The sequence below is a fragment of the Streptomyces sp. NPDC090994 genome (assembly GCF_044768905.1).
In the GTDB taxonomy this organism is placed as follows: domain Bacteria; phylum Actinomycetota; class Actinomycetes; order Streptomycetales; family Streptomycetaceae; genus Streptomyces.
On the sequence record NZ_JBIVWS010000016.1, the window covers coordinates 113,662 to 169,499 of the forward strand.

Below are 55,838 nucleotides of genomic sequence, written 5' to 3' on the forward strand. Positions count from 1 at the left end.
GGAGACGGGACCGGTCTCCGGCATGCCGTTCAGCAGCCGCAACCTGGCCGCCTGCTTCCGCGAGGGCGCCCGCCGCTTCGGCTGGGCGGACCGCGACCCGCGTCCCCGCGTGCGCCGCGAGGGACGCTGGCTGCTCGGCACCGGCACGGCCGCCGCCTCCTTCCACGCGGGCGCCCTGCCCTCCACCGCCCTGGTGACCGCCGAGCCCGACGGCACCTTCACCGTGCGGATCGCCGCCGCCGACATCGGCACCGGCGCCCGTACGGCCATCACCCTGGTCGCCGCCGACGCGCTGGAGACGACGCCGGACCGGGTCCGGGTGCGCATCGGCGACAGCGACTTCGGACCGGCCGGGATCGCCGGCGGTTCCATGGGCACCCGCTCCTGGGCCTGGGCGGTGCAGGCCGCCGCCGCCGAACTGCGGGAGCGGCTCGCCCTGGGCTCCGGCATCCCGCCCGAGGGCATCACCGTACGGTCCGACACCACCGAGGCGCTCCAGGCCCTCGCGCAGAAGGAACGGCACTCGTTCGGGGCGCAGTTCGCCGAGGTCGCCGTGGACACCGCCACCGGCGAGGTACGGGTGCGCCGGATGCTCGGCATCTTCGCGGCCGGCCGGATCGTCAACCCGCTCACCGCCCGCAACCAGCTGCTCGGCGGCATGGCCTGGGGCATCTCCATGGCCCTGCACGAGGAAGCGGTCCGCGACCACGCCTTCGGCGGTCTCTACGGACCCGACCTCGCCGGCTACCACGTCGCCACCCACGCCGACGTCCCGCGCCTGGAGGCCGACTGGGTGGACGACCCCGACCCGGAGGACCCGGTCGGCATCAAGGGCGTCGGTGAGATCGGCATCGTCGGAGCCGCTGCGGCCATCGCCAACGCCGTCTGGCACGCCACGGGCGTCCGCCACCGGCACCTGCCGATCCGGCCGGACCGCGTCATCGAGGCGGGCGGACATGTTTGACATCGCCGGCGAGCTGCACCGCTGGGCCGCCGAGGGCCGGGACTTCGCCGTCGCCACCGTCGTGTCCGTCGGCGGCAGCGCCCCGCGCGGTCCGGGCGCCGCCCTCGCCGTCGACGGAGAGGGCACGGCGATCGGCTCCGTCTCCGGCGGCTGCGTCGAGGGCGCGGTGTACGACCTGTGCGTCCAGGCCCTCCAGGACGGCCGGACGGTGCGCGAGCGGTTCGGCTTCAGCGACGAGGACGCCTTCGCGGTCGGGCTGACCTGCGGCGGCGTCATCGACGTCCTGGTCACCCCGGTCCGCGCGGACGCGCCGTCCCGCGCGGTCTTCGAGGCGGCCCTGACGGCCGCCACCGGCCAGGGCCCCGCGGCCTTCGCCCGGGTCGTCGAGGGCCCGGCGGAGCTGCTGGGGCACGCCCTGCTGGTACGGCCCGACGGGTCGTACGAGGGCGGCCTCGGCGGCCACCCCGACCTGGACCGCACGGCGGCGGCCGAGGCCCGCGCCCTGCTGGACGCCGGCCGCACCGGGCTCGTCGGTCTGTCGGAGGACGGTTCGCACTGCCCCGGCGGGCTCTCGCTGCTCGTCGAGTCGAGTGTGGAACCGCCCCGGATGATCGTGTTCGGCGCGGTCGACTTCGCGGCGGCGCTGGTCCGGGCGGGCAAGTTCCTCGGCTACCGCGTGACGGTGTGCGACGCCCGGCCCGTCTTCGCCACGGCGGCCCGCTTCCCCGAGGCCGACGAGGTCGTCGTCGACTGGCCGCACCGCTATCTGCGGGGCACCGCCACAGACGGGCGGACGGTGCTGTGCGTGCTCACCCACGACGCCAAGTTCGACGTGCCGCTGCTGACCGAGGCGCTGCGGATGCCGGTCGCGTTCGTCGGCGCGATGGGTTCGCGCCGCACCCACGCCGACCGCACCCGGCGGCTGCGCGAGGCCGGCCTGACCGACCGCGAGCTGTCCCGGCTGCGCTCCCCGATCGGCCTCGACCTGGGCGCCCGTACTCCCGAGGAGACGGCGCTGTCCATCGCGGCGGAGATAGTCGCCGCCCGGCGAGGCGGCACGGGCGTACCGCTCACCGGTTCGGCCGCGCCGATCCACCGGGACCTGACGGGGGCGGCGGCCTGAGGCGAGGGGCGGCGGCCTGAGGCGCGGGGGCCTGAGGCGAGGGGTGGCGGCCTGAGGCGCGGGGCGGGGGCACGAGCGGCTCACACCGTGCCGTGCCCCGCCAGCGGTCCCACGGTCAGGCCCGCCGCGCGGCAGTCGGCGACGACGGCGGGCAGGGCGCCCAGCGTGGCGCGCCAACTGCCCGGGGCGGACGCGTGGTCGCTGTCGTGCAGCAGCAGCGTCCCGCCACCGCGCAGGTCAGCCGCGGCCGTGCGGCGCACCGAGGCGGGCGTGGCGTCCCGCCGCCAGTCCTTGCCCCACGCCGTCCACAGCACCGGCCGCAGCCCCGCGCGCCGGGCTGCCGTCCAGCGTCCGGTGGTGAGGATGCCGTAGGGCGGGCGGTACCAGTACGGCCACCGGCCGGTGACGTCGCGCACCGCCCGCGCGGCCCGCGCCAGCTCGCGGGCGTCCCGGGCCGGCGAGGGCAGCCAGGGGCGGTCGTGCGCCCAGCCGTGGACGGCGAGTTCGTGCCCCCGGCGGACCGTCTCCTCGGCCACTTCCGGATGGCGGTCGACGCTCTCGCCGAGGACGAAGAACGTCGCCCGCACGCCGAGACCGTCCAGCGCGTCGAGGAAGCGCGGGGTGGAGACCGGGTCGGGGCCGTCGTCGAAGGTGAGGGCGACATGGCCGGGGTGGCCGACGCCGGCCAGGCCGGGCAGCCAGCGGCGGCGCGGCCCCGGCAGCCAGGTGGCGGCCGGACCGGCATGGGCCAGCGCCACGGCGAACGGCGCCACGGCGCAGACCGTGCGCAGGGCACGGGACCGGTCGCTCATCCGTCGGGCTCCTTCGCTGAGGCGGGGGTGGGGGCGGGGGGGCAAGGGGCAGAGGGGGCAGAGGGGTGGGGCTGTGCCGGGGCCGGGGCCGGCGTGCGGACGGCCCACGTCCCGCATCATCTCCGTACCCAGCCGCTCCCGCCGCCCGGACCGTCGCGCGCCGCCGCCGCGGTGTCCCACGCGCCGTGCACCGACGGCGCGCGGGCCAGCCCCAGGCTGCCGAGGCCGATCAGCGCCACCCCGATCAGCTCCGGCAGGATCCGCACACCGAGGGCGATCTCCTCCCCGAACAGCGTCCAGCCCAGCGCCACGCTGGTCAGCGCGTCCCCGAGGGTCAGCGCGGGCTGGGAGGCGGCGAGCGTCCCGGCGCGCAGCGCGCTCTGGAGCAGCAGGAAGCTGATCACGCCCACGAACCCGGTGGCGTACAGCGGCCACTGCGTCAGTACGGCGCCCGCGCCCTGCGGGAACCGGCCGGTGACCTCCTTCAGCAGCGCGGCCGTCCCCCCGAAGGCCACCGCGGAGGCCGAACCGAACAGCGCGGCGCGCGGGGCGCCACGGGTCAGCCGCCCGGCCGCGGCCAGCGCGGTCACCGCGCAGAGCACCGCCGGTCCGGCCGCCGCCCACCGGCCCGGCGTGGCGGTGTCCTGGCCCTCGGCGGGCGAGGCCGCGCCCAGGAACAGGGCCAGCCCGACGGCCAGCGCCCCGAACGCCAGCCAGGTCGTCGAGTCGGGGCGATGATGGAACACCACGCTGCCGACCGCCAGGGTGAACAGCAGCTCACTGGCCATGAGCGGCTGGACGACGGCCAGACTGCCGACCGCGAGCGCCGCCGCCTGGAGCACGGTCGTCACCGCGAGCAGTGCCGCACCGCCCACCCAGTACGGGTCCCGGACCAGCCGCAGCAGCCAGCGGACCGGGTGGCCCGGCGCCGCGTCGTCCGCGTCCTGCGCGGCGGCCCGCCGTTGCAGCACCGACGCGGCGGCGTTGGACAGCGCCGCGAACAGCGCGAGGACGACGGTGAGCGCACTCACCGTCGCGCACCCCCGGCCACCGGAGCCGGCCGCCCGCTCATCCGAACCGGGCGGCCAGTCGCCGGTAGAGGCCCGGTGCCGCGCCGTGGATCCGGCACGGCAGGCGCAGCCAGCCCGGCACGTACACCTCGTCCCGGCCCCGGAGCGCCGCGTCGCGGATCGCGTCGGCCACGCGTTCCGGTGGGACGGGGCGGGGCCGGGACCGCCGGTAGGGCGTGCCGCGGCGTTCGAAGAAGGGTGTGTCGACGACACCGGGGATCACATGGCTGACGCCCACCCCGGTCCCGCGCACCTCCTGCCGCAGGGCGTCCGCGAAGGCGCCGAGCGCCGCCTTGGCCGCGGAGTACACGGCCTCGCCCCGTACCCCGACACAGCCCGCCAGCGACCCGACCAGCACCACCCGTCCCGTCCCCGCCGCCACCATCCCCGGCAGCAGCAGCCGCACCAGCCGCACCGTGGCCACCAGATCGGTGTCGATCACCTCGCCGATGGCGTCCGCCGGCATCTCGCGGAACTCCCCGGCCCAGCCGATCCCGGCACCGGCCACGAGCAGGTCCACCGGACCCAGTGTCGCCAGGGTGAAGTCGGCGAGCCGGCGGTCGGCCCCGGGAGCCGTGAGGTCGACGGCGAGGGCGGCGGCCGAGGCGTCGTGGGCGACGGCGCGCAGCCGCCGCGGATCGCGACCGCTCAGCACCAGGTCCCAGGTGCCCTCGGCCCCCAGCCGCCGGGCCAGGGCCGCGCCGATGCCGGAGGAGGCCCCCGTCACCAGGGCCGTACGCGTCCGCGGGTCCGCCGGACCCGTCCGCCGCGGAACCCGCGCCACGGCGGCGTCGGACGCGTCGGGCGCGGCGGCCGGCGGCGCGGCCGGAGACCGGGGGCGGGAGAACGCGGAGACCATGGTCGACCACCTCGGCAGCGGGCCGGATCACCGTGCGGGCGTTCGGCGCCGTGGCGACCGGCGGGACGGGCGGTGACGGAGTATCCAGCCAGGGCCGTCCGAAACGCCCGGTTGGCGGCGGTTTGGCCTGCGACGGGTGGGCTACTCCCTCAGCCGTGCGCCCCAGCAGCCCGTCCACGCCCCGCCGGCCGGCCCCGGCGTCCTCCCGGCCCGCCGGGCGGCTGCTGGTGGTCAGCGCCGCGATGGGCGCCGGACACGACACGGTCGCCGCCGAGCTGGTGCGCCGGGCCCGCGAGCGGGGCGGCGACGCGGTGGTCGTCGACGTGCTCACCCTGCTTCCGTACGGCCTCGGCGGCGGGCTGCGGCACTTCTACCGCGGATCGGTACGGCACTTCCCCTGGGCCTACGCCGCCCTGTACCGGCTGTTCCTGCGCCCCGGCCCCGGACGCCGCCCGAGCGGCACCCCCCTGGCCCGCCTGGCCGGCGACCGGCTGAGCCGGCTGGCCGAGCGGACGGAGGCCGACGTCGTGGTCCCCGTCTTCCACCTCGGCGCCCAGCTGACCGGCCACCTCCGCGCCCGGGGCCTGCTGCCGGTCCCCAGCGCCGTCTTCGTGATCGACTTCGTGGCGCACCGGCAGTGGCTGCACCCCGGCAACGACCACTACCTGTGCCTCACCGACGAGTCCGCCCGCGCCGCGCACCGGAGCACCGGGGTACCGGCCCTGGCGTGCGGTCCCGTCGTGGACCCGGCGTTCCGCACCGAGGCCGCCGAGGCCCCCGGGGCCGCCGAGTGGCGGCGCCGGTTCGCCCGGCACGGCCCCGGACGGCCCCCCGTGGTGCTGACCTCCGGCGCCTGGGGCGTCGCCTCGCACCTCGACGCCACCGTCCGGCTGCTGGCCGGCCACGGCTGGCTGCCGGTGGTGCTGTGCGGTGCCGACGAGCGGCTGCGCCGGGCACTGTCCCGCGTCCCGGGCGTGCTCGCCCTGGGCTGGGTCACCGACATGCCCGGCCTGCTGCACGCGGCCCGCGCCCTGGTCGACAACGCGGCCGGCCAGACCGCCGTACAGGCGCTGGCCGCCGGACTGCCGGTCGTCGGCCACCGGCCGATCCCCGGCCACGGCGCCGACGGCGTCCGCGCCATGGCCGCGCTGGGCGTCTCGGAGGCCGCCGCGGACGACACGGAACTGCTGGCGGCCCTGGGCCGGCTCACCCCCGACGGCCCCGCCCGCCGGGAGCGGATCGCCGCCGGACGGGCCCTCTTCCGGGACGATCCCGTGGACCTGGCGCTCGGCCTCGCGCACCGCACCCGTGCGCGGCCGTCGCGCGGGTCCGGATGAGAGCGGTGCCGCCGGTTACTCCGTCCGGGGAGCGGGCACCCGGGCGGAAGATCGAGCGAGGAGGCAGGCCGTGAGGGTGGACGAGTTCCTGGCCCAAGTCCGTGACCGCGGGGAGTACCACAGCCAGGAGGAGGCCGAACAGGTCACCGAAGCGGTCCTGTGGGTCCTCGCCTCCCGGATCGTGCCGGAAGAGGCCGGTGACCTGGCGGCGCAGCTGCCCGCACCGCTGGACGACGCGCTGCGCCTGGAACGGGGGCGCCCCGAGTCGTTCGACCGGGAGGAGTTCCTCCGGCGGGTGGCGCGGCAGACCGGCGCGCGCCCGCGTACCGCCGAATGGGATTCGAGCGCCGTCCTGTCCACGGTGGCCGACACGGTCTCCGAGGGACAGGTCGGCCACCTGCTGGAACAGCTCCCGCCGGACTGGGCCGACCTGTTCGGCAGGACCGGCGGGACGGCCACGGGGAGGCACGCATGACGGACAACGAACGGATCTACGGCGACGAGGAAGGCACGCCCCTCGGCGGCTACGCGACGCTCGCGAGCACCTTCGCGACCGGGCTGGGGCTGTTCGCGTGGACGGCGCGCCGGCGCGGGGTGCGCCTGCCCGACGGGGTCCCGCCCTGGGACCTGGCCCTGCTGGGGACGGCCACCTTCAAGGCGTCCCGCCTGCTGACCAAGGACAAGGTCACCAGCTTCCTGCGGGCGCCGTTCACCCGGCGCGAGGCCGACAGCCACGGCACCGAGGTCAACGACGCGCCGCGCGGCAACGGCCTGCGCCGGGCCGTCGGTGACCTGGTCTCCTGCCCGTTCTGCACCTCCGCCTGGGTGGCTGGCGGGCTCGTCGCCACCTACGCCTGCGCTCCCCGGGCCGCCCGGCTGGTCTGCGCGGGGCTCAGCGCCGTCGCCGTGTCCGACTGGCTCCAGTACGCGTGGAGCCGTACGGAGCAGAAGGCGGAGGGCTGAACGCGGAGGGCTGAACGCGGCGGCCGGGCCGGTTCTAGTCCCGCTCGGCCCGCTCGGCGTGCAGCTTCTTCACCCGGGCCGTCTCCTTGCGGACCTCGGCCTGGGTGGCGCGCTCCCGCCGGAGCCACTCGGGGTCCTCCTGCTTCAGCGCCTCGATCTGCTCGGTGGTGAGGGCGTCGTCGACACCGCCGCGGCGCAGTCCGGCGATGGAGACGCCCAGCTTGGCGGCGACCACCGGCCGGGGGTGCGGGCCGTCGCGCCGCAGGTCGCGCAGCCACTGGGGCGGGTCGGTCTGGAGTGCGTTCAGCTCGGCGCGGGAGACAGTGCCCTCCTGGAACTCGGTGGGCGTGGCGTCGAGGTACACACCCAGCTTCTTCGCCGCGGTGGCGGGCTTCATCGTCTGGGTGCTCTGGTGCTCGGTCATGGCGTCCAGGGTATCGAGCGGGTGACCGAGCGCCGACCACGTCCGGCGACCGGGCCGGGTGGGAGGGCCGGGCGGCCGGTAACCTGGCCGGGTGACAGCCTCGGAAGACTCCCTCTCGTTCCGCCTCGCCTACGTCCCCGGGGTGATGCCCGGCAAGTGGGTGCGCGTCTGGGGCGAGCGGCAGCCGGACGTCCCGCTGTCCCTGGACCAGGTGAGCGCCGCCGAGGCGCCCGGCGTACTGCTGGACGGCGCCGCCGACGCGGGCCTGGTGCGGCTGCCCGTCGACCGCGACGTGCTCAGCGCCATCCCCCTCTACACCGAGACGACCGTCGTGGTGGTCCCCAAGGACCACGTCGTCACGGCGGCCGACGAGGTGACCCTGGCGGACCTGGCCGACGAGATCGTGTTCCACCCCCTGGACGACGTCCTGGGCTGGGAGACGCCGCCGGGGCGGCCCGCCCTGGAGCGCCCCGCCACCACGGCCGACGCCGTCGAACTGGTGGCGGCCGGGGTCGGCGTGCTCGTCGTGCCGCTGTCGCTGGCCCGTCTGCACCACCGCAAGGACCTCACCCACCGCCCGGTCACCGACGCCCCCCGGTCCGGCGTGGCGCTGTCCTGGCCCCAGGACGCGCACACGGACCTGGTCGAGGACTTCATCGGCATCGTCCGCGGCCGGACCGTGAACAGCACCCGGGGCCGCAGGCAGGCCGAGCCGCAGCCGCCCAAGTCCGCGCCGAAGAAGAGCGGGCGCGCCGACGGGCGCCGCAAGCCCGGCACCGGCGCCGGCAGCGGCAGCGGCAGCGGCAAGCAGGCCACCCCGGCCAAGCGGGGCGGCGGCGCCCGGCGCGGCAAGCCCCGCCGCCGTTCGTAGCCGCCGGCCGGACTCACCGCACCGTCGGACTCGGCGTCGGCGACACCGTGTTCACCTCCAGCCCCGGCGGCTCGGTGAGCGACACCACCGGTTCCCCCGGCTGCGGCGCCGGCGGCGTCACCTGGGCCGCGGGCAGCTGCGGCGGGGCGGTCTGCTGCAGATTGGCCTGGTCGAAGTTGACCAGGCCCGTCTTCTCCAGGACGGTGATGTGGTCCAGGACGGTGTCGTTGGCCTGGTCGGCCAGCTGACGGACCAGGCTGTTCTCGGTGTTGGCGCGGATCTTGGCGATCGCCGGGAAGATCTGCCCGTGGGTCACCCGCATGATGTTGACCGCGGTCGTGTCGAACTGCTTGCCCGTCGTCCCCTCCACGGTCGCCACGAACTGCTGCTGCTGGGGCGAGGCCCGGTTGGGCAGCGCGACGCCCAGCTCCGGCGCGATCTTGCGGCAGGTGGCGTCGAGCCGGGCGTGCCCCACGACCAGATGCTCACCGGCCTCCTTCATCTCCGGTGTCGTCCCCCGCTCCATGGCCAGCAGCCCCAGCGGGTGTTCCCACAGCCCGGCGGCCCGGACCTTGACCACGAAGTCCCGGTCGGCCTCGGTCAGCGGGCCGTAGCGGGTGTCGGCGATGACACGGTCCGGGCCACCGGTGGTGTTCCGCACCCCGAGCATGGTCGGGTAGGCGAGCGCGGTGAGGGTGAGGAGCAGGGCACCGCACACGAAGGCGGTGCCCGCGGTGGCGCGCGTGAGGCGCATCGTGCCTCCTGGGGTCGAGGCGGGCTGGGACACCAGGAGATACGGACGCACCGCGCCAACCGATCAGTGTTCCGGGTAAAACCTCTCACGGCCGAGGACAGGACCTCGTACGGCCGAGGACAGAACCTCGTACGGCCGTCAGTCCGCGTACGACGCCCGCCGCGCCGTCGCCACCACCCGCTCACCGTCCGCCCGCCCGAGCAGTCCGTCGGCGACCCACCCGGCCACGACGGACCGCACCCGTCGCACCAGGGCGTCCTTGCTCCGGAACGGCGCCCCGGCCCACACCTCGTCCAGCAGTGTGGTGCCGTCGGCCCGCGCGGGGTTGGCGACACCGGCGTCGGTGCCGCCGAACACCACCCGGGGCTCAGCCCGGCGGACGTAGACGTGTGTCGGATCCTCGGTCCCCTCGGCGAACGGCGCCCACTGGACGCCGTCGAGCCCGTCCAGCGTGAAGTGCAGCGGCACGCCGGGCACGGGGGTGAGCGCGGGCAGCAGGTCCCCGGAGAGTCCCGCGCCGCCGTACAGGCCGACCTCCAGGAACCCGGTCGAGGACGAGCGCGCGACCAGGTTGACCGGGCCGAGGAACAGGGCCTGCGTCGACGGGTCGTCCAGCGCCCGCTCCACCCGCAGCCGGAACGGCATCGCGACGCGCACGGTGTCACCGTCCCGCCAGGTCCGCGACACGGTGAAGTAGCTCCCGGGACGCGGAGTCCCCGGCACCGCACGCCCGTTGACGTTCACCCGGAACCCGTCGACGGCCCAGGACGGCACCCGCAGCCTCAGCGCGAACGAGCCCCCGGACCCGCCGACCGTCAGGACGCTGCCCTGCTCCCGCGGGAAGTCCGTGACCTGCGTGACGGTGACGCCTCTGCCTTCCCAGGTCACCGTGGACGGGAGGTAGAGGTTGACGTAGAGGGCGCTGTCGTCGGCCGCCGCGAAGTACACCGAGTCCTGGTACTTGGTGGCGCTCTCCATGCCCGTGCCCTCGCAGCAGGTGGTGCCCTGCTTGGGCGTGTAGTCCCGCACCTGCCCCGGTGCCAGCCCGATGAAGTAGGTCACGAGCGGCTTCTCCGCGTCCGGGCGGTCCTGCTTGGAGCCGAGCACCTGGTTGAACAGGGCCCGCTCGTAGTAGTCCATGTACGCCGGGTCCTGCTCGTGCAGGAACAGCGCCCGGCTCAGCTTGAGCATGTTGTACGCGCAGCAGGTCTCCGCGGTCGTCTCCCCGAGGGTCCCCGCGATCACGTCCCGTGCCTTCCAGAACTCACCGCTGCTGGTGCCGCCGATGGCGTACATGCGGTGCGGTACGACCATGCTCCAGAAGTTCCGCGCGGCGGCGAGGTAGCGCTCCTCGCCCGTCTCGTCGTACAGCCGCAGCAGACCGGTGAAGATCGGTATGTGCTGGTTGGCGTGGAGGCCGTCGAGGATGTCGGTGCCCGCCGCGCAGGCGTCGATGAGCCGGTCCAGGTCGAACAGCCGGGCCAGCGCGAGGTGTTCGGCCCGTCCGGTGAGGGCGTGCAGATCGCAGATCGCCTCGACGATGCCGCCGAACTCGCCGCTGGAGAAGATCCCCCACATCCGCTGGAGCGTCGCGGCCGGCAGTACCGACAGCCGCGCGTGCATCCAGTCGCCCATCCCGGCCGCGAGGTCCAGGGCGCGCTCGTCACCGAGCGCGAGATACGCGTCCAGCAGCCCCCGCAGGATCTTGTGCGCGGTGTAGTACGGCGCCCACACCCGGCTGTAGTCGCTGCCGGTCATCGACTCCAGTTCGATGAACTGCGTCTCCGGATACGCGGCCAGGAACCCGGGATGGCTGGGCCCGCCCCAGGTCCGCCGCAGCGTCGCGGTCAGCCCCCGCCCGGAGGCGTCCGCGAAGGCGCCGCCGCCGGTCTCGTCGAAGGCGTACGAGACGAGGTCCCCGCCGCCCGGACGGTTCCGGGCCCCGGCGATCTCGTCGGCGCCGAGCGCCCGCGACCACACGTCGAACCCGCCGAAGGCGCCCGCGAACACCGGGTCCGCGGCGAAGTGGGAGCGGCCCAGCCAGTGGTGGGCGAGACCGCCGAGCGCGGCCGGGGTGAGCGGCAGGTCCGTGTTCCGGTCCACCTCGACGCCGTCGACGTACAGCGTCCCGGTGCCGTCGGCCAGCGTGACCGCCAGGTGGCTCCACTGGTCCAGGGGGAGCGCGGCGGTGCCGCTGAGCGCCTGCTCGGCGCCGGGTCCGCCGTCGGTGATCGCGAACCGGGGCACCCCGGCGGAGTCCCGGACGGCCAGGTACAGATAGCGGGTCGTGTCGTCGCCGAAGTCGAGGACCCGCGCCCAGGCGCCGTCGTGCGTGGGCTTCACCCAGGCGGCCAGGGTGAGCGCGGGAGCCTCCCCGAGGACGCCCGCGGGCAGGTCGACGTACTGGTACGAACCGCGCACGTTCTCGACGGCCCCGCCCCGCGGCCCGTCGACGCTCAGCACGGCCGGGTCGTGCCGCAGTGCTTCGCGTACGTCGGTCAGCGCCTCGACCACGGTGGTGATGCGGTCGGCGAACACCGGCTCGCCGGTACTGCGGTACGCCTGCGCCAGCATGGTCAGGAAGTGCCCGGTGTAGTGGCCGCGCAGATTGCCGTTGGCCTCGCCGTCCAGCCCCTCCCAGCCGCCGGGCGCGACCGCGCCGAGCGTGGACAGGCCGGCGTTGGCGCGGAAGACCTGGAGCAGCCGGTGCACGTCGTAGCCGCGGGCGTGGTCCAGCATCAGCTGCCGCTTGTCGGCGAAGACGCCGGGCCCGAGCGTCACGTCCTCCAGCCCGAAGGGCCGGGCGGTCCAGGACGCCGGTGCCGCGACGGCGGCGGCCCGCCGGTCACCGGCGGCGGCGTACGACAGTCCGGGCGTTCCGGCGGTGATCGCCGCGGCCAGCAGGAGGGACCGCCGGGAGAGGGGCGCTGCCATGTGCTCCTCGTTCCTTCGCACTCAGGGTGCGTTCGGTGTTGTGTGGCGTTGTTCGCCTGTTCGCTCGTTTGGTATATCGAACGATGTTCGAGAGATCGCCCAGAAGATAGGCAAGGGGCGGGAGGGCGTCAACGGTACTGACGGGTACGCCCGATCGACTCCACCAGCGGCAGCAGCCGGTGCGGGACCCGCTCGCGCAGCGCCACCTCCGAGCGGGTGCGGACCACGCCGGGGAGGCTGATCAGCTTCTGGATCACGTCCTCCAGATGGGCGTTGTCCCGCGCCACCACCCGGGTCAGCAGGTCCCCGCCGCCCGTGATCGAGAACGCCTCGACGATCTCGGGGACCTCGGCGAGCGCGTCCCCCACGTCGTCCAGGTGCCCCTGCGTCACCTCGATGTGCACGAAGGCGAGCACCGGGTGCCCGAGCGCGGCGGGGGAGAGGACCGGGCCCGTGCCGGTGATCACGCCGTCCCGCTCCAGCCGGTCCAGCCGCGCCTGCACGGTGCCGCGGGCGACGCCGAGGATCCGGGCGTACTCGCGGACGCTGGTGCGCGGCTGCTCCAGCAGCAGCCGCAGGATGCGGGTGTCCAGCTCGTCCACGGCCATGACGTCGCCTCCGTCGCGCGTGCGGTGCCTGGGCCGTTGGCCGGCCTCTGGACATCGTAAGACCTCATTCGCTGTGCCATTGGTCCAGTGAAAAAGGAAACTGTTGATCCAGCTGTGGACGGGATGCTGTGATGGACGGGTCGATGGCGCTGCGGAGGAGTCCGCGGCGCTTTTTTGCTGCCGGTGGACCGGACGTACGCGGAAGGGGGAGGCCAGTGGTGCTGAAGAGGATGTTCGTCGCGCCGGACCCGGGACGGACGCGGCTGCGGTTCGCGGCGCGGGCCGTGCTGGGCATCGGTGCCGCCGTCGCCGTCTGCGGGCTGGCCGGACAGCCGCTCGCCGGGGCGATCGCCGGCGGTCTCGCCGCGCTGCTCGCCCTGTTCACCGTCACCGACGCCACCGTCCGCGGCCAGGCGGTCACCACGGCGCTGCTGCCGGCCGTCGGCCTGCCGGTGCTCGCCGTCGCGGCCGTGCTGCACGACCAGCCCGTCGCCCGCGACCTCGCCTTCCTCGCCGTCACCGGCGCGGGCGTGTACGCCCGGCGCTGGGGGCCGCGCGGCCACAGCCTCGGCGTCTTCGCCTTCATGACCTATTTCGTGGCCCAGTTCCTGCACACCACCCCGGGACACCTGCCCGGGCAGTACGCCGCCGTCCTGCTGTCCGTGGCCACCGCCGCGGCGGTCCGCTTCGGGCTGTGGTGCTACGAACGCCGCCTCCCGGCACCCGTCGTGCCCGTCCTGCCCGGCGGCACCGGGCTCGCCCGCGTCACCACCCGTCAGGCGGTCCAGGCGACGGCCGGCGCGGGTTTCGCACTGGTCGTGGGGCAGCTGGTGTCCGGGGAGCGCTGGTACTGGGCGGTGGGCGCCACCTGGTGGGTCTTCGTCAACACCACCTCGCGCGGCGAGACCCTGGTCCGCGGCTTCCGCCGGGTCGCCGGCACGGCGGTCGGCATCGGCCTCGGCCTGCTCGTCGCCGTCCCGGTGGACGGGGCGGCCCTGCCCAGCGCCGTCCTCGCCGCCGCCTGTGTCTTCGGCATCTTCTACACGGCCGCCGTCTCGTACACCTGGATGATGCTCTGCGTCACCCTGCTCGCCGAGCTGCTCTACGGGCTGCTCGACGTGCTCACCCCGGCCCTGCTCGCCCTGCGCCTGGCGGAGACCGCCGTGGGCGCGCTCGGCGCGGTGCTCGCGGTGCTCCTGGTCCTGCCGGTCACCACCCACGCCGTCACCGACGGCTGGATCCAGCGGGCCCTGCGCTGTGTCCACCTCTGCACCGTCGAGGCGGCCGCCCGGATCGCCGGGACCGAGGGCGCCGACCCGGCGCCGCGCGTGGCCGAACTGGAACGGCTGCTCGGCCGGGTCCGGCTGTCGGTGGCCCCGCTGACGCACCCGCTCAATCCGCTGCGCACCCGCAAGCGGCGTGCCCGCCGGGTACTCGCGCTGCTCGACGACTGCGCCCGGGAGATCCACGGCCTGGTGACCGTCGCCGCCGACCCGGAGGCCTCGCACGACGCCCGGCTGTCCGCCGCGTGCCGCCGGGTGGAGGCCGCCGTCGAGGCGCTCACGGGCGGCGGCGCCGTGCCCGCGCGGGCGGAACGGGCGGGCGTGGGGGAGCCGGTCCTGGCCCACCTGCACGGTCTGGAGCACGCGCTGGTCGAACTCGCCGCACCGCTGCGAGGTCCGGCTCCGCTCGGTCTCGACCGGGTGGCCTGACCGGTCACCCGGATCCTCTGCCTGGTTTGTCCAGCTGGTCCAAATAGTCCAGCTGATCCAGCTGATCCAGTGGGCCCATTTGGTCTAGACCGCAGATGATCACTGCTACCGTCGCCCGGGACGACAGGCACGACGGGGCCGACACGTACGGCAGGTACGGCAGGTACGGCAGGTACGGCGGGTACGGCAGGTACGGCTGGGACGAGAGGGGACAGCAGTGGCGCAGGGCGACGGCACGGGCCGGCAGCGGCGGGCGTTCATCGGTTCGTTCACGGCGGCCGGCGGCCCCGGCATCGTCACCGCGGCCGTCGACCCGGACAACGGCGCGCTGACCGCCCTGGGCACCGTGAACGGCCTGCCCGACCCCTCCTGCCTGGCCCTCTCGCCCGGCGGCGGCACGCTGTACGCCGTCAGCGAGACCGCCGACGGCGCCGTGGCCGCGTACCGCGTGACCCGCGACGGACCCGTACCGGCCGGGCCGCCGGTGTCCGTCGGCGGCAGCGGACCCACCCACCTCAGCCTGTTCCGCGGGCACGTCCTCACCGCCAACTACGGCTCCGGCAGCGTCACCGCCGTCCCCGTCCGGTCCGACGGCACCCTCGCCCGCGCCGCGTCCGGCGTGCTCCGGCACACCGGCTCCGGCCCGCACACACCGCGCCAGCAGGGCCCGCATGCCCACCAGGTGCAGCCCGACCCGAGCGGACGCTGGGCCGTCAGCGTGGACCTCGGCACCGACTCGGTGCGCGTGTGCACCCTTGAGGACGGTGCCCTGGCCGTCCACCGGGAGACCGCCCTGCGTCCCGGTTCCGGCCCCCGTCACCTGGCCTTCCACCCGGACGGCACCCGCGCCTACGTGGTCAACGAACTCGCGCCGACCGTCACCGTCTGCCGCTGGAACGCCGACCGGGGGGCGCTGCGGCCGCTCACCGAGGTCCCGGTCCTGCCCGGCGCCCCGGCCGGCGACGCCTACCCGTCCGGCGTGGTCGTCTCGTCCGACGGCCGGTTCGTGTGGACCGCGACGCGCGGCGCGGACGTCCTGACGGCGTTCGCCGTCGAGGGCGAGACGTTGCGGCCGGCCGGCACGGTGCCCTGCGGGGGCCACTGGCCGCGGGCGCTCACCGAGGCCGGCGGTTTCCTCTACGCGGCCAACGAGCGCTCCGGGGACGTGACCTGGTTCGCGGTGGACGAACGCACCGGCCTGCCGCGCCGCGCCGGCGCGCTCACCGTCCCGGCGGCCTCCTGCGCGGTCTTCGGCTAGCACCGGGAACCGGTCGGCACCACCACCGGTCGGCACCACCACCGGTCGGCACCGCCACCGGTCGGCACCGCCACCGGCCGGCGCCGCCACCGGTCGCCACCACCACCGGTCGGCACAGCAACCCGGTCAGCACAGGCACCCGAGTACGACGAAAGGCCCGCCCCCCGGTCCGCGTGAACCGGAAGGCGGGCCCTGACCCGTCATGGCGCCGTCAGCGAACGGGCGCCCCCTGCGGCTGCGGCGGGGTGATGCCCAGCGCCGTCGTGTACTTGGCCAGCGCCAGCTTGCCGATGGCCGGGTACGGGCCGAGCGGCTCGGCGACGGAGCAGCCGGCCTCCTTGGCCGCCTCCTCCAGCAGCGTCGCGTCGATCTCCGGACCGATCAGATAGGGCGCCAGCGCCAGCTGCTGGGAGCCGGAGCCGCGCAGTTGCTCGGCCACGGACGCGATCGAGCCCTCCTGGTCCAGCGCCGCCGCCATCACCGGCACGGCCAGGCGCGCGGCCAGCAGCATGCCGGTGATCCCGGCCGCCTGCACGGCCTCGTCGCCGCCCACCGAGGCCAGCACGATGCCGTCCGCCGCGGTCGCCACGGTGAACAGCCGGGCCCGGTCGGCGCGGGCCAGCCCGGCCTCGGAGAGCCGCACGTGCAGCGCCTCGGCCAGCAGCGGGTGCGGACCCAGTACGTCCGTCAGCTCGGCCGCGACCCGGCTGTCCATCACGGCCTGGCGGACCTGGCGCAGCAGCGCGCTGTCCGGCCCGGCGAGCAGCGGTACGACGACGGCGACGGGACCGTCGGGCTCCTTCACCTCGGCCCCGGCGGCGACCGCCTGCTCGTAGCGGGCGGTGCGCTCCTCGGCCGCGTGGGCCAGCACGGCGGCCAGCGACGGGAACTCCTTCTCGTCCCCGTCCAGGTAGCCGATCCGGGCGTCCAGGCCGGGCAGTTCGGAGCGGGCGATGCTCACGACCTCCTCGGCCAGGCCCCGCGTGGCGGCGCTGGGCGTGCCGGGCACGGCCAGGACGAGCGCGGGCGCGCCCTCGGGAGCCACCAGCGGCTCGGGTCGGCGGTGGCGCCCCGGCTGGCGGGGGCGCGGCATTCGTACTGGCAGGCCGGACGCGGGCCCAGTGGGGGAGCTCATGGCGCCGCATGTTACTAACTTCCCGGGCTCCCCTGTTCGGGGAGGGCCCAGGTGAGCGGTATCCGTCCGGTTTTGTCTGAAGAGTGATGTACGGATCGGACGACATCGGCACGATTCCCCTCACCGGAAGACCGGAGTCAGCCACCCCCGGCGGTGGTCACCCACAGCATCCCCGGAGCGTCCGGAAGGGCGAGCGGACCGGCCGCCAGCCCGGCCGCGATCCGGACCGCGCCGTCCAGCGGATCGCCCTCGGCCGGCACCCACCGCGCCCGCGGCAGCCGGTCCGCCAGCTCCTCCTCCAGCCGCCCGGTGAGCGCCCGGCCCAGCTTCAGCAGTCCGCCGGTCACGGCGACCCGGACGCCGTCCCCGTCCGGGCAGACCGCGGCGGCGGAGTCGGCGATGTGCCGGGCGGCGTCCCGCAGGATGCCCGCGGCCACCGGGTCGCCGCCCGTACCGCCGCCCGCGCAGCAGGCCACGTCCGGCGCGAACGAGGCGAGGACGGCGGCCCGGTCGGTACGCGGGTACAGGGCGCCGGGCAGGTCCGTCACCGGCCCGAAGCGTTCCGTCGCGCGGGCCAGCAGCGGCGCGGAGCCGCCGGACCGCCCGTCGTGCGCCCGCAGGGCGGCTTCCAGCCCCGCCCGCCCGATCCAGGCACCGCCCCCGCAGTCGCCGAGCAGGTGCCCCCAGCCGTCCGCGCGGCGCCAGCCGGTCAGGTCCGTGCCGACGGCGATCAGTCCGGTGCCCGCGGCGACCACGGCGCCGGGCCGGAAGCCGAGCGCCCCGGCGTAGGCGGTGACGGCGTCGGCGGCCAGCGCGACCGTCCGCGTCCCCAGCTCCCGGGCCAGGGCACCGGGCAGTTCGGCGCGCAGGGCGTCCCCCAGGGTGGCGAGCCCCGCCGCCCCGACCACGGCGACGGCGATCCGGTCCACCCCGGCCTCGGCGGCCGACGCCCGGGCCAACGGCGCCAGCTGCTCCATCAGGTGCCCGGGATGGATGCCCCGGGCGCCGGTCCGGACCGGCTCGCGCGACCCACGCCGCACCGGCGTACCGCGTCCACAGGCCCCGAAGCCTCTGAAGTGTCCGAAGTCTCCGAAGTCTCCGAGGGCCCCGACCGCGACCCGGAGCCCGGAGCCGCCGGAGTCCACGGCGAGATATCCGTCCGTCACGGCGACGAAGCGTACCGCTCGGGGTACCCCGTTCCGACTCCGGCGGAGCGTGCCCCCGTCCGCCAGTAGAGTGACTCCCCGTGGCACCACGACCTCTCCATGAACTTGTCGAGCCCGGCTGGGCGAAGGCCCTGGAACCGGTGGCCGAACGCGTCGCCGCGATGGGCGACTTCCTCCGCGCCGAACTCGCCGCCGGCCGCACCTACCTGCCGGCCGGGCCGAACGTCCTGCGCGCGTTCCAGCAGCCCTTCGACGACGTTCGGGTCCTGATCGTCGGACAGGACCCGTATCCCACGCCGGGGATGGCGATCGGCCTGAGCTTCGCCGTGGCGCCCGAGGTGCGCCGCCTGCCCGGCAGCCTGATCAACATCTTCCAGGAGCTGCAGAGCGACCTGGGCCTGCCCCGCCCGTCCAACGGCGACCTCACCCCGTGGACCCGGCAGGGCGTGCTCCTGCTCAACAGGGCGCTGACGACCCGGCCCAACAGCCCCGGCTCGCACCGCGACAAGGGCTGGGAAGAGGTCACCGAACAGGCGATCCGCGCGCTCGCCGAACGCGGCCGGCCCCTGGTCTCCGTCCTGTGGGGGAGGGACGCCCGCAACCTGCGCCCGCACCTCGACCGCTACCCGGTGATCGAGTCCGCCCACCCCTCGCCCCGCTCCGCCGACCGGGGCTTCTTCGGTTCCCGCCCCTTCAGCCGGACCAACGACTTCCTCGTCCGCCAGGAAGCGGAACCGGTCGACTGGCGCCTGCCCTGACCGGCCCGGTCGCGGCCGCGGTCACCCCTCGCCGGCTCCGGCGGCACCATGGTCACCCGTGAGGCGCACCGCCACCCCTGAGGCGCACCGCCACCCCAGCGAGCCGGCCCGCCGCCCGGACCGGTGCGGTCCGGACGGCGGGCCGGTGGGTGGGGTGCGCGCGGGTCAGTCCTGCTCGTCCAGGTGGCCGAACCAGTCGTAGTACGGCGATCCGGGGCCCCAGTCGCCCGGACGCCCGTCGGCGTCCTTCGTCACGAAGACGCTCGGCTGGGAGGCGGTGACGCCGCCGCCGGCGGAGCGGGCCGTGACGAACCAGGCGTGCGCGGCGCCGGGCCTGAGCTTCCGCCAGGTCACCGAGGCGACCTCGCCCGACTCCACCGTGGCCCTGCCGATGACGCTGACGGGGTTGTACAGCGCGACCGAGTCGGTCCTGAAGGTCGTCTTGCGGGACTGGAGGTCGATCGGCAGCACCATGTTGTCCTCGGTGCCGTCGTACCGGTGGTCGGAGTCGTACTCGGTGGCACCGAACTCGTCGAGGAACGGCGAGTAGGTGTCGACGGTCAGCTCGGAGCGGTCCACGTCGAACTGGAGCATCCGGAAGAAGCTCGCGCCGAAGTTGAGCCGGTCGTCGGGCCGGTAGCCGCCGGCCTCGGTGAGGCCGAGGCGGTCCGCGGAGACCGTGTAGAACTGGTAGTCCGCGAGGAGTTCGACCACGCCGTGGCCGACCTCGCCGACCTTCGGCTTCACGTTGGTGCCCACACCGTGCTCGTGACCGGCGAGGATCAGGAACACGTTCGGGTTGTCCTGGACCACCTTCTTGTACAGCATCGAACCGTCGGGCGCGGAGAACGGGGCGCCGCGTCCGTCGGGGCTGGTGCTCGGCGCGAGGTAGTCGTGCGAGAGCAGGATGCCGTTGCGGTCGGAGAACCGCTCGAAGACCGAGTCGGCCCACGCGGCCTCCTCGCGGGTCACGCCGTAGGACAGGCCGACCACGACGAAGTCCTGGCCGCCGGCCGAGAACAGGTCGTAGTGGTTCTGGTTGTCGCCCGGCTTCCAGGGACCGCCGTAACTGGCGTGCTCCCAGCCCTCGGAGAGCGCTTGGTAGCGCTCGGGGCCGTAGTACCGGTTGTAGATCGCGTCCGGGCCGTTCTCGGTGCCCGACTGGTTGTCGTGGTTGCCCGCGATCACCCCGTTGGGGATGCCCGCGTCGTCCAGGATCTTCTGCTGCTTCGAGGACAGCTCCAGCTCGCCGACGATCTGCTGCCGCAACGCCTCGGTGGTGGGCTTGCGGATGTTGTTCTCGATGATGTCGCCGGTGTGGGCGACGTACGCGATCTTCCGCTCGTCCTTGTTGGCGACCACCCAGCGGCCGACGTCCCCGTACGCCTTCTCCCAGACCGCGCGCTCGGCGGCCGTCTCCTGCTCGACCGCGCCCTCGGAGAGGTACTGCGTGTCGGTGTGGTGGACGATCGAGAAGTCGTACGAGTCCGGGTCCGCGAAGGAGTCCGGGTCACCGGCCTCGATGTCGTCGGCGAACGGGTCCTCGCCGGTGACCATGACGTGGACGGTGCGCCGGTCGACGTAGGTGTCGACGTCCAGGACCGCGCTCAGCACGGTGTTGCCCTCGGCGGCGCCGCGGGCGCTGCTCACCACGTCCCACTGCCGGGTGCCGGTGTTCCACACCCGCAGCGAGGCGAGGCGCTCGGGGTCGATGACGCCCTCCCAGCGCAGCACCGGCCGGTCGACCCGGCCGTGCACGCCGACGTCGAACCGCTGGAAGGTGACGTCGGAGGAGGCGGGCGCGTCCAGTGTCCGTCCGTCGGCCGGGGCGAGGCCGGCCGCCTTGACCTTCTTCTCGCCCTTGACCTTCAGGGTGGTCGGCACGGCGGTGGCGGTGCCCTGGTACACCTTCCCCGGGGTGAGGATGTCGGCCTCGGCGAAGGTGGCGGTGACTTCGCCGCCGTCGGGTTCGGCCACCTGCGCGGACAGCGTGACGTTCCGGCCGGCGTCGGTGGTGCCGGACGCGGGGGTCAGCCGGCTCGGGGTGTCCGGGACGCCGGCGGAGGTGAACGCGATCTCGCGGGTGCCGGTGTTGCCGAGGCCGTCGGTGGCGGTGACCGAGAGCGTGTGCGGGCCGGCCTTCAGACCGGGGCCGACCGCCTCGCCGGCCTCGATCGCCTTGCCGTCCAGCTCGATCCGCGGACCGTCGGTCACGCCCGAGGGATCGTCGACCCGGACGTCGAGGACGACCGCGGCGGTGATCCGCTGCCCGGCCCTCGGGGTGCTGTCCGTGACCACGGGCGCCGAGTTGTCGGTGGCCAGGACGCGGGTCGCGGTCCTGCCGGACTCCGAGGTCGCGGCCAGCGTGTGCGTACCGTCGGCGATCTCGGTGGTGTCCAGGTCGGTACGCAGGCCCTTGGCCGGGCCGTCCACGAAGAACTCCAGGTCGACCTCGTCCAGCGGGTTGACGCTGGAGCCGCAGGAGCCGTCGCCGAAGCTGTAGGAGCCCTTCACCATCCGCCCCTCGGCGGTGCCGCCGACCGGGGTGAGGGTGAGGTCGGAGAGCACGAAGTCGTCCCGGTTGACACCGCAGGAACTGTCGATGCCGCCGGTGACGACGTCGATCGTGTTCCAGCCGGGGACCAGCCACTCGTTGGGGACGGGCAGCTCGACGCGCCGGCTGACGTAGTCGCTCTCCAGCGGCACCTTCCGGCCGTTGACCAGGACGTGGTTCCGGTAGCGGGCCTCGATCGAGTTGCCGCCCACGGTGAAGCCGAGGGTGGCGGTGCCGGAACCGAGGGTCTGCACGACCGGCACGGCCGGGGCGTCGATCGTCCAGTGCAGCTCGGCCTCGCGCAGCGCGGTCGACGACGAGCCGCACGTACCGTCGCCCATGGAATAGGAGGGCGCGATGTCCTCGCCGGTGACGGTGGCGCCGTCCAGGGCGAGATCCAGGCCGCCGATCTGGAAGTCGTCGCGGTTGGCGCCGCAGCTCTCCTGGTAGGCGCCGGTGACGACCTTCACGGTGTTGTCGCCGGGCACCAGGTAGCGGGCCGGCACCGGCAGGAAGACGCGCTGGCCGGCCCAGGTGCCGCCCAGGTCGATGCGCTTGCCGTTGACCAGCAGGTGGTTGTCGAACTTGTCGTCGATCGAGTTGGCGCCGACGTCGAAGGAGAAGACCGCCGCTCCGTTGCCCAACTGCGGCTTGGCGGTGGGCGTCTCGCCGTCCACGGTCAGCGCGGCGACCCCGCCGTCGTCGCCGGCCGGCAAGGCGGCGGACACCGGCTGCTCGCCCCGGACCAGCGTGCCGTCCTCGGGCAGCAGGCGGGGCGCGCCGGCCGGGGCGTTGTTGACGGTCACCTTGCTGGTGACGGCCTTGCCCGAGGCGGTGGTCGCGGTGAGGGTGTGCTCGCCGCCGGCCAGCCGCGTGGTGTCCAGGTCGCTCCGCAGACCGGTGGTGCCCCGCGGGTCGCCCAGGACGAAGAAGCTCAGTGACGCCTCGGTCCGCAGCGAGGTGTTGGTGCCGCAGCTGCCGTCGCCGAACGAGTAGGTGTACTCGTTCTCCTCGCCGTCCGCGACCTCGCCCAGCAGCGTGAGCCGGATGTCGGAGAGCACGAAGTCGTCGTGGTTCGTGCCGCACGAGGTCTCGATGGCACCCGCGGAGAACCGGATCTCGTTCTCGCCCTTGACCAGGTGCTCGTTCGGGATCTCGATGGTGGCGCGCTCGTTGACGAGGTCGCCGAGGGCCGCCCGGTACTCGCCGTTGACGAGGACGTGACTCCCGTAGCGGGCCTCGACCGAGTTGGAGCCGACGTCGAAGCTCAGCCGGGAGACGCCGACCGTCTTCTCCGCCTCGACGGCCTTCCCGTCGACGGCGAGCCCGGTGACGGAGTCACCCGCCACCGTCGGCGTCGCCTCGATCGTCCGGGTGCCCTCCAGGTAGCTCCCGTCGGCGGGGGTCAGGACGGGCAGGGACGTCGCGTCCGCGTCCGCGTCCGCCGGGTCCCGCTGGTCGGTGGCGCGCCGGTCGGTCCCGGGAGCGGCGTACGCCGCCGTCGCGTTCCCGCCCACGAGGACGAGCGCGGCGAGCGCGGCACCGGCCAGCCGCCGGCCGCCGGACCCTCCGCCCCGCCCTCTTCGTCGCTGTGCTGGCCGCATCGGCAGCCGTCCTTCCTGTCGTCACAAGGTGAGGGGCACGCCACGATCCGGACCGGGCGTGCCCACGGCGGATCATGCGCACGTCAGGTGAACGCCCGTGAGCCGCCTGTGAACGAACAGGGGAAGGGGTGTCAGGGCGCTTTGAACGCGCCACTTTGAACACACCCATGACAAAGTGTGGACATGTCAAGCAGAAGTCTCCTACCTTGACGGCGGAACTGCAGCCACACCGCTCACGACCGGAGCGACTTCCGGCACGGTCCGGTCCCCACCCCCGGAGGACCAATGCACCCACGCCCACGCCTGTTGCCACGCCTGCGCAGACGCGCCGTTCTCCTGCTGACGACGAGCATCCTCACCGGCGGCCTGTACGCCGCCCCGGCCGCCACCGCCACCGCCACCGCCACCGCCACCGCCACCGCCACCGCCACCGCCACCGCCGCCGCCACCGCGGCCGCGGCCGCCGACATCCCGCCCCAGGAGCCCGGCGTCACCCTGCGGGTCTTCGACACGCAGACCCCGCTGAGCAAGCTCTGCGTCCTGAAGCCGGGTCAGACCCCCAACCACGACAAGCTGATGCCGACCGTCGACTGGTCCACGGAGGCCGACTTCGGCGGCTTCGCGGACAACTTCACGTCGGAGGCGTCGGGGTACCTGGACATCCCGGCCGACGGCAGCTACGTCTTCCGCCTCACCAGCGACGACGGCTCACGGCTGACCATCGACGACGCCACCGTCATCGACCACGACGGCCTGCACGGCGCCGAGCCGAAGGACGGCACCGTCCACCTCGCCGCCGGCCCGCACCCGTTCCGTATCGACCACTTCGAACGCGACGGCGGGCAGCAACTGCAACTGTCCTGGCGCCCGCCCGGCGCCGACGGCTTCACCGTCGTCCCCACCGAGGCGCTGAGCACCGACGCCGGTGTCGTCCGCGTCACCGCACCGGGCCGCAAGGAGTGCGAGGCGGGCCGCGACACCCCCGGCGACGGCCTCCCGCTGACCTCCGTACGCCCCGATCTGACCCTCACCGACCTGCGCCCCGAGGGCTTCGAACCGCAGGTCAGCGGCATGGACTGGCTGCCCGACGGCCGCCTGGCGATCAGCACCTGGGGCGGCACCGACAACGTGGCCGGCGAGGTGTACCTGCTGGACAACGTCACCGGGGCGACCAGCGCCGACCAGGTCACCGTCAAGAAGGTCGCGAGCGGACTGCGTGAGCCCATGGGCATCAAGTACGTCGACGGCGACCTGTACGTCTCGCAGAAGCACGAGCTGACCCGGCTCGTCGACGAGGACGGCGACGACGTCACCGACGACTACCGCACCGTCGCCACCTGGCCGTACGGCGGCAACTTCCACGAGTTCGCGTTCGGCCTCCTCTACCGCGACGGCTACTTCTACGTGAACCTCTCCGTCGCCATCAACCTCGGCGGCGCCACCACCGTCCCGCAGCCCGCGCCCAACCGCGGCGCCACCTACAAGGTGAGCAAGAAGACCGGGAAGATCAGCCCGGTCGCGGGCGGACTGCGCACGCCCAACGGCATCGGCTGGGGCCCCGGCGGCGACCTGTTCGCCACCGACAACCAGGGCGGCTGGCTCCCGGCCTCGAAGCTCGTCCAGATCAAGCAGGGCCGCTTCTTCAACCACTACATCGAGCCCGCGGGACCCTTCAACGCCAACCCCGTCACCGAACCGGTGCTGTGGTTCCCGCAGAACGAGATCGGCAACTCGCCCTCCACCCCGCTGTACCTGAAGAAGGGCCAGTACGCGGGCCAGATGCTGATCGGTGACGTCACCTACGGCGGCCTCCAGCGCGCCTACCTGGAGAAGGTCAAGGGCCAGTACCAGGGTGCCGTCTTCCGCTACACCCAGGGCCTGGAGGCCGGCGTCAACCGCATCACCCTCGGCCCCGACGGCGCGATCTACGCCGGCGGCCTGGGCGCCGACGGCAACTGGGGCCAGGAGGGCAAGCTCAAGTTCGGCCTGCAGAAGCTGACCCCCAACGGCGGCAACACCTTCGACATCAAGACCATGCGCGCCGTACCCGGCGGCTTCGACCTCACCTACACCCAGCCCCTCTCCGCCGAGACCGCCGCGCAGCTCGCCGAGCGCTACGAGGCCGAGCAGTGGGCCTACACCCCGACCGCCGACTACGGCGGCCCCAAGATCGCCGAGGAGCGGCTCGGCGTACGGTCGGCCACCCTCTCGGACGACGGCCGCACCGTCCGCCTGCGCCTGGACGGACTGAAGCCGGACCGCGTGGTGCACCTGCGCTCCCCGCGCCCCTTCGCCTCCGCCTCCGGTGAGACCCTCTGGTCCACCGAGGCCTGGTACACGCTCAACGAGATGCCCGGCAAGCAGCCGCCCGCCGCGACGCTGTACGAGGCCGAGGAGGCCACCCTCACCGGCACCGCCGGCATCCACAGCGACCACACCGGCTACTCCGGCGACGGCTTCGTCGACCGCTACGCCACCGAGGGCAAGGCCGCCACGACCTTCGACGTGACGGTCCCGAAGAAGGGCACCTACGACGTCAACCTGCGCTACTCCAACGGCCCGAACCCCTTCCAGGGCACCAAGTCCCTCTCCCTGTACGTGAACGGCGAGAAACTGCGCCAGACCCAGCTCCCCTCCACCGGTGACTGGGACACCTGGTCCACGAAGACCGAGCGGATCTCCCTGCGCGCCGGACACAACTCGATCTCCTACCGCTACGACCCCGGCGACACCGGACACGTCAACCTCGACCTGATCACCGTGCACCCCCGGGGCGACCGCGTCACCCTCTTCGACGGCACCGCCGTCTCGCAGTCCCAGTGGCAGCACACCGACGGACGCCCCACGGCCTGGCCGCTGTCCGACGAGAAGTCCATGGAGGTGTGCTGCGGCGACCTGCGCACCAAGGACGCCTACCAGGACTTCGCGCTGCACGTGGAGTTCCGGGTGCCGCTGCTGCCCCCGGAGGTCACCGGCCAGGACCGCGGCAACAGCGGCATCTACCTCCAGGACCGCTACGAACTGCAGATCCTCGACTCCTACGGCGACACCACACCGGCCACGAACGAGGCCGGGGCCTTCTACCTCAAGAAGGCACCCGACGTGAACGCGGCCACCGCGCCCGAGACCTGGCAGACGTACGACATCGTCTTCCGGGCGGCCCGCTTCGACGAGAGCGGCAACAAGACCGCCGACGCCCGGGTGACGGTGGTGTGGAACGGCAAGAAGGTCCACGACGACGTGGCCCTCGACGGTCCCACGGCCTCGGGACGGCCGGAGACCCCGGCCGCGGGGGCGATCCGCCTCCAGGACCACGGGAACACCGTCCGGTTCCGCAACATCCAGGTGCGGCCCCTGAGCTGACGCGATCGTCAGGACGCGAGTCCGGTCCTCCCGACCCGTCGGCCCGCCCGCGGCGCCTTCCCGGCGCCGCGGGCGGGTCCGTCCCCGTGGCGCCGGAGGACGTCACCAGGGGCGTCACCGCTCACCCGACCACCGCCGCCCGCACGCACAGCACGTCCGGCAGGTGCGAGGCCAGCTGCCGCCAGCTGTCGCCGTCGTCGGCCGACGCGTACACCTCGCCGTTGCGGTTGCCGAAGTACACCCCGGCCCGCTCCCCGGCGTCGTCGGTGCACAGCGCGTCGCGCAGCACCGTGCCGTAGTGGTCCTCCTCCGGCAGCCCCGCCGTGAGCGGCTCCCAGCTCCCGCCCGCATCGGACGTACGGAAGACCCGGCAGCGCCGGCCGGCCGGGACCCGGTCCGCGTCGGCGTTGATGGGGAAGACGTACGCCGTGTCACCGCGCCGCGGATGCGCCGCCACCGCGAAGCCGAACGTGGACGGCAGGCCCTCGCCGATGTCCGCCCAGTGCGCGCCGGCGTCGTCGCTGCGGTACACCCCCCAGTGGTTCTGCAGATAGAGGCGGTCGGGGGTGGCCGCGTCCCGGGCGATCTTGTGCACGCACTGGCCGAACTCCGGGTTCGGATCGGGCAGGAACACCGCGGAGACACCGGAGTTGGACGGCGCCCAGCTCGCGCCGCCGTCGGTGGTGCGGAACACGCCCGCGGCCGAGACGGCGACGGTCACGGCCCGCGGGTCGCGCGCGTCGGTGAGCACGGTGTGCAGCCCCTCGCCCCCGCCGCCCGGCACCCACTGCGAGCGGGTGGGGTGCTCCCACAGGGGCCGGACCAGCTCGAAGCTCTCCCCGCGGTCCTCCGAGCGGTACAGCGCCGCCGGTTCCGTACCGGCCCAGACCACGTCGGGCTCGGCGGCGGACGGGTGCAGCTGCCACACCCGCTCCAGGGAGGCGTCCGTCTCCTTGGGGAACTTCACGGCGGGCCGTGCCGGTTCGGTCCAGGACCGGCCCAGGTCGTCGGAGTGGAAGACGGACGGTCCCCAGTGCGCGCTGTCCCCGCCGGCCAGCAGCCGCGGGGTGTCCCGCCGGGTGTCGATGGCGACCGAGTACACGGCCTGCGCGTTGAAACAGGGGTCCTCGTCGAACTCCCAGGTGCCCCTTCGCCGGCGCCCGATGAACAGGCCTTTCCTGGTGCCCACGGCGAGCAGTACCTCGGTCATGCCGATCACCTCCGTGGCGTCCTCTTCGACGCCTTTGTCTCGGACACCGGCCAGTTTGCACCCGACCACTGACAGTCACCTCCGGGATCGGCGTCGGCGCAGGTCAGGTCGGCAGTGCGCGCGCGGCCCGGCCGCCGTCCGCCGCCTGTCCGCCGGCCCGGTCCTCCCGCCGGCCCGGACCTGGCCCGGTCATGACCCGGACGTGCCCCGGTGCGGCTCGGCCGAACGCCTAGACGGCCTCCCCGGGCGTGACCGGCGTGGTGCCGCTCCGCGCGGGTTCCCCGGCCGGTTCCCCCGCTGCCGACCCGGCGCGCGCCGGAAGGTGGTTGAAGAGCAGGTTCAGCACGATCGCCGTCAGGCACCCCGCGCTGATGCCGCTGTGCATCACGGTCTGGAACCAGTCCGGGAACCGGTCGTACACGGTCGGCACACCGACCGGCAGCAGGCCCACCGCCAGGGACACCGCCACCACCGTGAGGTTGTGGTTGCCCTTGAAGTCGACCCCGGCGAGCGTGCGCAGGCCGCTCGCGGCCACCGTCCCGAACATCACCAGGCCGGCCCCGCCGAGCACCGGCGCCGGTACCGCCGCCACCACCGCACCCAGCTTGGGCAGCAGGCCGAGCAGCACCAGCATGCCGCCCGCCGCGGCCACCACCCAGCGGCTGCGCACCCGGGTCATGCCGACCAGACCCACGTTCTGCGCGAACGCCGTGTACGGGAAGGTGTTGAAGACGCCGCCGAGGACCGTGGAGAGACCGTCGGCCCGCAGCCCGTCCGCCAGCGAGCGCGGCTCGGCCTTCCGGCCGGTCAGCTCACCGACCGCGATGAAGTCACCGGTCGTCTCGGTCATGCAGACCAGTGCCACCACCAGCATCGACACGATCGCCGACGCCTCGAAGGCCGGGGCGCCGAAGTGGAACGGCGTGCTGATCCCGACCCAGCCGGCGTCCGCGACCCCGCCGAAGTCGGTGAAGCCCAGCGGCACCGCGACCGCGAGCCCGACCGCGATGCCGATCAGCACCGCGATCCGGCTCAGGAACACCGGCGCGAACCGCTGCACGGCGAGCACCACCACGAGCACGAAGGCCGCGAGCCCTATGTTCCCCGGATCACCGAAGTCCGCCGCGCCGGAGCCGCCCGCGGCCCAGTTGCCCGCCACCGGCATCAGCGAGACCCCGATGATCAGGATCACCGTGCCCGTCACCAGGGGCGGGAAGAACCGCAGCAGCCGCCCGAAGACCGGCGCCAGCAGCATGATCGCGAGCCCCGCGACGATCACCGACCCGTAGATCGCGGGCAGACCGCCTCCCGTCGTCCCGATCATCACCATCGGGGAGACCGCGGCAAACGTACAGCCCTGCATGATCGGCAGCCGCACCCCGAACCGCCAGAGGCCGACACACTGGATGAGGGTGGCGATGCCGCACACCAGCAGATCGGCGGTGATCAGGTACGCCAGATCCGCCGCCGGCAGCTTCATCGCCCCGCCCACGATCAGCGGGACGGCCACCGCGCCCGCGTACATGGCGAGCACGTGCTGAAGACCGAAGGCGGCCAACTGCCGTACGGGCGGCACCTCGTCGACCGGGTGCACAGGGGTGGGCGGGGCCATGGGCGCTCCTGGGCTGCGGAGGGGAAACACGTCAACAGCCAGAGACCGTAAGCGCCTTGAACAGTTTGTTGATTTCCGGTCTGTTGCCGCCGCGTGTCCGCCCCGCCGGGCACCGCGAGCCCACGCTTGACCTCAAGCGCTTGAAGTGTGTTCTGCTCGTCCCATGGCAACAACCTTCACCATTCGGGACGTATCCCGACGCAGCGGACTGAGCGAGCCGACGCTGCGCTACTACGAGGACGTGGGCCTGATCGGTCCGGTGGACCGGGACGGGAGCAGCGGACACCGGCGCTACCGCCCCGAGGACCTCGATGTGCTGGACATGCTGGCCTGCCTGCGGGCCGTCGGCGTCGGCATCGAGGACATGCGCGCGTACATGGCCAACCGGGCCCGCGGCCGGGCGGCGGCGGCCGAGCAGCGCGATCTGCTGCTGCGGCACGCCGAACGGGTCGAACGCGAGCTGGCCGCACAGCGGGTCCGCCTCACCTACCTGCGGGAGAAGGCGGCGATGTGGGACGCCCGGGAGCGCGGCGACGCCGCCGCCGAGGCCGAGGCGACCCGACGAGTGAGGGCGGCGGCAGGCCGCCTGGAGGTGGAGCGATGAGCAAGGTACTGGTCACCGGCGGGTCCGGCTATCTGGCGACGCAGCTGATCGCCGCGTTGCTGCGGGAGGGCCGGGAGGTGCGGGCCACGGTCCGCTCGACGGCCGCCCGCGAGGCCGGCCTGCGCGCGGCGGTGCGCCGCGGCGGCGCCGACGACGCCGGCCTGGAGGTCGTCGCCGCGGACCTGATGGCCGACGACGGCTGGCCCGCGGCGCTGGCCGGCTGCGACGAGGTCCACCACGTCGCCTCGCCCATCCCGGCCACCCAGCCCGAGGACCCCGACGAACTGATCGTCCCCGCCCGCGAGGGCGTCCTGCGGGTGCTGCGGGCCGCGCGTGATGCCGGCGCCCGGCGCACCGTCCTCACCTCGTCCTTCGCGGCGATCGGCTACACCCCCAAGCCGGACGCCGACTACACCGAGGACGACTGGACCGACCCCGACACCCCCGGCCTCGCGCCCTACCCGCGCTCCAAGGCGATCGCCGAGCGGGCCGCCTGGGACCTGGTGGAGCGCGAGGGTGGCGGCCTCGAACTGGTCGTCGTCAACCCGACGTTCATCCTCGGGCCCACCCTCACCACCGACCTGGGCATGTCGGCCCAGCTCGTCAAGTCGATGCTCGACGGGACGCTGAGCGTGCTGCCCCGCCAGTACTTCGGTGTCGCCGACGTCCGTGACGTCGCCGATCTGCACCTGCGCGCGATGGCGGCGCCCGGCGCGGCGGGGCGGCGGTTCCTCGCGCTGGCCGACGGGCCCACGATGAGCTTCCTGGACGTGGCCGGGACGCTGCGCCGGCGGCTCGGCGGCTGGGCCGCGCGCGTCCCCACCCGGGAGGCCCCGGGGGAGGAGCCGCGGCGCCCGGTCATCCACAACGACCGGGCGCGCACGGAGCTGGGCTGGACCCCGCGCCCCGCCGAGACGACCATCGTGGAGACCGCCGAGAGCCTGCGCGCCCTGGGCCTGCTGGCGCCCATGGCGTGAGGGTGCACGGGCGGAGCCAGTCCGCACGCGCACCGCTCGCGGTCCGCTGACAGGGTGCCGCGCGGGGTGCTCGACGCGTGTCCGGCACGTCAGGGATGGGCTGCGCGGTTACGTTCCGTAGGTGCCCGAAGCATCGCGCGTTCATCGTTCCCTCCGGCTCTCCGACCGCTGCCCGGACGACGGCGAGATCTCCGTACGGCACGCGTGGAACGTGTGCGAGGACGGCGCCACCGCCTCCTGGTACGACGTCCTGCTGGTGTTCGCCGACGGCGCCCGGATCGAGGCCCTGGCGGTGGTGTCCCCGGACGGCGTCTGCCTGGAGGACGTGCAGGCCCGGCCGGCGCTCTGCCTCGACGACCTGACGGTGCTCGGCGAGTGGCTGGAGGAACCCCTCGCCGAGGCGTGCGGCGCCGGCCGCGCGGACGGCACCCCGTCCGCCGTACGGCACGCCCGGCCCGGCTGTCCGCGGGGCCAGGAAGGGCGGCGGTTGGCGGCACGGGAGTACCGGGCCGCTCAGGAGCGGGGCGGCGACCCCGTCCTGGCGGTGATGGCCGCTACCGGACTGAGCAGGCGCGGATCGCTGCGGCTGATCGGCCAGGCCCGGGACGCGGGCCTGCTGGCACCGCGCCGGGCCCGCCGCTGACCGGCCCCCGCCCGGCAGCCGCCACCCGCCCGTCCCGCGGCCCCGGTCGCTCTCGTACGCGTCACAGCATGTCCCGCATCCGGGAGATCTCGCTCGTCTGCTGGGCGACCACGTCGTCGGCCATCTCCTCGATCCGGACGTTGTTGCCCTGCGCCTTCACGTCCGTCGCCATGGTGATCGCCCCCTGGTGATGGGTGATCATCAGTGTCAGGAAGAGCTGGTCGAACGCCTTCCCCCGCGCCGCGCGCAACTGCTTCAGCTGCGCGTCGGTCGCCATGCCCGGCATCGCGGCGTGGTCGTGCGCGCCGCCCGTCTCCGTCTCCTTCTCGCCGTGCTCCGTCAGCCAGCCCCGCATGGCGCCGATCTCCGGCTCCTGCGACGCGGCGATCCGCTCGGCGAGGCGCGTCACCTTCTCCGACGCGGCGCGCTCGGGCACCAGCTCGGTCATCACCAGCGCCTGGGCGTGATGCTGGATCATCATCCGGGCGTAGTCGACATCGGCCGAGTTGGGCGAGTCGTCGTCGGCGCGCTGCTCCTCGGCGTCCTGGGCGGACAGCGTGCGATTGGCCTCGCCCGGTCCGCCGGGCGCGATCACCGAGGGACCGGAGGAGGCGGCCGAGCCGGTGTCCCCGCCGGAGTCGCCGGAGTCGCAGGCCCCGAGCCCCAGTACGGCCAGGGCGGTCAGCGAGGCCGCGACGAGCGAGGCACGGGACACGGGACGGAAGGGCACAACGACCTCCTGGGGCAGCCGGGGCGGGGGGACACCTCGTGAGTGTCCTGACCGTCCTAGCACGCTTCCGCACACCGCTGATCGGAAAACTTCATTACGAGTCTGTTGCCCCCTGTTGGTATGAGCATGTCGAAGACGATACTGCGGGATGGACGCACCGTTCGAACGCGAACGGAACCAGGGAGGAAGCAGTGATCCTGTCGAACGACCCGAGAACACGGCGCAGACGCCTGGGAGTTGCCACGGCTGCCGCCGGACTGCTGGCCGCGCTGCTCACCGCCTCGCCAGCGGCGGCGACCCCCGACCCCGGGGACGGTCCGGCCGCGTCGAAGGAGGTGTCCAAGAGCGCGCGGGCCGAGGCGACCGAGGCGATCGCGAGCGGCGAGATACCCGCCCAGGACGAGATCGTCCACTCGGACAACATCGAGCACCTCGTCAACATCCCCAAGGACGTGCTGCCGGGCACCAACTCGGACCTGGCCTTCCAGGGCAAGTACGCCTTCGCCGGCAACTACGACGGCTTCCGCGTCTTCGACATCAGCAACCCGAAGAAGCCGAAGACCGTCTCCCAGGTGCTCTGCCCCGGCTCGCAGAACGACATCTCCGTCTCCGGTGACCTGCTGTTCCTGTCGACCGACTCCTCGCGCAGCGACGACAGTTGCAACAGCACCACCCAGCCGGTGACCGAGAAGTCCTCCTGGGAGGGCATGAAGGTCTTCGACATCAGCGACGTGCGCAACCCGAAGTACGTCGCCGCCGTCGAGACCGCCTGCGGCTCGCACACCCACACGATCGTGCCCGAGCGCCGCAACGTCTACATCTATGTCTCCTCGTACTCGCCGAGCGCGTCGTACCCCGACTGCCAGCCGCCGCACGACGGCATCTCGGTCATCAAGGTGCCGCGCAGCGCCCCCGAGAAGGCGGCGGTCGTCGGCTTCCCGGTGCTGTTCCCCGGTGAGGGCCCCGACGGCGGCGGCAACCCGGGCGCGCCCACCAACCCCGGCGTCTCCAAGACCACCGGCTGCCACGACATCACCGTGCTGCCCTCCAAGGACCTGGCGGCGGGCGCCTGCATGGGCGACGGCATCCTGTTCTCCATCAAGGACCCGGAGCACCCGAAGGTCATCGACCGCGTCCAGGACAACGTCAACTTCGCGTTCTGGCACTCGGCGACCTTCAACCAGACCGCGAAGAAGGTCGTCTTCACCGACGAGCTGGGCGGCGGCGGCGCGGCCACCTGCAACGCGGAGATCGGCCCGAACCGCGGCGCCGACGGCATCTACGACATCGTCGGCAAGGGCGAGAAGAGCAAGCTCGTCTTCCGCAGCTACTTCAAGATCCCGCGTCACCAGGCCGACACGGAGAACTGCGTGGCCCACAACGGCTCGCTGATCCCGGTCAAGGGCAAGGACCTGATGGTCCAGGCGTGGTACCAGGGCGGCGTCTCCGTCTGGGACTTCACCGACTCCTCGAAGCCGAAGGAGATCGCCTGGTTCGAGCGCGGCCCGCTGTCCACCGACACGATGGTCACCGGCGGCTCCTGGTCGGCGTACTACTACAACGGCTACATCTACTCGAACGACATCGCCAAGGGCTTCGACGTGCTCAAGCTCAGCGACCGGCGCACGGACGCGGCCAAGCGCGTCCGCCTGGACGAGCTGAACGTCCAGACGCAGCCGGACTACTTCGACTGACCCTCCGGCCGGTCCTCGGGGGCCGGCGCGGTGGCGAAGAAGCGCGACAGGTCCGTGTCCGTGTCCGTGTCGCGTCTCCCGCCGGACGCCTTGGTGTCCGGCGGGACACCCATGTCCCACTCCAGCCGGTAGCGCGCGAAGAGTTCGGCGCGCAGCACCGGCACCGGCATCGGCGCCCCCGGCATCAGCGCGGCGTAGACGGCGCCCATGAGCAGGGCCCGCAGCAGTGGGTAGTCCCGGTCCACATCGGACGAGCCGTGCCGGGCGACGGTGTCCCGCAGCAGTTCGGCCAGCCGCCGCTGCTCCGGGCACGGCACGAACCCCTCGGCGTGCAGCAGGCCCGCCATGTGCTGGCGCATCAGCACCGGCCGGTCCCGGGCCAGGCCCAGGACCGCGTCGATGGCCCGCGCCATCCGCTCCCGTCCGTCACCGGAGCAGGGCTCCCGCTCCAGCGCCTCCTCCAGCGTGCGGTGCATCAGCCGGTGCACGGCGGACTGCACGAGCCGGCGCTTGCCGGGGAAGTAGTACGAGATCAGTCCCCGCGCCGCCCCCGCCCGGTCGGCGATGTCGCCCAAGGTGGTGGCGTCGTAACCGTGTTCGCCGACCAGCTCCACCGCCGCCTGGAGCAACCGCTCCTGCGAGCGCCGGCGTAACTCTTCGTTGACCGAGGCGCTCCGCGGGGACATGCTGTAACTCCTGCGTTGACTGGCTGCCGGCCAACTATACTCAGCGCTACCGGACCCGCGCCGCCACGGGCGCGTCCGGCCACCGCCACCTTGGGCGACGCGGGGGATCGTCCAAGGTCGGCGGTGGGTGTCGAGAGGCCCGGGCGGCCCGTCAGGGAACGAGGTCGAGCACCGGCCGCAGTCCGTCGGGCCGTTCGCGCACCGGCAGGTGGTCGACGAAGTGCACCCCGCAGCCGAGGGCCGCCGCGCCGCCGTCCGCGCGGCGGTCGTCGCCGACCATCAGGGTGCGCGCGGGGTCGGCGCCCAGGGCCGCGCAGGCCGTGGCGAACAGGGCGGGGTCCGGTTTGCGGAGGCCGTGTTCGTAGGACAGCACGTAGGTGTCCACGTAAGGGTCCAGCCCGTGCGCGCGGAAGACCGGGCGCGGGTCCCAGCCGATGTTGCTGACCACGCCGACCGGGATCCCGCGCTCCCGCAGGGTGCGCAGCACCTCGGCGGCGTCGGGGTAGGGACGCCACGCGGCCGGCGTCATGTGCCGCTCGTACAGCGCCTCGTGCAGCGCGGGGTCGGGCAGCGGTACCCGGCGGGACAGCCCCGTGTACGCCGCGCGGTGCAGTTCCGGCGTCTCGTCCCGGGTCTCCCACACGGTGGCCAGCTCGTCCGGCACCCGTGCGGGCGGCGCCCCGCCCGGCAGCGCGCCCGCCTCCTCCAGCGCCCGCGCGGTGCGCGTCACCTCCGCCTCGGGCAGGTGGATCCGGGCCTCGGCGAGCACCGCGCGCAGCCACGCCTCACAGGACTCGACGCGGAAGAGGGTGCCGGAGAAGTCGAAGAGCACCGCTGTCATGCCGGGATCCTACGAGGCGGGGGACTCCCGGGGCGAGGGGGCGGTCCGGCCCGCTGCCGGCCCGGGCCGCCGGCGACGGTGGACCGACACCGCCAGACACACCGTCAGGGCGCCCATGAGCCAGCCGGCGACGACGTCCGTGGTCCAGTGGACGCCCAGCCAGACCCGGGTCAGGCCGACGCCGGCCACCGAGACCACGGCCACGGCCGTCGCGGCCAGGCGCGCGGCGCGGGCGGCGGCGTAGTGGTGCAGCAGCCACAGCAGCAGGCCGCACACCACGGTGGCGGTCATGGCGTGGCCCGACGGGAAGGCCGCGTAGTGGGCGCTGTCCACGGGGTCGGGCCAGACCGGACGCGCCCGGCCCACCGAGGCCTTCAGCACCTGCTGCACCAGCGCGGCCAGCACGCACGTCGCCGCCAGCCACAGCGCCGTCCACCAGGCGTCCTGCCGCAGACCCAGCCACAGCACGGCCACCGCGCACAGCAGGCGCATCGTCCACGGGTCCCAGACCCAGTCGGTCAGGACGCGGAAGGTCTGCGTGACACCGGTCTCCTCGACCGCCCAGCGGTGCGTGGTGCGGGAGACGGCGGTGTCCAGGTCGATCAGCGGGCGCCACTCGGCGGCGACCAGGACGAGCAGCAGCGCCGAGCACACCGCCAAGACCCAGGCGGCGCGGGCGGCGGTACCGAGCGCGGTGCGGGGCCGCGGTGGACGGGGCGGGGAGTTCAGGTGCGGCGTCTGCATGGTGAGATCCTCGCCGAACCGGAGGCCGGGGGGCCAATTCCGGTGCTCGCGGCCCCAGGAGGGCCGCCCGCCGTACCCGCGGCGCGCGTTCAGAGCATGGCCAGCATCGCCAGCATCGCGATCCCCATCGACAGCCGGCACGCGCGGGCCAGCTCCGGCCGGTCGCCCCACCCGCCGCCCGCGGCGCCGGCCACCGCGGGCACCGGCACCAGACGGACCCCGGCCAGCAGGACGTACCCGGCGAAGTAGAGCAGCAGGGCGCCGGTGAGCAGGGGTACGCCGGAACCGCCGTGGCCGTGACCGTGCCCGGGGGAGGCGGCCATCACCAGCGACATGTAGACCATCGCCCCGGCGCCGACCAGGTGGTGGAGGTGGTGGCGGCCGCTCCGGGCGGCCCACAGGGCGCGCAGCCCGGCCGCGCCGAACACCGCCGCGTAGACCGGCCAGGCCCACGCCGGCTGGGTGACCACGGCCGCCGGCACGGCCATGGCGGCCATGCCGAACCCCATCAGCGCCTCGCCGCCCGCGGCGCGGCGCTGCTCCTCGACATCGCTGCGCATCCGCAGCAGGCAGTAGGCGCCGGTCGCCGCGCACAGCGCGACCAGCAGCCAGCCGGAGGACACCGGTCCGTGCACGCGCCCCTCCCTCGCTCGCCTGTCGGTCAAGGGATGCCCGGAGCGCGCGGCGCGCACGCGAGCGCAAGGAGGCATCGGAGGGGCATTCACGGGAGCGCGGCACGGGAGGGGGCTGAGCCCGGACGTAATCTTTTACAGGTAAAACACCTGCTAAAGTATGTGTATGAGCAGTGCGACCCCCACCTCCGGCCCCACCCGCACCCGCCGCCTCCCCCTGGCCGCCGCGCTGCGTCCGCGCCGCCCCTCCGACATCTGGTTCAAGCCCGCGCTCAGCGTCGTCGCCTCGCTCGCCCCGCCCAACCTCACCCTGCTGGCGCTCGGCCGGCTCGACCTGGCCATGTACACGATGGCCGGGTCCATGTGCGCGCTGTACGCCCACAACCGCCCCTACGCCGCCCGCGCCCGCGCCCTGGTGTGGGTGATCCTCGGCATGGTCGGCGGCCTCGCCGTCGCCCTGGTCACCGCGTCGCTCACCGACGACGCCGTCGTGCTGGTGGCCGTCGGCGCCCTGCTGGCCGCCGCGCAGAAGACGCTGTGCGACGCCACCCGCGTCGGCCCGCCGGGCAACGTCGTCCTCACCTTCATCAGCTCCGCCGCCCTGTTCGTCCCGCAGACCCTCGGCCAGGTCCCCGGCCACCTCGGCCTCGCCCTCGCCGCGGGCGCCTGGGCCTGGATCGTCGGCATGGCCCCCGGCCTGGTCCGCCCGCACGGTCCGGAGCGCCGCGCCACCGCGGCGGCCCTGCACGCCGCCGCCGCGTACGCCGACACCCGCGGCACCGGCGACGGCCACGCCGGGGCCCGCGCAGCCGGGTACGCCGCCGTCCAGGCCGCCTGGCAGGCCCTGCTCGCCGTACCGGCGTCCGGTGCCCGCGCGGCCACCCGCCGCGCCCTGGAACGCCTCGTCGTCCGCGCCGAGGTCGCGCTCGCCGCGCCCGCCGACACCGACCCGGAACGGCTGCGCGGCTGGGCCCGCGACCTGCGCGGCACCGGCCGCGTCCCGCGCACCGGGGACAGCGCCGCCGACACCGAGGAACTGCTCGGCGTCGAGGCCGAACTGACCGCCGGCCCCCGCTCCCTGTGGCACCGGGCCGGCTCGCTCGCCCCCCTCGCGGCGCGCACCGCGCTCGGCTGCGCCCTGGCGGGCTGGGCCTCCCTCGCGATCGGCGTCGGCCGCCCCTACTGGGCCCTGGTCACGGCCGCGGCGCTCTACCAGGCGAACCTGACCCTCACCTGGAGCCGGACCGTCCAGCGCGTCGTCGGCAACCTCGCCGGGGTGCTGCTGTTCGCCGTCGTCGCCCCGGTCGCCCACCTCCACCAGGCGTTCCTCGTGGTGTTCTGCCTCGCCTGCGCCTTCGGCGCGGAGGCGTTCATCAGCCGCAACTACTGGCTCGGCACCGTCTGCGTCACCCCCATGGCGCTGCTCATCAGCGAGTTCGCCCGCTACCAGGACCCCGGAGAACTGATCACCGAACGCGTACTGGACACCGTGGTCGGCGCCGTGGTCGGTCTCCTGGCCGCGGTGGCCGTCACCAACCGGCGCGCGGCCTCCCGGGTCGAGGAAGCCGTGACCGCCGCCGACCGCGCCCGCGAGCACGCCGCCCGGCTGCTGGCCGCACCCCGCCCGGACCCCGCCGCCCTGGAGACCGCCCGGCGCGCCCTGGCCGCCGCCCTGACCGACCTGCGGGCCACCGCCGACGCCGCCGCCGGAGAGTGGTGGCAGCGGGCCCTGCCCCAGGAGAGGGTCGTGCTCGCCGAGCAGGCCGGACACCGTACCCTCGCCGCTACGGTGCGCCGCCGGACGGCCGGCGCGGACCAGGACTCGGGCACGACAACGGAGGACGCGAAGCCATGACGGCAACCGACCGGCCCTCGGCGACCAAGGACGGCACGACCGGGCCGGCGAAGACCGACTCGACCGGGGCGGGGGCGGGCGACGTGACCGGCGTGACTGGTTCGAAGGCGGGCGACGTGACGGGGCCGGGGACGAGTGGGGTGACCGGGCCGGCGCAGGGCGACACCGTCGCCGGCGTCGTCCGGCAGTGGCAGGCCGTCCACCCCGACCTGGACACCGGCCCGATGGAGATCATCGGCCGCATCAACCGCTGCGCCGCCCTCCTCCAGCAGGCGGAGGACGCGCCGCTGCGCCGGGCCGGTCTCACCCGGCCCGAGTTCGACCTCCTCGGCGCGCTGCGCCGCACGGGACACGAGCTGACCCCCGGGGAACTGGCCCGCGAGACCTTCTCCTCCGGCGCCGCCGTCACCAAGCGCCTCAAGCAGCTCTCCGAGCGCGGCCTGGTGGAACGCCGCGGCGACACCCGGGACCGCCGGGTCGCCCACGTCCGCCTCACCGACGCCGGGCGCGACACGGTGGACGGCATCCTCCCCGAGCAGCTCGCCTACGAGACCGCCGCCCTGTCCGGCCTGGGCACCCCCGAGCGCGGCACGCTGGCCGGACTGCTCGGCGAACTCCTCGTCCAGCTGGAAGGACGCCTCGGCGCACCGCGGGCCTGACCCCGGGACCACCGGGTCCGGCGGCACGTCAGCCCCGGCCGCCGCCCGCCCCGTACACCCCGAACATCGCCCCCTGCGGATCCCGCAGCACCGCGATGCGCGGGCCGTCGGGCGGCGAAGTGGGCAGCATCAGGACGGTGCCGTGCCCGCCGGTGACGTCGGCGGCGGCACGGTCGACGTCCGCCACGGCGAAGTACGGCAGCCAGTGCGCGGGCACCTCGTGCGGGAACTTGTCGTCCATGGTCACCAGCGAGCCGAACTCCGTGCCGCCGACGCTCCACCGCGCCGAGCCGCCCGAGGCGCTGGAGGTGCCCGAGCCGCCCCGCCGCCAGCCGAGGACCGCCGCGTAGAAGTCCGCGGCCCGCTCCGGCGCCCGGGTGAGCAGTTCCGCCCAGCCCAGCGAACCGGGCACTCCCGGTGGGGCGACGCCCGCGAAGGCACCGGCCTGCCACAGCTGGAAGACCGCGCCGCCCGGGTCCACCGCCACCACCAGACGGCCCGCGTCGGTCACGTCCACCGGGCCGGACAGGACCGCGCCACCGGACGCCGTCACCCGCCGCGCGGCGGCGTCCGCGTCGGCCACGGCGAAGGCCACGTCCCAGCCGACCGGCTGCTCCGGCCGGTACAGCGGGGCCAGCCCGGCGACCGGCGTGCCCGCGAGGCGCGCCAGCGTGTAGCCGCCGGTCGCCCGGCCCGGCACCGTCTCGGGCCGCCAGCCGAACAGCCCCGCGTAGAACCGCCGGGCGGCCCCGACGTCACTGGTCCCCAGCTCGGCCCAGCAGGGCCCGCCGGGCACGGGCGCGTCCGTCTCGATCGCATCGGGCATGGCGTGGGGCGTCCCTTCCGCGGCGGCCGGCGTCCCCCTCCAGCACGCTAAGCCCGACCGCCCGCCCGTACCATCCGGAACGTCCGCGCCCCGCCCGCGCGGACCATCCGGAACGTCCCGGCGCCCCGCCCGCCCGGACCGTCTCAGATACCCGGCCGGTAACGCAGCGGATGGTCGCCGGGGATCTCCACCAGGACGATCCGCGTCCCGTCCGGGTCCTCGATCCACATCTCCACCAGGCCCCACGGCTCGCGCACCGGCTCCCGCACGATCGGCACGCCCTTGGCCCGCAGCTCGTCGCGGGCCGCCGCCGCGTCCGCCACCTGCATCCAGATCCGCAGCCCCGGCGCGGCCGGGGCCTCGGCCCGGCCGGAGACCTCCAGGAAGCCGCCGCCGAGGAAGTAGACGGTGCCGCGTTCCGGACCGGTGCCGAACTCCCGGTGGACGGCGAGGCCGAGCCGCTCGCCGTAGAAGGCGCGGGAGCGGTCCGGGTCGACGGGGCGGAGCAGGATACGGCTGCTGAGTACATGCACCATGCGTCCGGAGCCTAACGGCAGCGTTACGCTCGACGCTGCCCGCGCCGCGCCGCGCCGCATCGCAAGCACCGCACCGCACCCGAGGGAGACGTGCTCCATGGACACCGCCGACGCCCCCGTCACCGACCTGACCTTCCGCGCCGCCACCGCCGCCGACGTCGACGCGCTCGTCGCGCTGATCGAGTCGGCGTACCGGGGCGACAGCAGCCGGGCCGGGTGGACCACCGAGGCGGACCTCCTCGAAGGGCAGCGGACGGATCCCGAGGGCGTGCGGGAGGTCATCGAGGCGCCCGGGGGCACGCTGCTGACGGTCGAGCGGGACGGGCGGATCGTCGCCTGCTGCCAGCTGGAGCGCCGGGACGGGCACGCCTACTTCGGGATGTTCGCCGTCCGCCCCGGCCTCCAGGGCGCCGGCCTCGGCAAGGCGGTCCTCGCGGAGGCGGAGCGGCGGGCCCGTGCGGACTGGGGCGTGACCGAGATGCACATGACGGTGATAACGGCGCGCGAGGACCTCATCGCCTGGTACGAGCGGCGCGGCTACCGCCGTACGGGCCGCACCAGCCCGTTCCCGTACGGCGACGAGCGCTTCGGCATACCGCGGCGCGCGGACCTCGCCTTCGAGCTGCTGGTCAAGGAACTGTCCTGAGGGTTCAGGCGGTGAAGCGGCCGGTGCGCTTGATCTCCGGGTAGTCGGTCGTCACGCCGTCCAGGGCGAAGGCCCGCGCCAGGCGCAGGTGCTCCTGGGTGTTGACCACCCAGCCGATGATCCTCAGCTCCGCCTCGCGGGCCAGTTCCACGGTCTCCAGGGTGAGCCGGCGGATGTTGAGGCAGACGGTCGCGGCACCGGCCTCGACGGCGCGTTCCACGATGTCGGTGCCGTACCGGCTGGCGATGAGAGCCGTGCGTACGTCCGGCAGCAGCCGGCCCGTCTCGGCGACCGCCTCGTCGTGGAACGAGGACACCTCCACCCGCCCGGCCAGCCCCCGCTCGCCGATCACCTCGGCCAGGGCCCGGGCCGCCGCCACGTCCTTGATCTCCGCCTGCAACGGCAGCGACACGGCGTCCAGCACCTCCTCGAACACCGGGACGCGCTCCCCGCGCCCGGCGTCGAGCGTGCGCAGCTCGGCGAGGGTCTTCCCGGCGATCGGACCGGTGCCGTCGGTCGTGCGGTCCACGTCCGTGTCGTGCATGACGACGAGGGCGCCGTCCTTGCTCAGGTGCAGATCCAGTTCGATCACGTCGAGCCCCGCCTGCTCGGCGGCGACGAAGGACCGCAGGGTGTTCTCGGGCTCGACGCCCATGACGCCGCGGTGGCCGATGGTGACAAAGTTCAAGACGCGACTCGCTTCCGTCGGACGTCGGACGGTGACAGGACCCGCAGCCTAACCGCCCGGCGGGGAGCACCCCCTCCCCGGTGACCCACAGGAAAAAGTGCGGTGAAGCCGGGGGTGCGGCAGGATAATTTCCCGAGGTTCCCCTTGATGAGGGAAACCTTGTATGCATACGGTGTCCTTACGCGAGGTTCTCCCGTGGAGGATGGAACATGACGGAAATTCTTGTGCAGGCGGGTACGGAGGAGCGGCTTCCTCCGGCGGACAGGGTGGTGGAGCACCCGGCGTGGCCCGTGCTCAAGGATGCCGTGGAGCGCATCCGCCCCTGGCAGTCCAAGGACGGGTCGATCGACTTCACCGCCGAGGGCGCCCCCGGGCGCGGCGCCGCCGAGGACGCCGTACGCCGGGTCGCCGAGGCCGTACGGGAGCTGTCGCCGCTGCTGCCGCACGACCGCGCCTACCACGAGGCCCTGGTGAAGGACCTCGGACGGTGGGCCGAGGGCGGCTTCCAGGTGCCCGACTTCCTGGACTCGCTGCTGGCCTTCCAGCCCGCCGCGCACCGCGCCGACGGCCTCCAGCACCTGGTCGTCTTCCCGATGTACACGCAGAACGGCAACCCGGACCGCAACCTCGAAGCGGTCGTGCTGCGCATGGTCTGGCCCCACTGGCTGGCCGAGCTGGAGCGCACCCGCTACGACAACCCGCTGTTCTGCGGCATCACCTTCGAGGACTTCACCTCGGGCTACGACACCAACTCCGCCGTCCTCTTCCCGGAGACCATCGCCGTGCGCGAGGCCCCCGAGCGCTTCACCTGGGGCGGCATCTTCTGCGACCGCGAGGCCGCCCGCTTCCGCCGCGTCACCGCCGCCGCCGTCGACGTGCTGGGCCTGGAACTGCCCGAGGACGTCGCCGCGATGGTCCACGACCAGCAGCGCTGCCAGGAGGCGTTCGTGCTCTGGGACATGGTCCACGACCGCACCCACAGCCACGGCGACCTGCCCTTCGACCCGTTCATGATCAAGCAGCGCCAGCCGTTCTGGATGTACGGCCTGGAGGAGCTGCGCTGCGACCTCACCGCCTTCAAGGAGGCCGTGAAGCTCGCGGGCGAAGGCGTACCGCAGGCCCGGGACGTACAGGTCGCGGTCCTCTTCGACCGCATGTTCCGCTTCCCGGTCACCGGTGAACGCGTCCGCAACTACGACGGGCTCGGCGGCCAGCTCCTCTTCGCCTACCTGCACAAGCACGACGTCGTCCGCTGGACCGACAACCGCCTCTCCATCGACTGGGAGCGCGCCCCCCAGGTCACCAACCAGCTGTGCGCGGAGATCGAGACCCTCTACCGCGACGGCATCGACCGCCCCAAACTCGTCCACTGGTTCGCCGGCTACGAGCTGGTCTCCACCTACCTCGCCCCGCACCCGGGCTCCAAGTGGGCCAAGGGACCCGACGCCCTCGACCTGACCCTGCCGCCGCGCAAACTCGTGGACGACGTGCTTCCGGACGAGTTTCCGCTGAGCATGTTCTACGAGGCCCTGTCCAAGAAACTCAAGAACGTGATCGCGTCGACCCGGGGCATCCGTGCGGACGGCGCGGAGCGGGCCGCCGCGTGAGCGACGGCACCGGCACCGGCAACGGGAACAAGGCTCGGGAGGCGAGGACCATGGGGTCCAAGGGCAACGGGACGCTCGACGGCGCGGTGATCGCGGTGGCCGGCGCGGGCGGTCCCGCGGGACGGGCCGTGCTGCTGCGGGTCGCCGAGGCCGGGGCGACGGTCGTCGGCTCGGACAACGACCCGGAGAAGCTGGCGGAGGCGGTGGACGCGGCGCGCTACGCGCACGGCGGCGCCACCGTCACCGGCGAGACCGTCGACCTGCTCGACCTGGACGCCGCCCGCGCCTGGGCCGACGGGATCGAGAAGGAGTACGGCCGCGTCGACGGCTTGGTCCACCTGGTGGGCGGCTGGCGCGGCAGCCAGACCTTCACCAAGACGGACCTCGGCGACTGGGACCTGCTGGAGAAGCTCCTCGTCCGCACCGTCCAGCACACCTCCCTCGCCTTCCACGAGGGCCTCCAGCGCAGCGACCGCGGCCGGTACGTCCTGATCAGCGCGGCCGGCGCGTCGAAGCCGACCGCGGGCAACGCCGCGTACTCCGCCGCCAAGGCCGCCGCCGAGGCGTGGACGCTCGCCATGGCCGACTACTTCCGCAAGGCGGGGGGCGAGCAGGGGCCGACGTCGGCGGCTGCGATCCTGGTGGTGAAGGCGTTGGTGCACGACGCGATGCGCGCCGAGCGCCCGAACGCGAAGTTCGCGGGCTTCACGGACGTCAAGGACCTGGCCGAGGCGGTCGCCGGAGTCTGGGAGAAGCCCGCCGCGGAAGTGAACGGAAACCGTCTGTGGCTGACCGAGAAGCCGTGAACCCCCCGAAGACCGACGCGCGTCGCCATCACGACCCCGAGGAACGCGGTTTCGCCAGTGACAACTACGCCGGGGCCCACCCGGAGGTGCTCGCCGCCCTGGCCCTGGCCAACGGCGGCCACCAGGTCGCGTACGGCGAGGACGCGTACACGGAGAACCTCCAACGGCTGATCCGCGGGCACTTCGGGCCCACGGCCGAGGCGTTCCCGGTCTTCAACGGCACCGGCGCCAACGTCGTCGCGCTCCAGGCGGTCACCGACCGCTGGGGCGCGGTCATCTGCGCCGAGAGCGCGCACATCAACGTCGACGAGGGCGGCGCCCCGGAACGCATGGGAGGCCTCAAGCTGCTCACCGTCCCCACCCCCGACGGCAAGCTCACCCCCGAGCTGATCGACCGTCAGGCGTACGGCTGGGACGACGAGCACCGGGCCATGCCCCAGGTCGTCTCGATCACCCAGAGCACCGAACTCGGCACCCTCTACACACCCGACGAGATCCGCGCGATCTGCGACCACGCCCACGCGCACGGCATGACCGTGCACCTGGACGGCTCCCGGATCGCCAACGCCGCCGCCTCCCTCGACGTCCCCATGCGGACCTTCACCAACGCGGTCGGCGTCGACATCCTCTCGCTGGGCGGCACCAAGAACGGCGCCCTGTTCGGCGAGGCGGTGGTCGTCGTCAACCAGGACGCCGTGCGCCACATGCCGCACCTGCGCAAGCTGTCCATGCAGCTCGCCTCCAAGATGCGCTTCGTCTCCGTGCAGTTGGAGGCGCTGCTCGCCAAGGACCTGTGGCTGCGCAACGCCCGGCACTCCAACGAGATGGCCCAGCGCCTGGCCGAGGGCGTGCGCGCCGTGCACGGCGTGGAGATCCTCCACCCGGTGCAGGCCAACGCCGTCTTCGCCCGGCTGCCGCACGACGTGAGTGAACGCCTGCAGAAGCGGTTTCGCTTCTACTTCTGGGACGAGGCGGCCGGCGACGTCCGCTGGATGTGCGCCTTCGACACCACCGAGGACGACGTGGACGCGTTCGTGGCGGCGCTCAAGGAGGAGATGGCCCGGTAGCGCGGCAGACGGACAGTGATGCATAGGTATGCGGTCACCCGGAAAACTATTGACCTGGGGTGATCGCTTTCCTATGCTCTGCGGGCATGGAGCTGATCCAGGAAACCCCCGACCTGTCCGCCTATCTCGCCGCCGACGAGGTGATCGACCACGAGCACCCGTTGGTCCGCGAGACGGCCGCGCGCCTCGCCCAGGACGCGGAGGACTCGTATGCGTATGCGCGACTCGCGTTCGAGTTCGTCCGGGACGCCGTGCCGCACTCGCAGGACTCGGGCGACCTGCGCGTCACCTGGCGGGCCTCCGACGTCCTGGAGCGGCGCACCGGCATCTGCCACGCCAAGGCCCACGCCCTGGCCGCGCTGCTGCGGGCCGAGGACATCCCCACCGCGCTCTGCTACCAGCGGCTGCTGCACGACGACGGAGCCGGTCACGTCGTGCACGGACTGGTCGCCGTACGGTTCAACGGCGCCTGGCACCGGCAGGACCCGCGCGGGAACAAGCCCGGCGTCGACGCCCGGTTCTCCCTGGCCGGGGAACGGCTGGCCTTCACCCCGGACACCGCCGCCGGCGAGGCGGACCACCCGCTGCTCCACGCCGCACCGCACCCGGCCGTACTGCACGCCCTGCGCACCGCCACCGACCGGCCGCACCTGTGGCGCATCCTGCCGACCGCCCTGTAGCGGCCCGGGGTCAGTGCGCCTCGGCCGCGCGGACCTGCTCCGGCGTCGGGGCGGTGCCGCCCAGGTGGGCCGGCATCCACCAGGTGTCCTCCGGGCCCTTCGGCCGCACCGGGTAGGCGCGCTGAGCGGCCTCCAGCAGCTCGTGCACGCGCCCGCGCAGACGGCGCGTGATCGCGCCCGCGTACTGCTCGCGCGGGGCCTCCATCGCCTCGCCGACCCGGATGGTGATCGGGGTGTGGCTGCGCTTGAAGTTGCGCGGGTGGCCCTTGGTCCACAGCCGCTGGGTGCCCCACAGCGCCATTGGCACCAGCGGGACGCCCGCCTCCTGCGCCAGCCGCGCGGCACCCGACTTGAAGCTCTTGAGCGTGAACGACTCGGAGATCGTCGCCTCCGGGAAGACCCCGACGATCTCACCGGACCGCAGCGAGTCCAGCGCGTGCGCGTACGCCGTCTCGCCCTGCTTGCGGTCGACCGGGATGTGCTTCATCGAGCGCATCAGCGGGCCGGAGATCCGGTGCCGGAAGACCGACTCCTTCGCCATGAAGCGCACGAGCCGCTTCTGCGGCAGCGCCGCCAGGCCGTCGAAGATGAAGTCCAGGTAGCTGATGTGGTTGCTCACCAGCACGGCGCCGCCCGAGCGCGGGATGTTCTCCGAACCCTGGCAGTCGATCTTGAGGTCCCACACCTTGAACAGGGTGCGGGCGAGACCGATGGCCGGACGGTAGACGAGTTCTGCCATGGGCGGCGCGGACCCTTCCTTCTTCGCCTGGGAAGGGGACTCCCAGAAGAAACTTACGCAGCCGTAGGTTTACGGCTTGTCGCAGATCGTGCCCGAAGAACGACCGGTGTACCAGCCCTGGTGCCCGGAGAGGGCGAGATTCTCGTCACGTCCCCCTCGTGCGGCGGCCGGGCGGGAATCTTTCACCGTTCCGTGGGCGCTGCACGGGCGGGGGACCGGAGCGAGACGGGAGCGTGCGTGTGGGCGGGCGGGACGAGGGTGAGCGGTTGGGCGCGGCCGAGCTGGGCGCGGAACTGGGGGAGCGGGCCACGCTCGTCCAGTTCTCCAGTGCCTTCTGCGCCCCTTGCCGGGCCACCCGCCGGGTGCTCCACGAGGTCGCCGGGCTGGTCCCGGGGGTCGCGCACGTCGAGATCGACGCCGAGGCCCGCCTGGAGCTGGTCCGCGCCCTGGACATCGTCGGCACGCCGACCGTGCTGGTCCTGGACGCCGAGGGCCGCGTGGTGCGGCGGGCCGCCGGGCAGCCCCGCAAGGCGGACGTCATCGCCGCGCTCGGGGAGGCCGTGTGACGGCACCTCCCCGGCGGCACGGGTTCCGCATTCCGGAACACCCGCTTGACGGTGCGCGGCACCTGTCGTCAGCCTGACACTTGAGCCTCCGGCCATCCCTTCCCCGGCCGGGGCGCGGCGCAGAAGGACTCACGCATGACGGTCACACCCGACCTGGCCCGCCTCCGATCCGACACCCCCGCCCTGCTGCGGTCCGTCTTCCGGCGGCACGCGGCGGGCGTCGCCGTGATCACCGCGTGCGGTGACGCGGGTCCCGTCGGCTTCACCGCCACCTCCCTCACCTCGGTCTCCGCCGAGCCGCCGCTGGTCTCCTTCGGCGTCGGCACGGGTTCCTCCAGCTGGCCGGTGATCGCCGAGGCCGGACACGTCGGCGTGCACCTACTCGGCGAGCACCAACAGGACCTGGCCGCCACCTTCGCCCGCAGCGGCGCCGACCGCTTCGGACCGGCCACCGCCTGGCGCACGGGCCCGGAGGGGGTGCCCGTCCTGGACGGCGTCCTCGCCTGGCTGGTCTGCCGTGTCGCCGCCCGCGTCCCCGCGGGCGACCACCGCATCGTGCTCGCCGAGGTGCTGCTCGGCGACCCCACCGGCGACGGCCGGCCCCTCGTGTACCACCAGGGGCGTTTCGACGGCCTGCGCGGCTGACCAGCGCGGGGGTGCCTGCGCGGAGCCGTCGGACTCCGGTTACGCTGCGTTGCGAAGGTCACAGTTCAAAGCGCTTGCTCAGCGGGAACGAACTGAGTGTACTGACGAGTAATATTTCGACCGGAGCGCAGGTCGCCCCGGCCGGGATCGGCCGCTTGGGGCGCCTATGCTGCCTGCAAGAGGCAGCAACGGAAATGTCGACGCAGTAGGAGAGCCGGCGTGAGCTTGAGGATCGTTGTCACTGTGAAGTACGTGCCCGACGCCACCGGCGACCGGCACTTCGCCGATGACCTGACCGTCGACCGGGACGACGTGGACGGTCTGCTCTCCGAGCTGGACGAGTACGCGGTCGAGCAGGCGCTCCAGATCTCGGAGAACTCCGACGACGACGTGGAGATCACCGTCCTGACGGTGGGCCCCGAGGACGCCAAGGACGCGCTGCGCAAGGCGCTGTCCATGGGCGCGGACAAGGCGATCCACGTCGAGGACGACGACCTGCACGGCACCGACGCCATCGGCACCTCCCTGGTGCTGGCCAAGGCGATCGAGAAGGCCGGGTACGACCTGGTCATCTCCGGTATGGCCTCCACCGACGGCACCATGGGCGTCGTTCCCGCGCTGCTCGCCGAGCGCCTGGGCGTGCCGCAGGTCACCCTGCTGTCCGAGGTCTCCGTCGAGGACGGCAAGGTGACCGGCCGCCGCGACGGCGACGCCGCCTCCGAGCAGCTGGAGGCCTCCCTCCCGGCGGTCGTGTCGGTGACCGACCAATCGGGCGAGGCCCGTTACCCGTCCTTCAAGGGCATCATGGCGGCCAAGAAGAAGCCGGTTCAGTCCTGGGACCTGTCCGACCTCGACATCGACGAGGACGAGGTCGGCCTGGAGAACGCCTACACGGTCGTGGAGTCGGCCACGGAGCGTCCGGCGCGCACCGCGGGCACGATCGTCAAGGACGAGGGCGAGGGCGGCAAGCAGCTCGCCGAGTTCCTCGCGGGCCAGAAGTTCATCTGAGCCCCCGCGTTCCGCTGACCGCCCATCGTCTTTCGCAAGCAGGAGAGAAGAAGTCCCATGGCTGAAGTTCTCGTCTACGTCGACCACGTGGACGGCGCCGTCCGCAAGCCGACCCTGGAGCTGCTCACCCTGGCCCGCAGGGTCGGCGAGCCCGTCGCCGTCGCCCTCGGCAACGGCGCCGCCGACACCGCCGCCGCCCTCGCCGAGCACGGCGCGGTGAAGGTCCTCACCCACGACGCCGCCGAGTACGCCGACTACCTGGTCGTGCCGAAGGTCGACGCCCTCCAGGCCGCCGTCGAGGCCGTCTCCCCGGCCGCCGTGCTGGTGCCGTCCTCCGCGGAGGGCAAGGAGATCGCCGCCCGCCTCGCGCTGCGCATCGGGTCGGGCATCATCACCGACGCCGTCGACCTGGAGGCCGGCGACGAGGGTCCGGTGGCGACCCAGTCGGTGTTCGCCGCCGCGTACTCCACCAAGTCCCGCGTCTCCAAGGGCACCCCGGTCATCACGGTCAAGCCCAACAGCGCCGCCGTCGAGGCCGCCCCGGCCGCCGGCGCCGTCGAGGCCCTGTCGGTGACCTTCTCCGCCGCCGCCACCGGCACCAAGGTCACCGCGCGCACGCCGCGCGAGTCGACCGGCCGCCCGGAGCTGACCGAGGCCGCGATCGTGGTCTCCGGCGGCCGTGGCGTCAACGGCGCGGAGAACTTCGCGATCATCGAGGCGCTCGCCGACTCCCTCGGCGCGGCCGTCGGCGCCTCGCGTGCCGCGGTCGACGCGGGCTGGTACCCGCACACCAACCAGGTCGGCCAGACCGGCAAGTCCGTCTCCCCGCAGCTGTACATCGCCTCCGGCATCTCCGGCGCGATCCAGCACCGCGCGGGCATGCAGACCTCGAAGACCATCGTCGCGGTCAACAAGGACGCCGAGGCCCCGATCTTCGACCTGGTCGACTACGGCGTCGTCGGCGACCTGTTCGACGTCGTCCCGCAGCTCACCGAGGAGATCAAGGCCCGCAAGGGCTGAGCCTCCCCAGGAGCCCGTACCGAGGCCCCCGCGACCGTCACCGGTCGCGGGGGCCTCGGCCGTCCCCGTCCTCAGCCGAGCGTCAGCGACGCCTGCACCGGCAGGTGGTCGCTCGGGAACTGCCCGTCCCGGGAGTACGTGTTGATCGCGGCGCGGTGCACCGTGACGCCCGGGGTGGTCAGGATCCAGTCGATCCGGTCGCCGCCCGGAGCCAGCGGCCGGTACCCGTGGAACGTCGCGTACAGCGCGCTGCGCTCGGCCGCCACGTCCCAGGAGTCGACGAGACCGGCGCCCAGCATGGTGTCGTAGACCGGGTTGCCGTGCGCGGCCACGTTGAAGTCACCGGTCACCACCAGCGGCAGCGACGCGTCGAGGCCGCCGATCCGCTGGGCGATGAGCGCGGCGGCACGCGCGCGTGCGTTCTGGCTCGCGTTGTCCAGGTGGGTGTCGAGGAAGCAGAACTCCCGGCCGCCGTCGCGCAGATCGCGGAAGCGGACCCAGGTGACCATGCGGATGGAGCCGCCGCCCCAGGTGTTGGAGCCGATCACGTCCGGCGTGTCCGAGAGCCAGAAGTGGTCGTACTCCAGCGGGGCGAGCCGGCGGGTGTCGTAGTACACGGCCATGAACTCGTCGCGGCTGCCGCCCGCGCGGCCGGTGCCGATCCAGTCGTAGGACGCGCCGAGGTCGGCCTCGATGTCCCGGACCTGCTGGTAGAGGCCCTCCTGGGTGCCGATGACGTGCGGGCGCTCGTGGCGCAGCAGTGCGCGGGTCACGGGTCTGCGGGCGGCCCAGCTGTTGGGTTCGGCGGTGCTCGCGAAGCGCAGGTTGAACGACATGACCTCCAGGGGACCGGCATCGCGCTCGGGCGGCGCGGCGGCGGCGGGCGGGGTAGCGGCGAGCGGCAGGGCGGCGGCGCCGGCCAGGGCGGTCTTCAGGCTCAGGCGGCGGGTGAACCGGCCGGGGTTCGGCACGGGAGCTCCTTCCGAAGGGCTGCGCTGGTGGGCACGTCGACCGTGCCAGATGGACGTGAACATGCCGAGAGGGGCGGATGGACCGGTGGGCAAGAGGGTGTTGACCGGCGGGAAGATCGCCGGATAGCTTCACTCTACGGATTGTTGATTCCGTAAAGCGGAATTTCCGCTGGTGGGGTTCCGCGGCGGACATGAGGAGGGTGTGGCATGGGGCAGCTGGAGAAGGTGGCGACGAGCCTCGCGGGCGCCGTCGGCGAGGAGATCGGCGCCTCCCTCGCGCCGGTCGACGCGGAGCTGGCACGCCGCTACCCCGGGGACCCCGGGACGCGCCAGCCCGTCCACACCGTCTACGTCCCCGGTGACGCCTTCACCGCCGGCACCGTCCGCTCCTGGGGCGACCGGGCGCTGGCCGCGCTCGACGAACACGCCCCGGACGCCGCCTCCTTCGCGACCGTCCTCGGCCTGCCGGACCACCTCGCCGGACCGGTGTACACGCGGGTACGCGCCAAACTGGAGCGCGAGCCGGTGGAAGACCTCCGCGTCGACTTCGAGGACGGCTACCAGGGCGACGACGAGGACCAGGACGCCGCCCGCGCCGCCCGGCTGATCGCCGAGGCCCACCAGAACGGAACGGCAGCTCCGTACACGGGCATCCGCATGAAGTGCCTGGAGGCCGCCGTCCGCGACCGGGGCATCCGCACGCTGGACATCTTCCTCACCGGCCTGCTGGAGGCCGGCGGCCTGCCCGAGGGGCTGGTCCTGACCCTGCCCAAGGTGACGTACGCCGAGCAGGTCACCGCCATGGTGCGGCTCCTGACGGCGTTCGAGGAGACGCACGGCCTCACGCCGGGCCGGATCGGCTTCGAGATCCAGATCGAGACCAGCCAGGCGATCCTCGCCGCCGACGGCACCGCGACGGTCGCCCGCATGATCCGGGCCGCCGAGGGCCGCGCCACCGGCCTGCACTACGGCACCTTCGACTACAGCGCCTGTCTCGGCGTCTCCGCCGCCCACCAGGCCGGCGACCACCCGGCCGCCGACCACGCCAAGGCGGTCATGCAGGTCGCCGCCGCGGGCACCGGCGTACGGGTGTCCGACGGCTCCACCAACGTGCTGCCCGTCGGCCCCACCGCCCGGGTGCACGACGCCTGGCGCCTGCACTACGGGCTCAGCCGCCGTGCCCTGGCCCGCGCCTACTACCAGGGCTGGGACATGCACCCAGGCCACCTCCCGACCCGGTACGCGGCCGTCTTCGCCTTCTACCGGGAGGGCTTCGAACAGGCCGCCGACCGCCTCGCCCGCTACGTCGGCCGCAGCGGCGGCGACGTCATGGACGAGCCCGCCACCGCCAAGGCCCTCAGCGGCTATCTGCTGCGCGGCCTGGACTGCGGCGCCCTCGACACGGGCGAGGTCGCCCGCCTGACCGGGCTGACCCGCGCCGACCTGGAGGGACTCTCGGCCCCGAGGCGCGGCGACTTGCGCGCCCCCGGCCTCGCCGGCAGCAGGTGAGACGTCAGGTGTGGGAGAGGGCGAAGGAGACCAGGAAGCCGCTCACCGTGACCAGCCCGATGGCCAGGTGCGCGTCCTCGAACGCCTCGGGGATCATCGTGTCGGCGACCATCGCGAGGATCGCTCCTGCGGCCACCGCGGTCACCGCCGCGATCACCGCGGGGGAGAACCCGCCGACCACGGTGTAGCCGAGGACCGCCGACACGGTGCTCGCCGCGGCGATGGCACCCCACACCCCGAAGACGTACGCCTTGCCGCGGCCCTCCTTCTTCATCCCCGCCGAACTGGACAGGCCCTCGGGGACGTTGCTGATGAACACCGCCGCCACGGTCACCAGGCTCACGGCTCCGCCGTCGAGCAGGCTCACGCCGATGACCGCCGACTCCGGGACACCGTCGAGCAGCGCCCCGAAGGCCAGCGCCAGTCCCGAGCCGGGCTGCTGCTGCTCCGAGGGCTGCGCCTGGCTCCGCCGGTGACCGGAGCGTTTGCGGTGCCGGGCGCCGCGGCGGGCCAGCCACATGTTGCCCGCGGTGTAGGCCGCGGCACCGGCCAGGGTGCCGATCCCCGCGGGGGCCAGCCCCGCCTGCTCGTACGCCTCCCCGACCAGCTCGAAACTGACCGCCGACAACAGCACTCCGGCTCCGAAGGCCATCACCGTCGCGATCACCTTCTGCGGCACCCGCAGCCCGTATCCGACCACCGCGCCGAGCAGCAGCGCCGAACCCGCCACCAGACCCCACAGACCCGCCTGCACCACCTCTGTCATGGCCCGTGGGTACCCGCTGCCCGGACGCCTCACCAGGCGGCGGCGTCACAGTCGCCGGCCGGGGGACGACCGGCGGGCGGGCTCGGTGACGCGTGGACGTGCGCCGTCAGTCCGCCGGGGGCAGTTCGCCCGAGCCGCGCGCTATCAGCCGGGTCGGCAGTTCGATGCGTTCGGGGACGAGGAGACCTCCGTCCAACTGGCCGAAGAGGCGCTCCGCGGCGGTCCGGCCCAGGGCCGCCGCGTCCTGGGCGACCACGGTGAGCCCCGGCCGCAGCAGGTCGGCGAGTTCGATGTCGTCGAAGCCGACGAGGGCGACGCCGCGGGTGTGCTCGGCCAGGACCCGGATCACGGTGACCGTCACCCGGTTGTTGCCCGTGAAGATCGCGGTGACCGGATGCGGGTCCGCGAGCATCGCCTCGGCCGCCCGGCGCACCCGCTCCGGGTCGGTGACGCCCAGGGACATCCAGGAGTCCTTCACGGGTATGCCCGCGTCCTCCATCGCCGCCCGGTAGCCGCGCAGCCGCTCCGCGGCGGTGTGGATGCGGGGCATGTCGCCGATGAAGCCGATCCTGCGGTGGCCGTGCGCGATGAGATGGGCGACGCCGTCCCGGGCACCGCCGAAGTTGTCGCACAGCACCACGTCCGCGTCGACATGACCGGCCGGCCGGTCCACGAAGACCGTGGCGACCCCCGCCTTCAGCTCCGGCTCCAGATACCGGTGGTCGTCCCCGGCCGGGATCACCACCAGTCCGTCCACCCGCCGCGCGCACAGGGCCAGTACCAGCTCCTGCTCCCGCTCCGGGTCCTCCGCGCTGGACCCGTTGATGAGCAGGGCGCCGTGCGAGCGGGCCACCTCCTCCACGGCTCGGCTGAGCGGTCCGTAGAACGGGTCCGCGAGGTCCTCCAGCACCAGGCCGACGCTGGCCGTGCGGCCCTTGCGGAGCACCCGCGCGCTGTCGTTGCGCCGGAAGCCGAGCGCGTCGATGGCCTCCTGGACGCGGCGCTCGGTCTCCGGGGTCACCCCCGGCTCCCCGTTGACCACACGGGAGACGGTCTTCAGGCCGACACCGGCGCGGGCGGCGACGTCCTTCATGGTCGGACGGTTGCCGTAACGGTTCCCGCTGCTGCGGGGCGCGGGGCGGGCCATGTCGGGCACGATGGGGGATCCTGTCCTGTCGTCCACGGGAAGCGACGGCTCCTGTCGTCCACGGGGGCGGTGCGCCCATGGGGTTGTATGAGGATGTGGCGTCGAGCATAGAGCCTGGACAACGTTGTCAGATCGGGTGGACACTGTCCATCGCGGAGAGCGCGACGCGCTCGTGTTGTCGAGGGCTGACGGGGAGAACCGACTCTGATGGACACCGACCTCGTGGCCGCACTGGACATCGGAGGCACCAAGATCGCCGGTGCGCTGGTGGACGGTGACGGCCGGATCATGGTGCGCGCCCAGCGCGCCACCCCCGCGCGGGAGAACGGCGACACCGTGATGGGAGCCGTCGAGGAGGTGCTCGGAGAGCTGACGGCGGCGCCGCTGTGGGCGCGCGCCACGGCGGTCGGCATCGGCAGCGCCGGGCCGGTGGACGCGTCGGCCGGCACCGTGAGCCCGGTCAACGTCCCCGGCTGGCGCGCGTATCCGCTGGTGGCCCGGGTCCGCGCCGCCGCGGGCGACCTGCCGGTCGAGCTGATCGGCGACGGGGTGGCGATCACCGCGGCCGAGCACTGGCAGGGCGCCGCCCGCGGCCATGACAACGCGCTGTGCATGGTGGTGTCGACGGGCGTCGGCGGCGGCCTGGTCCTGAACGGACGGCTCCACCCCGGTCCCACCGGCAACGCGGGCCACATCGGCCACATCAGCGTGGATCTCGACGGCGACCCGTGCCCGTGCGGTGCGCGCGGCTGCGTGGAGCGCATCGCGAGCGGCCCCAACATCGCGCGGCGCGCCCTGGAGGGCGGCTGGCGTCCCGGAGCCGACGGCGACACCTCCGCCGCCGCGGTGGCCGCCGCCGCCCGCGACGGCGACCCGGTGGCCGTCGCCTCCTTCGAACGGGCGGCGCGGGCGCTGGCCGCCGGCATCGCGGCCACCGCGACCCTCGTCGAGATCGACATCGCCGTGATCGGCGGCGGCGTGGGCAAGGCGGGCGAGGTCCTCTTCGCGCCGCTGCGCCGGGCCCTGGCCGAGTACGCGACCCTCTCCTTCGTACGGCATCTGACGGTCACACCCGCGCAGATGGGCACGGACGCGGGACTGGTGGGAGCCGCCGCGGCGGCCCTCACCAGGACGCCCGGCGTGTCGGCGGCGGGTGTCTGAGGCGCGCGGCGGGGGTGACGGCGCGGGGTCTCCCGGGGACCGGTGGGTGTGACGGCAGGGAGAGGGCTTCTGGAAAGCGCCGGGTGCGAGGGTGGGGGGCGCTTCGGGGTGGTGGGTGTACGGCGGTTGGCGCTCTGGGGTGTGGCGGGGGTGATGGCGGCCGGTGTTCTGGGGTGTGGCGGGGGTGATGGCGGCCGGTGTTCTGGGGTGTGGCCGGGATGACGGCGGCCGGCGTCCTGGGAAGCGGTGGGCGTGACGCGGCGGGCGTTCGGAGTGCGGGGGCGCGAGCGCGGT

51 protein-coding genes (1 of these 51 running past the window's edge) are annotated in these 55,838 nt (G+C 73.8%); 27 read left to right on the forward strand and 24 right to left on the reverse strand.

Annotated features, from left to right (window positions below; genetic code table 11):
* Both ACIQR3_RS27620 and ACIQR3_RS27625 read left to right on the forward strand, forming a co-directional pair.
* On the forward strand, window positions 1-964 hold the final stretch of the coding sequence (locus ACIQR3_RS27620) for a xanthine dehydrogenase family protein molybdopterin-binding subunit (RefSeq protein WP_403543344.1). Its footprint begins 1,163 nt before the window's first position; 964 of the gene's 2,127 nt are visible here — the last part of the coding sequence; its start codon lies off the left edge, out of view; the stop codon is at window positions 962-964.
* Window positions 957-2,087 (forward strand): XdhC family protein, encoded by a 1,131-nt coding sequence (locus ACIQR3_RS27625; RefSeq protein WP_403543345.1) that lies wholly within the window; start codon window positions 957-959, stop codon window positions 2,085-2,087. The genes ACIQR3_RS27620 and ACIQR3_RS27625 overlap by 8 nt, the downstream gene beginning before the upstream one ends.
* A gap of 80 nt (window positions 2,088-2,167) precedes the next feature.
* Here ACIQR3_RS27625 and ACIQR3_RS27630 read toward each other — a convergent pair whose 3' ends face one another.
* The 3 genes from ACIQR3_RS27630 to ACIQR3_RS27640 form a co-directional block, all read right to left on the reverse strand.
* On the reverse strand, window positions 2,168-2,899 hold the full coding sequence (locus ACIQR3_RS27630) for a polysaccharide deacetylase family protein (RefSeq protein ID WP_403543346.1): 732 nt from the start codon (window positions 2,897-2,899) through the stop codon (window positions 2,168-2,170).
* 116 nt (window positions 2,900-3,015) lie between these two features.
* Window positions 3,016-3,930, reverse strand: coding sequence for a DMT family transporter (locus ACIQR3_RS27635; RefSeq protein ID WP_403543347.1), 915 nt, complete (start codon window positions 3,928-3,930; stop codon window positions 3,016-3,018).
* Window positions 3,931-3,967: 37 nt separating this feature from the next.
* On the reverse strand, window positions 3,968-4,828 hold the full coding sequence (locus tag ACIQR3_RS27640; protein WP_403543348.1) for an SDR family NAD(P)-dependent oxidoreductase: 861 nt from the start codon (window positions 4,826-4,828) through the stop codon (window positions 3,968-3,970).
* Between the two features lie 242 nt (window positions 4,829-5,070).
* Between ACIQR3_RS27640 and ACIQR3_RS27645 the strand changes: the two genes are divergently transcribed.
* The 3 genes from ACIQR3_RS27645 to ACIQR3_RS27655 all read left to right on the forward strand — a co-directional run bounded on the left by ACIQR3_RS27645 (window position 5,071) and on the right by ACIQR3_RS27655 (window position 7,128).
* The gene (locus ACIQR3_RS27645; protein ID WP_403543404.1) at window positions 5,071-6,165 is read left to right on the forward strand and encodes a galactosyldiacylglycerol synthase; all 1,095 of its coding nucleotides are present in this window, start codon (window positions 5,071-5,073) and stop codon (window positions 6,163-6,165) included.
* A gap of 70 nt (window positions 6,166-6,235) precedes the next feature.
* A complete protein-coding gene (locus ACIQR3_RS27650) occupies window positions 6,236-6,640 on the forward strand; it encodes a DUF2267 domain-containing protein (protein ID WP_403543349.1) in 405 nt (134 codons plus the stop codon).
* A complete protein-coding gene (locus ACIQR3_RS27655; RefSeq protein WP_403543350.1) occupies window positions 6,637-7,128 on the forward strand; it encodes a DUF1360 domain-containing protein in 492 nt (163 codons plus the stop codon). Before ACIQR3_RS27650 ends, ACIQR3_RS27655 begins: the two co-directional genes overlap by 4 nt.
* A gap of 34 nt (window positions 7,129-7,162) precedes the next feature.
* Here the strand turns inward: ACIQR3_RS27655 and ACIQR3_RS27660 are convergent, their stop codons facing one another.
* Window positions 7,163-7,552, reverse strand: coding sequence for a DUF5997 family protein (locus tag ACIQR3_RS27660; protein WP_403543351.1), 390 nt, complete (start codon window positions 7,550-7,552; stop codon window positions 7,163-7,165).
* A 91-nt stretch (window positions 7,553-7,643) separates the two neighbouring features.
* Here ACIQR3_RS27660 and ACIQR3_RS27665 point away from each other — a divergent pair, with 91 nt between their 5' ends.
* Complete coding sequence (locus ACIQR3_RS27665) at window positions 7,644-8,423, forward strand: LysR substrate-binding domain-containing protein (protein ID WP_403543352.1); 780 nt, start codon at window positions 7,644-7,646, stop codon at window positions 8,421-8,423.
* 13 nt (window positions 8,424-8,436) lie between these two features.
* Here the strand turns inward: ACIQR3_RS27665 and ACIQR3_RS27670 are convergent, their stop codons facing one another.
* From ACIQR3_RS27670 to ACIQR3_RS27680, 3 genes are all read right to left on the reverse strand, one after another.
* The gene (locus ACIQR3_RS27670; protein WP_403543353.1) at window positions 8,437-9,177 is read right to left on the reverse strand and encodes a DUF4142 domain-containing protein; all 741 of its coding nucleotides are present in this window, start codon (window positions 9,175-9,177) and stop codon (window positions 8,437-8,439) included.
* 138 nt (window positions 9,178-9,315) lie between these two features.
* On the reverse strand, window positions 9,316-12,111 hold the full coding sequence (locus ACIQR3_RS27675; protein ID WP_403543354.1) for a beta-L-arabinofuranosidase domain-containing protein: 2,796 nt from the start codon (window positions 12,109-12,111) through the stop codon (window positions 9,316-9,318).
* A 128-nt stretch (window positions 12,112-12,239) separates the two neighbouring features.
* Window positions 12,240-12,719 (reverse strand): Lrp/AsnC family transcriptional regulator, encoded by a 480-nt coding sequence (locus ACIQR3_RS27680; protein WP_215169494.1) that lies wholly within the window; start codon window positions 12,717-12,719, stop codon window positions 12,240-12,242.
* A gap of 218 nt (window positions 12,720-12,937) precedes the next feature.
* On the opposite strand from ACIQR3_RS27680, the gene ACIQR3_RS27685 reads away from it, so the two are divergent.
* Window positions 12,938-14,431 (forward strand): FUSC family protein, encoded by a 1,494-nt coding sequence (locus tag ACIQR3_RS27685; protein ID WP_403543355.1) that lies wholly within the window; start codon window positions 12,938-12,940, stop codon window positions 14,429-14,431.
* Window positions 14,432-14,648: 217 nt separating this feature from the next.
* The gene (locus tag ACIQR3_RS27690) at window positions 14,649-15,689 is read left to right on the forward strand and encodes a lactonase family protein (protein ID WP_403543356.1); all 1,041 of its coding nucleotides are present in this window, start codon (window positions 14,649-14,651) and stop codon (window positions 15,687-15,689) included.
* A gap of 211 nt (window positions 15,690-15,900) precedes the next feature.
* Here ACIQR3_RS27690 and ACIQR3_RS27695 read toward each other — a convergent pair whose 3' ends face one another.
* Together ACIQR3_RS27695 and ACIQR3_RS27700 are read right to left on the reverse strand one after the other, a co-directional pair.
* On the reverse strand, window positions 15,901-16,824 hold the full coding sequence (locus ACIQR3_RS27695) for a sirohydrochlorin chelatase (RefSeq protein ID WP_403543357.1): 924 nt from the start codon (window positions 16,822-16,824) through the stop codon (window positions 15,901-15,903).
* Between the two features lie 137 nt (window positions 16,825-16,961).
* Window positions 16,962-17,990 (reverse strand): N-acetylglucosamine kinase, encoded by a 1,029-nt coding sequence (locus ACIQR3_RS27700; protein ID WP_403543358.1) that lies wholly within the window; start codon window positions 17,988-17,990, stop codon window positions 16,962-16,964.
* An 80-nt stretch (window positions 17,991-18,070) separates the two neighbouring features.
* Here ACIQR3_RS27700 and ACIQR3_RS27705 point away from each other — a divergent pair, with 80 nt between their 5' ends.
* Complete coding sequence (locus ACIQR3_RS27705; RefSeq protein WP_403543359.1) at window positions 18,071-18,748, forward strand: uracil-DNA glycosylase; 678 nt, start codon at window positions 18,071-18,073, stop codon at window positions 18,746-18,748.
* 165 nt (window positions 18,749-18,913) lie between these two features.
* Here ACIQR3_RS27705 and ACIQR3_RS27710 read toward each other — a convergent pair whose 3' ends face one another.
* Window positions 18,914-22,906, reverse strand: coding sequence for a metallophosphoesterase (locus ACIQR3_RS27710; RefSeq protein ID WP_403543360.1), 3,993 nt, complete (start codon window positions 22,904-22,906; stop codon window positions 18,914-18,916).
* Window positions 22,907-23,191: 285 nt separating this feature from the next.
* Here ACIQR3_RS27710 and ACIQR3_RS27715 point away from each other — a divergent pair, with 285 nt between their 5' ends.
* Complete coding sequence (locus ACIQR3_RS27715) at window positions 23,192-26,269, forward strand: family 16 glycoside hydrolase (RefSeq protein WP_403543361.1); 3,078 nt, start codon at window positions 23,192-23,194, stop codon at window positions 26,267-26,269.
* A 121-nt stretch (window positions 26,270-26,390) separates the two neighbouring features.
* On the opposite strand, the gene ACIQR3_RS27720 is transcribed toward ACIQR3_RS27715, so the two are convergent.
* Together ACIQR3_RS27720 and ACIQR3_RS27725 are read right to left on the reverse strand one after the other, a co-directional pair.
* The gene (locus ACIQR3_RS27720; protein WP_403543362.1) at window positions 26,391-27,548 is read right to left on the reverse strand and encodes a WD40/YVTN/BNR-like repeat-containing protein; all 1,158 of its coding nucleotides are present in this window, start codon (window positions 27,546-27,548) and stop codon (window positions 26,391-26,393) included.
* A gap of 160 nt (window positions 27,549-27,708) precedes the next feature.
* The gene (locus ACIQR3_RS27725; protein ID WP_403543363.1) at window positions 27,709-29,091 is read right to left on the reverse strand and encodes a nucleobase:cation symporter-2 family protein; all 1,383 of its coding nucleotides are present in this window, start codon (window positions 29,089-29,091) and stop codon (window positions 27,709-27,711) included.
* Window positions 29,092-29,254: 163 nt separating this feature from the next.
* Here ACIQR3_RS27725 and ACIQR3_RS27730 point away from each other — a divergent pair, with 163 nt between their 5' ends.
* The 3 genes from ACIQR3_RS27730 (at window position 29,255) to ACIQR3_RS27740 (ending at window position 31,315) form a co-directional block, all read left to right on the forward strand.
* A complete protein-coding gene (locus ACIQR3_RS27730) occupies window positions 29,255-29,695 on the forward strand; it encodes a MerR family transcriptional regulator (RefSeq protein ID WP_403543364.1) in 441 nt (146 codons plus the stop codon).
* The gene (locus ACIQR3_RS27735; protein WP_403543365.1) at window positions 29,692-30,672 is read left to right on the forward strand and encodes an NAD-dependent epimerase/dehydratase family protein; all 981 of its coding nucleotides are present in this window, start codon (window positions 29,692-29,694) and stop codon (window positions 30,670-30,672) included. Before ACIQR3_RS27730 ends, ACIQR3_RS27735 begins: the two co-directional genes overlap by 4 nt.
* A gap of 187 nt (window positions 30,673-30,859) precedes the next feature.
* Window positions 30,860-31,315, forward strand: coding sequence for a DUF6214 family protein (locus ACIQR3_RS27740; protein ID WP_403543405.1), 456 nt, complete (start codon window positions 30,860-30,862; stop codon window positions 31,313-31,315).
* Between the two features lie 61 nt (window positions 31,316-31,376).
* Here the strand turns inward: ACIQR3_RS27740 and ACIQR3_RS27745 are convergent, their stop codons facing one another.
* Window positions 31,377-32,045, reverse strand: a complete 669-nt coding sequence (locus ACIQR3_RS27745; RefSeq protein WP_403543366.1) for a DUF305 domain-containing protein — start codon at window positions 32,043-32,045, stop codon at window positions 31,377-31,379.
* Window positions 32,046-32,236: 191 nt separating this feature from the next.
* Between ACIQR3_RS27745 and ACIQR3_RS27750 the strand changes: the two genes are divergently transcribed.
* Complete coding sequence (locus ACIQR3_RS27750; RefSeq protein ID WP_403543367.1) at window positions 32,237-33,739, forward strand: LVIVD repeat-containing protein; 1,503 nt, start codon at window positions 32,237-32,239, stop codon at window positions 33,737-33,739.
* On the opposite strand, the gene ACIQR3_RS27755 is transcribed toward ACIQR3_RS27750, so the two are convergent.
* From ACIQR3_RS27755 to ACIQR3_RS27770, 4 genes are all read right to left on the reverse strand, one after another.
* Complete coding sequence (locus tag ACIQR3_RS27755; protein WP_403543368.1) at window positions 33,727-34,425, reverse strand: TetR/AcrR family transcriptional regulator; 699 nt, start codon at window positions 34,423-34,425, stop codon at window positions 33,727-33,729. The two genes, ACIQR3_RS27750 and ACIQR3_RS27755, sit on opposite strands and share 13 nt — an antisense overlap.
* A gap of 151 nt (window positions 34,426-34,576) precedes the next feature.
* A complete protein-coding gene (locus ACIQR3_RS27760; RefSeq protein ID WP_403543369.1) occupies window positions 34,577-35,266 on the reverse strand; it encodes an HAD family hydrolase in 690 nt (229 codons plus the stop codon).
* A gap of 9 nt (window positions 35,267-35,275) precedes the next feature.
* Window positions 35,276-36,010 (reverse strand): phosphatase PAP2 family protein, encoded by a 735-nt coding sequence (locus ACIQR3_RS27765; protein ID WP_403543370.1) that lies wholly within the window; start codon window positions 36,008-36,010, stop codon window positions 35,276-35,278.
* Window positions 36,011-36,099: 89 nt separating this feature from the next.
* Window positions 36,100-36,645 carry a DUF5134 domain-containing protein gene (locus tag ACIQR3_RS27770; protein WP_403543371.1) on the reverse strand — a complete coding sequence of 182 codons (546 nt, stop codon included), beginning with the start codon at window positions 36,643-36,645 and terminating at the stop codon, window positions 36,100-36,102.
* 163 nt (window positions 36,646-36,808) lie between these two features.
* Between ACIQR3_RS27770 and ACIQR3_RS27775 the strand changes: the two genes are divergently transcribed.
* Window positions 36,809-38,497, forward strand: coding sequence for an FUSC family protein (locus ACIQR3_RS27775; protein ID WP_403543372.1), 1,689 nt, complete (start codon window positions 36,809-36,811; stop codon window positions 38,495-38,497).
* Window positions 38,494-39,156, forward strand: a complete 663-nt coding sequence (locus tag ACIQR3_RS27780; RefSeq protein WP_403543373.1) for a MarR family winged helix-turn-helix transcriptional regulator — start codon at window positions 38,494-38,496, stop codon at window positions 39,154-39,156. Before ACIQR3_RS27775 ends, ACIQR3_RS27780 begins: the two co-directional genes overlap by 4 nt.
* A gap of 28 nt (window positions 39,157-39,184) precedes the next feature.
* Here ACIQR3_RS27780 and ACIQR3_RS27785 read toward each other — a convergent pair whose 3' ends face one another.
* Window positions 39,185-39,970 (reverse strand): VOC family protein, encoded by a 786-nt coding sequence (locus ACIQR3_RS27785; RefSeq protein WP_403543406.1) that lies wholly within the window; start codon window positions 39,968-39,970, stop codon window positions 39,185-39,187.
* A 155-nt stretch (window positions 39,971-40,125) separates the two neighbouring features.
* Entirely contained in the window at window positions 40,126-40,518 is a 393-nt protein-coding gene (locus ACIQR3_RS27790) for a VOC family protein (protein WP_215171665.1), read from the reverse strand.
* A gap of 97 nt (window positions 40,519-40,615) precedes the next feature.
* Between ACIQR3_RS27790 and ACIQR3_RS27795 the strand changes: the two genes are divergently transcribed.
* The gene (locus ACIQR3_RS27795) at window positions 40,616-41,164 is read left to right on the forward strand and encodes a GNAT family N-acetyltransferase (RefSeq protein WP_403543374.1); all 549 of its coding nucleotides are present in this window, start codon (window positions 40,616-40,618) and stop codon (window positions 41,162-41,164) included.
* Window positions 41,165-41,168: 4 nt separating this feature from the next.
* On the opposite strand, the gene ACIQR3_RS27800 is transcribed toward ACIQR3_RS27795, so the two are convergent.
* Complete coding sequence (locus ACIQR3_RS27800; RefSeq protein ID WP_403543375.1) at window positions 41,169-41,852, reverse strand: glycerophosphodiester phosphodiesterase; 684 nt, start codon at window positions 41,850-41,852, stop codon at window positions 41,169-41,171.
* Window positions 41,853-42,061: 209 nt separating this feature from the next.
* Here ACIQR3_RS27800 and ACIQR3_RS27805 point away from each other — a divergent pair, with 209 nt between their 5' ends.
* The 4 genes from ACIQR3_RS27805 (at window position 42,062) to ACIQR3_RS27820 (ending at window position 46,012) form a co-directional block, all read left to right on the forward strand.
* Entirely contained in the window at window positions 42,062-43,459 is a 1,398-nt protein-coding gene (locus ACIQR3_RS27805; protein ID WP_403543376.1) for a DUF6421 family protein, read from the forward strand.
* 50 nt (window positions 43,460-43,509) lie between these two features.
* A complete protein-coding gene (locus tag ACIQR3_RS27810; protein ID WP_403543407.1) occupies window positions 43,510-44,265 on the forward strand; it encodes an SDR family NAD(P)-dependent oxidoreductase in 756 nt (251 codons plus the stop codon).
* Window positions 44,262-45,332 (forward strand): threonine aldolase family protein, encoded by a 1,071-nt coding sequence (locus ACIQR3_RS27815; RefSeq protein ID WP_403543377.1) that lies wholly within the window; start codon window positions 44,262-44,264, stop codon window positions 45,330-45,332. The genes ACIQR3_RS27810 and ACIQR3_RS27815 overlap by 4 nt, the downstream gene beginning before the upstream one ends.
* 86 nt (window positions 45,333-45,418) lie before the next feature.
* Entirely contained in the window at window positions 45,419-46,012 is a 594-nt protein-coding gene (locus ACIQR3_RS27820) for a transglutaminase domain-containing protein (RefSeq protein WP_403543378.1), read from the forward strand.
* Window positions 46,013-46,022: 10 nt separating this feature from the next.
* On the opposite strand, the gene ACIQR3_RS27825 is transcribed toward ACIQR3_RS27820, so the two are convergent.
* Window positions 46,023-46,751, reverse strand: coding sequence for a lysophospholipid acyltransferase family protein (locus ACIQR3_RS27825; RefSeq protein WP_403543379.1), 729 nt, complete (start codon window positions 46,749-46,751; stop codon window positions 46,023-46,025).
* Between the two features lie 233 nt (window positions 46,752-46,984).
* Here ACIQR3_RS27825 and ACIQR3_RS27830 point away from each other — a divergent pair, with 233 nt between their 5' ends.
* The 4 genes from ACIQR3_RS27830 to ACIQR3_RS27845 all read left to right on the forward strand — a co-directional run bounded on the left by ACIQR3_RS27830 (window position 46,985) and on the right by ACIQR3_RS27845 (window position 49,990).
* On the forward strand, window positions 46,985-47,317 hold the full coding sequence (locus ACIQR3_RS27830) for a TlpA family protein disulfide reductase (protein ID WP_403543380.1): 333 nt from the start codon (window positions 46,985-46,987) through the stop codon (window positions 47,315-47,317).
* 135 nt (window positions 47,318-47,452) lie between these two features.
* Entirely contained in the window at window positions 47,453-47,962 is a 510-nt protein-coding gene (locus ACIQR3_RS27835; protein WP_403543381.1) for a flavin reductase family protein, read from the forward strand.
* A gap of 219 nt (window positions 47,963-48,181) precedes the next feature.
* Window positions 48,182-48,970: an electron transfer flavoprotein subunit beta/FixA family protein gene (locus tag ACIQR3_RS27840; protein WP_403543382.1), complete on the forward strand. Its 789-nt coding sequence runs from the start codon at window positions 48,182-48,184 to the stop codon at window positions 48,968-48,970.
* Window positions 48,971-49,027: 57 nt separating this feature from the next.
* The gene (locus ACIQR3_RS27845; protein WP_403543383.1) at window positions 49,028-49,990 is read left to right on the forward strand and encodes an electron transfer flavoprotein subunit alpha/FixB family protein; all 963 of its coding nucleotides are present in this window, start codon (window positions 49,028-49,030) and stop codon (window positions 49,988-49,990) included.
* Window positions 49,991-50,061: 71 nt separating this feature from the next.
* Here the strand turns inward: ACIQR3_RS27845 and ACIQR3_RS27850 are convergent, their stop codons facing one another.
* On the reverse strand, window positions 50,062-50,961 hold the full coding sequence (locus ACIQR3_RS27850) for an endonuclease/exonuclease/phosphatase family protein (protein WP_403543384.1): 900 nt from the start codon (window positions 50,959-50,961) through the stop codon (window positions 50,062-50,064).
* A gap of 207 nt (window positions 50,962-51,168) precedes the next feature.
* Between ACIQR3_RS27850 and ACIQR3_RS27855 the strand changes: the two genes are divergently transcribed.
* Window positions 51,169-52,470: a DUF6986 family protein gene (locus ACIQR3_RS27855; RefSeq protein WP_403543385.1), complete on the forward strand. Its 1,302-nt coding sequence runs from the start codon at window positions 51,169-51,171 to the stop codon at window positions 52,468-52,470.
* Window positions 52,471-52,474: 4 nt separating this feature from the next.
* Here the strand turns inward: ACIQR3_RS27855 and ACIQR3_RS27860 are convergent, their stop codons facing one another.
* Together ACIQR3_RS27860 and ACIQR3_RS27865 are read right to left on the reverse strand one after the other, a co-directional pair.
* On the reverse strand, window positions 52,475-53,236 hold the full coding sequence (locus tag ACIQR3_RS27860) for a ZIP family metal transporter (protein ID WP_403543386.1): 762 nt from the start codon (window positions 53,234-53,236) through the stop codon (window positions 52,475-52,477).
* A 106-nt stretch (window positions 53,237-53,342) separates the two neighbouring features.
* Entirely contained in the window at window positions 53,343-54,383 is a 1,041-nt protein-coding gene (locus ACIQR3_RS27865) for a LacI family DNA-binding transcriptional regulator (protein WP_403543408.1), read from the reverse strand.
* Window positions 54,384-54,590: 207 nt separating this feature from the next.
* Here ACIQR3_RS27865 and ACIQR3_RS27870 point away from each other — a divergent pair, with 207 nt between their 5' ends.
* Window positions 54,591-55,544, forward strand: coding sequence for an ROK family protein (locus ACIQR3_RS27870; RefSeq protein WP_403543387.1), 954 nt, complete (start codon window positions 54,591-54,593; stop codon window positions 55,542-55,544).
* Window positions 55,545-55,838: the final 294 nt, after the last annotated feature.

What these genes read in the sequence shown, in the direction of transcription:
- ACIQR3_RS27670 (WP_403543353.1), bottom strand. Translation starts at nt 9,177, where the DNA reads ATGCGCCTCACGCGCGCCACCGCGGGCACCGCCTTCGTGTGCGGTGCC.
- ACIQR3_RS27640 (WP_403543348.1), bottom strand. Translation starts at nt 4,828, where the DNA reads ATGGTCTCCGCGTTCTCCCGCCCCCGGTCTCCGGCCGCGCCGCCGGCC.
- ACIQR3_RS27630 (WP_403543346.1), bottom strand. Translation starts at nt 2,899, where the DNA reads ATGAGCGACCGGTCCCGTGCCCTGCGCACGGTCTGCGCCGTGGCGCCG.
- ACIQR3_RS27845 (WP_403543383.1), top strand. Translation starts at nt 49,028, where the DNA reads ATGGCTGAAGTTCTCGTCTACGTCGACCACGTGGACGGCGCCGTCCGC.
- ACIQR3_RS27860 (WP_403543386.1), bottom strand. Translation starts at nt 53,236, where the DNA reads ATGACAGAGGTGGTGCAGGCGGGTCTGTGGGGTCTGGTGGCGGGTTCG.
- ACIQR3_RS27760 (WP_403543369.1), bottom strand. Translation starts at nt 35,266, where the DNA reads ATGACAGCGGTGCTCTTCGACTTCTCCGGCACCCTCTTCCGCGTCGAG.
- ACIQR3_RS27865 (WP_403543408.1), bottom strand. Translation starts at nt 54,383, where the DNA reads ATGGCCCGCCCCGCGCCCCGCAGCAGCGGGAACCGTTACGGCAACCGT.
- ACIQR3_RS27660 (WP_403543351.1), bottom strand. Translation starts at nt 7,552, where the DNA reads ATGACCGAGCACCAGAGCACCCAGACGATGAAGCCCGCCACCGCGGCG.
- ACIQR3_RS27765 (WP_403543370.1), bottom strand. Translation starts at nt 36,010, where the DNA reads ATGCAGACGCCGCACCTGAACTCCCCGCCCCGTCCACCGCGGCCCCGC.
- ACIQR3_RS27645 (WP_403543404.1), top strand. Translation starts at nt 5,071, where the DNA reads ATGGGCGCCGGACACGACACGGTCGCCGCCGAGCTGGTGCGCCGGGCC.
- ACIQR3_RS27715 (WP_403543361.1), top strand. Translation starts at nt 23,192, where the DNA reads ATGCACCCACGCCCACGCCTGTTGCCACGCCTGCGCAGACGCGCCGTT.
- ACIQR3_RS27735 (WP_403543365.1), top strand. Translation starts at nt 29,692, where the DNA reads ATGAGCAAGGTACTGGTCACCGGCGGGTCCGGCTATCTGGCGACGCAG.
- ACIQR3_RS27810 (WP_403543407.1), top strand. Translation starts at nt 43,510, where the DNA reads ATGGGGTCCAAGGGCAACGGGACGCTCGACGGCGCGGTGATCGCGGTG.
- ACIQR3_RS27655 (WP_403543350.1), top strand. Translation starts at nt 6,637, where the DNA reads ATGACGGACAACGAACGGATCTACGGCGACGAGGAAGGCACGCCCCTC.
- ACIQR3_RS27775 (WP_403543372.1), top strand. Translation starts at nt 36,809, where the DNA reads ATGAGCAGTGCGACCCCCACCTCCGGCCCCACCCGCACCCGCCGCCTC.
- ACIQR3_RS27695 (WP_403543357.1), bottom strand. Translation starts at nt 16,824, where the DNA reads ATGAGCTCCCCCACTGGGCCCGCGTCCGGCCTGCCAGTACGAATGCCG.
- ACIQR3_RS27835 (WP_403543381.1), top strand. Translation starts at nt 47,453, where the DNA reads ATGACGGTCACACCCGACCTGGCCCGCCTCCGATCCGACACCCCCGCC.
- ACIQR3_RS27805 (WP_403543376.1), top strand. Translation starts at nt 42,062, where the DNA reads ATGACGGAAATTCTTGTGCAGGCGGGTACGGAGGAGCGGCTTCCTCCG.
- ACIQR3_RS27780 (WP_403543373.1), top strand. Translation starts at nt 38,494, where the DNA reads ATGACGGCAACCGACCGGCCCTCGGCGACCAAGGACGGCACGACCGGG.
- ACIQR3_RS27680 (WP_215169494.1), bottom strand. Translation starts at nt 12,719, where the DNA reads ATGGCCGTGGACGAGCTGGACACCCGCATCCTGCGGCTGCTGCTGGAG.
- ACIQR3_RS27625 (WP_403543345.1), top strand. Translation starts at nt 957, where the DNA reads ATGTTTGACATCGCCGGCGAGCTGCACCGCTGGGCCGCCGAGGGCCGG.
- ACIQR3_RS27730 (WP_403543364.1), top strand. Translation starts at nt 29,255, where the DNA reads ATGGCAACAACCTTCACCATTCGGGACGTATCCCGACGCAGCGGACTG.
- ACIQR3_RS27855 (WP_403543385.1), top strand. Translation starts at nt 51,169, where the DNA reads ATGGGGCAGCTGGAGAAGGTGGCGACGAGCCTCGCGGGCGCCGTCGGC.
- ACIQR3_RS27790 (WP_215171665.1), bottom strand. Translation starts at nt 40,518, where the DNA reads ATGGTGCATGTACTCAGCAGCCGTATCCTGCTCCGCCCCGTCGACCCG.
- ACIQR3_RS27675 (WP_403543354.1), bottom strand. Translation starts at nt 12,111, where the DNA reads ATGGCAGCGCCCCTCTCCCGGCGGTCCCTCCTGCTGGCCGCGGCGATC.
- ACIQR3_RS27825 (WP_403543379.1), bottom strand. Translation starts at nt 46,751, where the DNA reads ATGGCAGAACTCGTCTACCGTCCGGCCATCGGTCTCGCCCGCACCCTG.
- ACIQR3_RS27795 (WP_403543374.1), top strand. Translation starts at nt 40,616, where the DNA reads ATGGACACCGCCGACGCCCCCGTCACCGACCTGACCTTCCGCGCCGCC.
- ACIQR3_RS27710 (WP_403543360.1), bottom strand. Translation starts at nt 22,906, where the DNA reads ATGCGGCCAGCACAGCGACGAAGAGGGCGGGGCGGAGGGTCCGGCGGC.
- ACIQR3_RS27755 (WP_403543368.1), bottom strand. Translation starts at nt 34,425, where the DNA reads ATGTCCCCGCGGAGCGCCTCGGTCAACGAAGAGTTACGCCGGCGCTCG.
- ACIQR3_RS27725 (WP_403543363.1), bottom strand. Translation starts at nt 29,091, where the DNA reads ATGGCCCCGCCCACCCCTGTGCACCCGGTCGACGAGGTGCCGCCCGTA.
- ACIQR3_RS27870 (WP_403543387.1), top strand. Translation starts at nt 54,591, where the DNA reads ATGGACACCGACCTCGTGGCCGCACTGGACATCGGAGGCACCAAGATC.
- ACIQR3_RS27820 (WP_403543378.1), top strand. Translation starts at nt 45,419, where the DNA reads ATGGAGCTGATCCAGGAAACCCCCGACCTGTCCGCCTATCTCGCCGCC.